The sequence below is a fragment of the Pseudoduganella sp. GCM10020061 genome (assembly GCF_042683405.1).
Classification (GTDB): domain Bacteria; phylum Pseudomonadota; class Gammaproteobacteria; order Burkholderiales; family Burkholderiaceae_D; genus Telluria.
On sequence record NZ_JBHUJS010000006.1, the window covers coordinates 1 to 55,928 of the forward strand.

The 55,928-nt window shown below is 68.2% G+C and carries 47 protein-coding genes and 1 tRNA gene (1 of these 48 running past the window's edge); 24 read left to right on the forward strand and 24 right to left on the reverse strand.

What is annotated here, in order from left to right:
• Positions 1-145 precede the first annotated feature (145 nt).
• Positions 146-1,069: a D-2-hydroxyacid dehydrogenase gene (locus ACFSQR_RS11730; RefSeq protein WP_377729982.1), complete on the reverse strand. Its 924-nt coding sequence runs from the start codon at positions 1,067-1,069 to the stop codon at positions 146-148.
• Between the two features lie 116 nt (positions 1,070-1,185).
• Here ACFSQR_RS11730 and ligD point away from each other — a divergent pair, with 116 nt between their 5' ends.
• Positions 1,186-3,834 carry a DNA ligase D gene (gene ligD, locus ACFSQR_RS11735; protein ID WP_377729983.1) on the forward strand — a complete coding sequence of 883 codons (2,649 nt, stop codon included), beginning with the start codon at positions 1,186-1,188 and terminating at the stop codon, positions 3,832-3,834.
• Between the two features lie 25 nt (positions 3,835-3,859).
• Here ligD and ACFSQR_RS11740 read toward each other — a convergent pair whose 3' ends face one another.
• From ACFSQR_RS11740 to ACFSQR_RS11750, 3 genes are read right to left on the reverse strand one after another with little or no spacing between them, the layout of a single operon-like run.
• A complete protein-coding gene (locus ACFSQR_RS11740) occupies positions 3,860-4,105 on the reverse strand; it encodes a hypothetical protein (protein WP_377729984.1) in 246 nt (81 codons plus the stop codon).
• A 4-nt stretch (positions 4,106-4,109) separates the two neighbouring features.
• The gene (locus tag ACFSQR_RS11745; protein WP_377729985.1) at positions 4,110-5,135 is read right to left on the reverse strand and encodes a Ku protein; all 1,026 of its coding nucleotides are present in this window, start codon (positions 5,133-5,135) and stop codon (positions 4,110-4,112) included.
• Between the two features lie 18 nt (positions 5,136-5,153).
• On the reverse strand, positions 5,154-6,149 hold the full coding sequence (locus ACFSQR_RS11750) for an SDR family oxidoreductase (protein WP_377729986.1): 996 nt from the start codon (positions 6,147-6,149) through the stop codon (positions 5,154-5,156).
• Between the two features lie 143 nt (positions 6,150-6,292).
• Between ACFSQR_RS11750 and ACFSQR_RS11755 the strand changes: the two genes are divergently transcribed.
• Positions 6,293-7,729 (forward strand): diguanylate cyclase, encoded by a 1,437-nt coding sequence (locus tag ACFSQR_RS11755; RefSeq protein WP_377729987.1) that lies wholly within the window; start codon positions 6,293-6,295, stop codon positions 7,727-7,729.
• Positions 7,730-7,807: 78 nt separating this feature from the next.
• A complete protein-coding gene (locus ACFSQR_RS11760) occupies positions 7,808-9,442 on the forward strand; it encodes a SulP family inorganic anion transporter (protein WP_377729988.1) in 1,635 nt (544 codons plus the stop codon).
• Here the strand turns inward: ACFSQR_RS11760 and ACFSQR_RS11765 are convergent, their stop codons facing one another.
• Complete coding sequence (locus ACFSQR_RS11765; protein ID WP_377729989.1) at positions 9,443-10,192, reverse strand: DUF72 domain-containing protein; 750 nt, start codon at positions 10,190-10,192, stop codon at positions 9,443-9,445.
• A 150-nt stretch (positions 10,193-10,342) separates the two neighbouring features.
• Entirely contained in the window at positions 10,343-10,990 is a 648-nt protein-coding gene (locus ACFSQR_RS11770) for a 1-acyl-sn-glycerol-3-phosphate acyltransferase (protein ID WP_377729990.1), read from the reverse strand.
• A 95-nt stretch (positions 10,991-11,085) separates the two neighbouring features.
• Here ACFSQR_RS11770 and arsC point away from each other — a divergent pair, with 95 nt between their 5' ends.
• Genes arsC through ACFSQR_RS11785 form a run of 3 tightly spaced genes read left to right on the forward strand, consistent with a single transcriptional unit; the run spans position 11,086 to position 12,695 of the window.
• Positions 11,086-11,430, forward strand: coding sequence for an arsenate reductase (glutaredoxin) (arsC, locus tag ACFSQR_RS11775; protein ID WP_377729991.1), 345 nt, complete (start codon positions 11,086-11,088; stop codon positions 11,428-11,430).
• Between the two features lie 10 nt (positions 11,431-11,440).
• Entirely contained in the window at positions 11,441-11,761 is a 321-nt protein-coding gene (gene sugE, locus ACFSQR_RS11780) for a quaternary ammonium compound efflux SMR transporter SugE (protein ID WP_377729992.1), read from the forward strand.
• Between the two features lie 4 nt (positions 11,762-11,765).
• Positions 11,766-12,695 (forward strand): 4-hydroxyproline epimerase, encoded by a 930-nt coding sequence (locus tag ACFSQR_RS11785; RefSeq protein WP_377729993.1) that lies wholly within the window; start codon positions 11,766-11,768, stop codon positions 12,693-12,695.
• Positions 12,696-12,746: 51 nt separating this feature from the next.
• Here ACFSQR_RS11785 and ACFSQR_RS11790 read toward each other — a convergent pair whose 3' ends face one another.
• Complete coding sequence (locus ACFSQR_RS11790) at positions 12,747-13,727, reverse strand: succinylglutamate desuccinylase/aspartoacylase family protein (protein WP_377729995.1); 981 nt, start codon at positions 13,725-13,727, stop codon at positions 12,747-12,749.
• A 131-nt stretch (positions 13,728-13,858) separates the two neighbouring features.
• Here ACFSQR_RS11790 and ACFSQR_RS11795 point away from each other — a divergent pair, with 131 nt between their 5' ends.
• Positions 13,859-14,998 carry an acyltransferase family protein gene (locus ACFSQR_RS11795; protein ID WP_377729996.1) on the forward strand — a complete coding sequence of 380 codons (1,140 nt, stop codon included), beginning with the start codon at positions 13,859-13,861 and terminating at the stop codon, positions 14,996-14,998.
• Here ACFSQR_RS11795 and ACFSQR_RS11800 read toward each other — a convergent pair.
• The 3 genes from ACFSQR_RS11800 to ACFSQR_RS11810 form a co-directional block, all read right to left on the reverse strand.
• Positions 14,966-15,436 (reverse strand): hypothetical protein, encoded by a 471-nt coding sequence (locus tag ACFSQR_RS11800; protein ID WP_377729997.1) that lies wholly within the window; start codon positions 15,434-15,436, stop codon positions 14,966-14,968. The two genes, ACFSQR_RS11795 and ACFSQR_RS11800, sit on opposite strands and share 33 nt — an antisense overlap.
• Before the next feature lie 80 nt (positions 15,437-15,516).
• Positions 15,517-16,401 (reverse strand): pirin family protein, encoded by an 885-nt coding sequence (locus ACFSQR_RS11805; protein WP_377729998.1) that lies wholly within the window; start codon positions 16,399-16,401, stop codon positions 15,517-15,519.
• A gap of 28 nt (positions 16,402-16,429) precedes the next feature.
• The gene (locus tag ACFSQR_RS11810; protein WP_377729999.1) at positions 16,430-17,029 is read right to left on the reverse strand and encodes an FMN-dependent NADH-azoreductase; all 600 of its coding nucleotides are present in this window, start codon (positions 17,027-17,029) and stop codon (positions 16,430-16,432) included.
• Positions 17,030-17,138: 109 nt separating this feature from the next.
• On the opposite strand from ACFSQR_RS11810, the gene ACFSQR_RS11815 reads away from it, so the two are divergent.
• Entirely contained in the window at positions 17,139-18,038 is a 900-nt protein-coding gene (locus ACFSQR_RS11815) for a LysR family transcriptional regulator (protein ID WP_377730000.1), read from the forward strand.
• On the opposite strand, the gene asd is transcribed toward ACFSQR_RS11815, so the two are convergent.
• The 4 genes from asd to ACFSQR_RS11835 form a co-directional block, all read right to left on the reverse strand.
• Positions 18,035-18,889: an archaetidylserine decarboxylase gene (gene asd, locus ACFSQR_RS11820; RefSeq protein WP_377730001.1), complete on the reverse strand. Its 855-nt coding sequence runs from the start codon at positions 18,887-18,889 to the stop codon at positions 18,035-18,037. The genes ACFSQR_RS11815 and asd overlap by 4 nt on opposite strands.
• 87 nt (positions 18,890-18,976) lie before the next feature.
• Positions 18,977-20,248: a TCR/Tet family MFS transporter gene (locus ACFSQR_RS11825; RefSeq protein WP_377730002.1), complete on the reverse strand. Its 1,272-nt coding sequence runs from the start codon at positions 20,246-20,248 to the stop codon at positions 18,977-18,979.
• 49 nt (positions 20,249-20,297) lie between these two features.
• Positions 20,298-20,942: a ribonuclease HI family protein gene (locus ACFSQR_RS11830; protein WP_377730003.1), complete on the reverse strand. Its 645-nt coding sequence runs from the start codon at positions 20,940-20,942 to the stop codon at positions 20,298-20,300.
• A gap of 75 nt (positions 20,943-21,017) precedes the next feature.
• Positions 21,018-21,803, reverse strand: coding sequence for a hypothetical protein (locus tag ACFSQR_RS11835; RefSeq protein WP_377730004.1), 786 nt, complete (start codon positions 21,801-21,803; stop codon positions 21,018-21,020).
• A gap of 193 nt (positions 21,804-21,996) precedes the next feature.
• On the opposite strand from ACFSQR_RS11835, the gene ACFSQR_RS11840 reads away from it, so the two are divergent.
• The 7 genes from ACFSQR_RS11840 (at position 21,997) to ACFSQR_RS11870 (ending at position 33,580) form a co-directional block, all read left to right on the forward strand.
• Positions 21,997-25,137, forward strand: a complete 3,141-nt coding sequence (locus ACFSQR_RS11840) for a penicillin-binding transpeptidase domain-containing protein (RefSeq protein WP_377730005.1) — start codon at positions 21,997-21,999, stop codon at positions 25,135-25,137.
• A gap of 90 nt (positions 25,138-25,227) precedes the next feature.
• Complete coding sequence (locus ACFSQR_RS11845; RefSeq protein WP_377730006.1) at positions 25,228-26,472, forward strand: hypothetical protein; 1,245 nt, start codon at positions 25,228-25,230, stop codon at positions 26,470-26,472.
• A complete protein-coding gene (locus ACFSQR_RS11850; RefSeq protein WP_377730007.1) occupies positions 26,453-27,016 on the forward strand; it encodes a hypothetical protein in 564 nt (187 codons plus the stop codon). The genes ACFSQR_RS11845 and ACFSQR_RS11850 overlap by 20 nt, the downstream gene beginning before the upstream one ends.
• Before the next feature lie 2 nt (positions 27,017-27,018).
• Positions 27,019-28,083: a hypothetical protein gene (locus tag ACFSQR_RS11855; RefSeq protein ID WP_377730008.1), complete on the forward strand. Its 1,065-nt coding sequence runs from the start codon at positions 27,019-27,021 to the stop codon at positions 28,081-28,083.
• Positions 28,080-29,090, forward strand: a complete 1,011-nt coding sequence (locus ACFSQR_RS11860; RefSeq protein WP_377730009.1) for a hypothetical protein — start codon at positions 28,080-28,082, stop codon at positions 29,088-29,090. The genes ACFSQR_RS11855 and ACFSQR_RS11860 overlap by 4 nt, the downstream gene beginning before the upstream one ends.
• A gap of 111 nt (positions 29,091-29,201) precedes the next feature.
• On the forward strand, positions 29,202-31,256 hold the full coding sequence (locus ACFSQR_RS11865; RefSeq protein WP_377730010.1) for an SPFH domain-containing protein: 2,055 nt from the start codon (positions 29,202-29,204) through the stop codon (positions 31,254-31,256).
• 8 nt (positions 31,257-31,264) lie between these two features.
• Positions 31,265-33,580, forward strand: coding sequence for a bifunctional serine/threonine-protein kinase/formylglycine-generating enzyme family protein (locus ACFSQR_RS11870; RefSeq protein WP_377730011.1), 2,316 nt, complete (start codon positions 31,265-31,267; stop codon positions 33,578-33,580).
• 715 nt (positions 33,581-34,295) lie between these two features.
• Here ACFSQR_RS11870 and ACFSQR_RS11875 read toward each other — a convergent pair.
• From ACFSQR_RS11875 to ACFSQR_RS11905, 7 genes are all read right to left on the reverse strand, one after another.
• Entirely contained in the window at positions 34,296-35,948 is a 1,653-nt protein-coding gene (locus ACFSQR_RS11875) for an FHA domain-containing protein (RefSeq protein ID WP_377730012.1), read from the reverse strand.
• A 21-nt stretch (positions 35,949-35,969) separates the two neighbouring features.
• Complete coding sequence (locus ACFSQR_RS11880) at positions 35,970-36,929, reverse strand: PP2C family protein-serine/threonine phosphatase (protein WP_377730013.1); 960 nt, start codon at positions 36,927-36,929, stop codon at positions 35,970-35,972.
• A 103-nt stretch (positions 36,930-37,032) separates the two neighbouring features.
• Positions 37,033-37,449, reverse strand: a complete 417-nt coding sequence (locus tag ACFSQR_RS11885) for an SH3 domain-containing protein (protein WP_377730014.1) — start codon at positions 37,447-37,449, stop codon at positions 37,033-37,035.
• Between the two features lie 9 nt (positions 37,450-37,458).
• Complete coding sequence (locus ACFSQR_RS11890) at positions 37,459-38,964, reverse strand: hypothetical protein (RefSeq protein ID WP_377730015.1); 1,506 nt, start codon at positions 38,962-38,964, stop codon at positions 37,459-37,461.
• Positions 38,934-41,306 (reverse strand): FtsW/RodA/SpoVE family cell cycle protein, encoded by a 2,373-nt coding sequence (locus ACFSQR_RS11895; RefSeq protein ID WP_377730016.1) that lies wholly within the window; start codon positions 41,304-41,306, stop codon positions 38,934-38,936. The genes ACFSQR_RS11890 and ACFSQR_RS11895 overlap by 31 nt, the downstream gene beginning before the upstream one ends.
• Positions 41,306-42,289 carry a protein kinase gene (locus ACFSQR_RS11900; RefSeq protein ID WP_377730017.1) on the reverse strand — a complete coding sequence of 328 codons (984 nt, stop codon included), beginning with the start codon at positions 42,287-42,289 and terminating at the stop codon, positions 41,306-41,308. Before ACFSQR_RS11900 ends, ACFSQR_RS11895 begins: the two co-directional genes overlap by 1 nt.
• 253 nt (positions 42,290-42,542) lie before the next feature.
• The gene (locus tag ACFSQR_RS11905; RefSeq protein WP_377730018.1) at positions 42,543-43,046 is read right to left on the reverse strand and encodes a glycine zipper domain-containing protein; all 504 of its coding nucleotides are present in this window, start codon (positions 43,044-43,046) and stop codon (positions 42,543-42,545) included.
• 213 nt (positions 43,047-43,259) lie between these two features.
• Here ACFSQR_RS11905 and ACFSQR_RS11910 point away from each other — a divergent pair, with 213 nt between their 5' ends.
• The 9 genes from ACFSQR_RS11910 (at position 43,260) to ACFSQR_RS11950 (ending at position 53,849) form a co-directional block, all read left to right on the forward strand.
• Entirely contained in the window at positions 43,260-44,393 is a 1,134-nt protein-coding gene (locus ACFSQR_RS11910) for a metallophosphoesterase (RefSeq protein ID WP_377730019.1), read from the forward strand.
• Positions 44,394-44,476: 83 nt separating this feature from the next.
• A tRNA-Leu gene (locus tag ACFSQR_RS11915) sits at positions 44,477-44,561 on the forward strand.
• A gap of 115 nt (positions 44,562-44,676) precedes the next feature.
• Positions 44,677-45,489 carry a hypothetical protein gene (locus ACFSQR_RS11920; protein WP_377730020.1) on the forward strand — a complete coding sequence of 271 codons (813 nt, stop codon included), beginning with the start codon at positions 44,677-44,679 and terminating at the stop codon, positions 45,487-45,489.
• Between the two features lie 6 nt (positions 45,490-45,495).
• Complete coding sequence (locus ACFSQR_RS11925; protein WP_377730021.1) at positions 45,496-47,703, forward strand: penicillin acylase family protein; 2,208 nt, start codon at positions 45,496-45,498, stop codon at positions 47,701-47,703.
• Between the two features lie 70 nt (positions 47,704-47,773).
• Positions 47,774-48,325: a thymidine kinase gene (locus ACFSQR_RS11930; protein ID WP_377730022.1), complete on the forward strand. Its 552-nt coding sequence runs from the start codon at positions 47,774-47,776 to the stop codon at positions 48,323-48,325.
• A 9-nt stretch (positions 48,326-48,334) separates the two neighbouring features.
• A complete protein-coding gene (locus ACFSQR_RS11935; protein ID WP_377730023.1) occupies positions 48,335-48,880 on the forward strand; it encodes a hypothetical protein in 546 nt (181 codons plus the stop codon).
• A gap of 105 nt (positions 48,881-48,985) precedes the next feature.
• Entirely contained in the window at positions 48,986-51,229 is a 2,244-nt protein-coding gene (locus ACFSQR_RS11940; RefSeq protein WP_377730024.1) for a carboxy terminal-processing peptidase, read from the forward strand.
• Positions 51,230-51,508: 279 nt separating this feature from the next.
• The gene (locus ACFSQR_RS11945) at positions 51,509-52,699 is read left to right on the forward strand and encodes an acyl-CoA dehydrogenase family protein (RefSeq protein WP_377730025.1); all 1,191 of its coding nucleotides are present in this window, start codon (positions 51,509-51,511) and stop codon (positions 52,697-52,699) included.
• A gap of 10 nt (positions 52,700-52,709) precedes the next feature.
• The gene (locus ACFSQR_RS11950) at positions 52,710-53,849 is read left to right on the forward strand and encodes an acyl-CoA dehydrogenase family protein (protein ID WP_377730026.1); all 1,140 of its coding nucleotides are present in this window, start codon (positions 52,710-52,712) and stop codon (positions 53,847-53,849) included.
• Positions 53,850-53,880: 31 nt separating this feature from the next.
• Here the strand turns inward: ACFSQR_RS11950 and ACFSQR_RS11955 are convergent, their stop codons facing one another.
• The 3 genes in view from ACFSQR_RS11955 to ACFSQR_RS11965 are tightly spaced (at most 59 nt apart) and all read right to left on the reverse strand, a layout consistent with a single transcriptional unit that may run on beyond the window.
• The gene (locus tag ACFSQR_RS11955; protein WP_377730027.1) at positions 53,881-54,444 is read right to left on the reverse strand and encodes a prepilin-type N-terminal cleavage/methylation domain-containing protein; all 564 of its coding nucleotides are present in this window, start codon (positions 54,442-54,444) and stop codon (positions 53,881-53,883) included.
• A gap of 59 nt (positions 54,445-54,503) precedes the next feature.
• Positions 54,504-55,187, reverse strand: a complete 684-nt coding sequence (locus ACFSQR_RS11960) for a hypothetical protein (RefSeq protein WP_377730028.1) — start codon at positions 55,185-55,187, stop codon at positions 54,504-54,506.
• Positions 55,184-55,928, reverse strand: partial view of an ABC transporter permease gene (locus ACFSQR_RS11965; RefSeq protein ID WP_377730029.1) — the 3' portion only. The gene runs 8 nt beyond the window's last position; the window shows 745 of its 753 coding nt (coding positions 9-753); its start codon lies beyond the right edge, outside the window; its stop codon occupies positions 55,184-55,186. The genes ACFSQR_RS11960 and ACFSQR_RS11965 overlap by 4 nt, the downstream gene beginning before the upstream one ends.

A 55,928-nucleotide genomic window follows, 5' to 3' on the forward strand; every position in this document is an offset into this window, starting at 1 on the left:
CTGACCCACAGGCTCGCAGCCTTAAGCACCATCGGTGTGACTCTGCCCGACCGGAAAAACAGCAGAAGTATCTGCCGAATTGCAGGCGGTATCAATATACGAGGCACCAGGGGGAAAGCAGGCCTGACCCCCGGTTTGAGAAAAATCAAGGGGCGAGGGACTCGATGTTGTCGATGAGGATGTCGGCGAGCCGCTGCATGGCCTGCGCGCTGCCCCAGGCGCAATGGGGTGTCAGGATAAAGTTGGGCTGGCGCAATTGCAGCAGCGGGTTGTCGGGCGAGGGTGGCTCGGCGCTGAGGACGTCGAAGCCTGCGCCGCCGATGCGGCCGTCACGGAGGGCGCCGGCGAGGGCGGCTTCGTCGACCAGGCCGCCGCGGGCGGTGTTGATCAGGAGTGCGTCGGGCTTCATCAGCGAGAGCTGGCCGGCGCCGATCTTGTGGCGCGTGTCCGGTGTCAGTGGGGCGTGCAGGGTGACGATGTCGGACTGGCGCAGCAGCTCGTCGAGCGCAAGCTGTTCGACGCTGTCGTCCGCCACCGGGGAGCGGGAGGTGACGATGACGCGCATGCCGAAGGCGCGGGCCAGGCGCGCGACCGCCTGGCCCAGCGCGCCGAAGCCGACGATGCCCAGCGTGCTGCCGGCAAGGTCGCGGATCGGGTGGTCCAGCAGGCAGAAGCGGTTCGACTGCTCCCACCGGCCGGCTTCGACGTCGGCACGGTAGGCGAGCAGGTTGCGCCGCAAGGCCAGGATCAGCATGAAGCAGTGTTCGGGGACGGTCTCCACGGCGTAGTCGCGCACGTTGGCCACGGCAATGCCGCGTGCGCGCGCGGCGTCGACGTCGACGTTATCCGTGCCGGTTGCGGCCACCGCGATGAGCCTGAGGCCGGGCAGTTGGGCAACGTCCGCGTCCCGCACCGGCACCTTGTTGGTGATGCAAATGGTGGCGCCGCGCAGGCGCTCGACCACTTCGCCCGGTGCGGTGGCGGCGTAGTCGGTCCAGGTATGCGGGAACGAGGGCGAGCGGATATTCGCGTCCAGGCTGGCGCGGTCGAGGAAGACGATTTTGTGCATGCGGAATCATAACCCGGCGGCCCGCCGCGCCCGCGCAGAGGCACGGTGCGTTGGCGCACAGTCCAGTTATCCGCCGCGCCATAGAGTTTCCCCATCTCCCCCGAACCGGTACTGCCATGCCTACGCCAAGCGATCACCTCAAGCTGTACAAAGCCAAGCGCAATTTCGCGATCACCAGCGAGCCCGAGGAGGGCGGAACGGAGTCGCTCGACGAACTGACCTTCGTGATCCAGAAGCACTGGGCCTCGCGCCTCCACTACGATTTCCGCCTGGAGCTGGACGGGACGATGAAGAGCTGGGCGGTGCCGAAGGGGCCCAGCTACGATTCGCACGATAAGCGCATGGCCGTGCATGTGGAGGACCATCCGATTTCGTATTCCAGTTTCGAGGGCACGATCCCCGAGAAGCAGTACGGCGCGGGCAAGGTGATCATCTGGGACAAGGGCACCTGGCATCCGGTCGGTGATCCGCACGAGGGCTACCGCAAGGGCAACCTCAAGTTCGAGATGCGCGGCCACAAGATGCACGGGCGCTGGGTGCTGGTGCGTATGAAGGGCAAGGGCGAGAGACAGGAGCCGTGGCTGCTGATCAAGGAGAAGGACGATTTCACGCGCCCGGCGGCCGAGTATTCGGTGGTCGATGAGATGCCCGACAGCGTCGCCGCGCTGCCGATGCCCGGCGAGATGGGCAAGAAAAAGCGCGCTGCAAAAACTGCGAAAGTTGCGAAGCCGGCCGACGGCGCAGCGACGAGGGTCGCGGCAAAAAGCGCATCCTCTGCCACCGCCAAGCCCGCCGCCAAGGCCACCGCGAAGAAGGCCGCACCTGCGGCCACCGCTGTGAAATCGGCGCGCAAGAAGGCAGCGATGCCGGGTGATGCGGTCAAGGCCGACTTGCCCGCGACGATGAATCCGGAGCTGGCGACGCTTGTCGACAAGCCGCCATCGTCGGCGGAGGACTGGGTCTTCGAGATCAAGTTCGACGGCTACCGCCTGCTGGCGCGCGTCGAGGGAAAAGAGGTCCGCCTGTTCACCCGCAACGGCAACGACTGGACGCGCAAGATGATGCAGCTGCACGATGCGATCGTTGCCGCCAAGCTGCCGGACGGCTTCTACGACGGCGAGATCGTGGTCCACGACGAGAACGGCCGGCCCGACTTCGGCAAGCTGCAGATGGCGTTCGACGGTTCCAACACCGCGCACATCGTCTTCTTCATCTTCGACGCGCCTTACCTGAACGGCTATGACCTGCGCCAGGTGCCGCTGGTCGAGCGCCGCGAGGTGCTGCGCGCCGTGCTGGAAAAAGCGGGGTCGGACCGGCTGCGCTTCTCCGACGAGTTCGGGACCGACCCGGCGCAGATCCTGGAGGCGGCGTGCAAGATGGGCCTGGAAGGCATTATCGGCAAGAAGCGCGATTCGCTTTACGTGGAGCGCCGCTCGCCGGACTGGATCAAGCTCAAATGCCAGCTGCGCCAGGAGTTCGTCATCGCCGGCTACACCGATCCGCAGGGCGCGCGCACGGGCATCGGTTCGCTGCTGCTGGGCGTGTACGACAAGGACGGCCAGCTGCAGTACGCAGGCAATGTGGGCACCGGCTTCAACGAGAAGACCCTGCGCGACATCTACAAGAAGCTGTCGGCGCTGGAGACCGACGAAAGCCCGTTCCCGCCCAAGACGGTGGCAGGCCGCAAGCACCATTGGGTCAAGCCGAAGCTGGTCGCGGAGGTAAGTTTCGCGGAGTGGACCAAGACCGGGTCGGTGCGGCATGCGGTATTCCAGGGCCTGCGCGAGGACAAGCAGGCCAAGGGAGTCGGGCGCGAGCTGCCCAAGCACATGGAGGAGGTTGCGCAGGAGAGCGCCGCCCCGGGGACACCGCCGCCCACCAACCTGCCGCCCAGCATCAAGGTCACCAACCCGGAACGGCTGATCGACGCGACGTCGGGCGCGACCAAGATCGACCTGATCCGCTACTACGCGCTGGTCGGGCCGCTGATGATGGAGCATCTCAAGGGCCGTCCGCTGTCGCTGGTGCGCGCGCCGGCCGGCGTCGGCGGGGAGCTGTTCTTCCAGAAGCACGCGGATGTGACCAAGCTGCCCGGAGTGAAGCAGATGCCGCAGGAGCTGGACCCGGACCACCCGCCGATGCTTCACGTGACCAGCGTGGAGGGCATCCTGGCCGCCGCGCAGTGGAACGTGGTGGAGTTCCACACGCAGAACGCGCTGTGCAGGTCGTACGAGAAGCCGAACCGGATCGTGTTCGACCTCGACCCCGGCGAAGGCGTGGACTGGAAGGCGATCCAGGAAGCGGCCCAGCTGGTGCATGCCTTCCTCGACCAGCTCGGGCTGCCCTCGTTCCTCAAGACCAGCGGCGGCAAGGGACTGCACGTGGTGGTGCCGGTCAAGCCGCAGTACGACTGGGATACGGTAAAGGATTTTTCGCAGGCGGTGGTGCAGCACCTGGCGAAGACGCTGCCGGACCGGTTTGCGTTCAAGAGCGGGCCCAAGAACCGCGTGGGCAAGATCTTCATCGACTACCTGCGCAACGGGCGCGGTGCGACCACGGCGGGCGCATGGTCGGCGCGCGTGCGGCCGGGGCTGGGGATTTCGGTGCCGATCGCGTGGGAAGAGCTGGGCTCGGTGAGATCCGGCGACCAGTGGAACATCCAGAACGCGCACACGCGGCTGGACAAGGGCAACGAGCCGTGGGCGGACTATGCCGGCAGCGCGAAGACCCTGACCGCCGCCATGAAGTCCCTCGGCCTGAAATAGGGACAGTCCCCCGCCGCCCGCCGCGTTAGCGGTGCGCTTCGTGTTCGTTCTTGAGGATGCCGCGCACGTTCAGCGCCATCAGCCCGACCTGCAGCAGGACCAGCGCCCACGCTTCGTCCGACCAGCCCCAGGCGATCCACATCAGGTTCGACAGCACCATCATCCAGAACCCGAACATGCGCCGCTCCGGCCGGCCGGAGGCGAGCCAGTAAGCGCCGAACAGGGTGACGGCCATCGCTGGCCATTGAAGCAGGTCGATGTATTCGCTCATCCAGTCACGCCGTCTTCTTGGCCTTGGACGGCACCTTGGCGCTGGTGCGCGACACGGCCTTCGGCTTGGCGGCGGCCGCGGCGCGCTGCCGGGGCGCGGCAGCCTTCGCCGCAGTGCTGCGCGGCGCGCTGGCGCGCTTTTTCGGCGCCGGTGCGGCTTCCTCTTCCTCTTCTTCCTCTTCCGGCTCGTCGTTGGCCGCCTTGCGCGACGAACCCTTGGCCGGCTTGGCGCCCGGCTTGGCGCCAATACTCTGCTGCAGCAGCGCGACCAGGTCGATGACGTTGCCGGCCGCCGGCTTTTCGCGCTCCTTGCCCGGCATGGTGATGGTCTTCGTTTCGTTGTGCGCGATCTTTTCCTCGACCAGCGCGAGCACGTCTTCGCGGTAGGTGTCGTGGTACTGATCCGGCTTCCATTCCTCGCTCATGCCTTCCACCAGCGCGAGCGCCATCTTCAGTTCCTTGTCCGAGATGGCGGCGTTCTTCTCGCCCTTCTTGGGAATCTTGAGTTCGTCGGCAGGACGGATTTCGTCGGCGTAGCGCAGCGTCTCCATCACGATCACGTCGCCCACGCACACGAGCGCGGCCAGGTGCTGCTTGACGCGGATGACGACGTTGGCAATGCCGATCTTGCCGGCCGAGCGCAAGGTCTCGCGCAGCAGCGCATACACCTTGTCGCCACCCTTGCCGGGCGCGAGATAGTAGGGCTGGTTGTGGTACAGCAGCGGCACCTCGTCGGCGTTGACGAAGGCGAGGATGTCGATGGTCTGGGTCGCCTCGACATTCGCGCGCTTCAGGTCCTCGTCCGACAGCACCACGTATTCGCCGCTGGTGTACTCGTAGCCCTTGACGATGTTCTCCCACGCGACTTCGGCCTGCGTGCTCTTGTTGTAGCGCTTGAAGCCGATCGGCGAGAAGTCGCGTTTGTCGAGCATGGTCAGGTCGAGCGAGCTCTCGCGCGTGGCCGGGTACATTTCGACAGGGATGTGCACCAGTCCGAAACTGATGGCGCCTTTCCATAAACTTCTTGCCATGATGGGCTTCTCCTTGGATTACTCGCCGACCGATCCGGTGATCGGCAAGACGATTCCCGTGATGTAGCTGGAACACACCGGCGAGGCCAGGAACACGTAGGCCGGCGACAGTTCTTCCGGTTGCGCGGGCCGCTTCATGGTGGTGTCGCCGCCGAAGGACTCGATGCCTTCGGTCTTGTCGGCCGGGTTGAGCGGTGTCCAGACGGGACCCGGCGCCACAGCGTTGACGCGGATGCCCTGTTCGATCAGGTTGGCCGCCAGCGACATCGTGAACGCGTGGATCGCGCCCTTGGTGCTCGAATAGTCGAGCAGCCTGGCGTTGCCCTTGAGGCCCGTGACCGAGCCGGTATTGATGATCGATGCGCCCCGTTTCAGGTGCGGCAGCGCGGCCTTCGCCATGTGGAAGTAGCCGTAGATGTTGGTGCGGAAGGTCTCGTCGAGGCGGTCTTCGGTCAGGTCCAGCAGCGAGCTGGCGTGTTCCTGGAAGGCGGCATTGTTGACGAGGATGTCGAGCTTGCCGAATGCTTTGAGCGTCTGCGCGACTGCGTCCTGGCAGAATTCCACGTCCTTGACGTCGCCCGCCAGCGTGATGCAGCGGCGGCCCTCGGCCTCGACCGCGCGCCGCGTCTCGTCGGCGTCTTCGTGTTCATTCAGGTAGACGATCGCTACATCCGCGCCTTCGCGCGCGTACAGCACCGCGACGGCGCGGCCGATGCCGGAGTCGCCGCCGGTGACGATCGCCGACATGCCTTCCAGCTTGCCGCTGCCCTTGTATTGTTCGGCCATGTAGCGCGGCTTGAGCTGCATCTCCGCTTCGATGCCCGGCTTGACGAGATGGGGCTGTTCCAGCGGTGGCTCGGGCTGCTTCACTTCGCTGGTCTGGACTGCCTTGTCGCTTTTCTCCTGCTTGCCTTCGCTGAAATCCTTCTGGTCCTGGCGGCTCTGGATCGCGCGCTGCTTATTGGCGGCGTCTTCCACCTGATTGTTTCCGGCACGCTGTTCGTTTCGTGTCATCGCATTCTCCTTCGTCTGTCCGGTGAGTTTCCGCGCGCGTCGTATGTATGACAGTGCGCTCGCACACATATGCGCCGCCCTTTCCCCGTTCTATGGCAAACTAGAAATTAAGTTGCTGAAAAAATATTTCCTTGGAGAAAGTCATGGCGGATCAGCTCGCTCCTGGAATGCGTCCGGTGGGCGCGTTCCTCAGTCCCTCGCGGGAGCGGCGGCAGCAGTTCCAGCAGGCCTGCGGCGAACACTTCTCGCGCCTGTTCATGGCGCCGGACCTGGAGGCGGCGGAAACCGCGATCGTGAAGCATGCCGTCGACCAGCTCATCATGGACCTTGAATTTTTCGACCGGCCGTCCGAGCTGGAAGCGCTGGGCCGCATCGTCACGCTCCGGCGCGGTGCGCCCGTGGTGGCGGTGGTGCCTTACCGGCAGGCGGGCTGGATCGAGGCGCTGCGCGCGTTCGGCCCGGTCGATTACGTAATCGCGCCGGTCGCGAACGATGCGCTGGCCGCTGCGGTGGCGAAGCCGCCCGCCGTGGCATTGTCCGGCGCCGCGCTGCGCCAGCTGCTCGCGGTGCGCGCGCGCATGGAGCAGGCGGTGAGCACCGGCGGAGACGGCAGGCAGGTGTCGCAGAACGTGTGCGAAGCGCTGCTGGCGTTTCCCGGCGTGGCACACGTCAGCATGTTCGAACTGCGGACGGACGGCGAACTGCGCGTCGCCGCACAGGCGGGCGAGGCGGGGATGTCGCTGCAGCCCATCCTCGGCCGGACCACGATGCTGCAGCAGCAGCCTGAGGGCCGCGCCTTCCCTGGCGTGCTGTCGGCTCTGACCGGCGAGGTCACGCTGCTGGACGTGCCCGAAAAATCGGGCGATGCGGAGCTGGCCGGGAGCCTGCACGCGCAGGCGGTGCGCATGGTGGCGGCGTTCCCGCTGCCTGGCGCGGATGGCAGCGTGCGCGGGTCCTTGTGCGTGATGTTCAATCGCGAGCGCGTGCTCTCGCATGACGATTTCGCGACTTTCGCCAGCCTGTCTGCGCTGGCCGGCGTGGCCCTGCGCATCGCGGAGCTCGAGCGCGAATGCGCGCAGCTCGGATCGCGCATGGCGCACCTGGAAGCGACCGACTACCTGACAGGCGTGCCGAACCGGCGCAGCGGCGAACAGCTGCTCGACCACGAGATCCGGCGCGCGATGCGCTACCAGGCGCCGCTGGCCGTGGCTGCGCTCGATATCGACCAGTTCGCGGCGCTGAATGAACGTTTCGGTACGGCCTGCGGCGACCTCGCGCTGCGCACGCTTGCGGACATCGTGGGCGGGCTGCTGCGCGGCTCGGACATGCTGGTCCGGAGCGGCGGCGACCTGTTCCATGTGATCGCGCCCCACACCAACGCGAAAGAGTGCCTGGCGCTGGCGGAGAAGATCCGCGCCGCGGTCGCGGCGTTCGACTTCCCCGGCTGCGACCATGTCACCCTGAGCATCGGCATCGCCGCCCTGCAGCCGGAGGAATCGGCCGACCAGCTGATGCTGCGTGCGAATGGCGCACTGGCGCGTGCCAAGCGCGCCGGCCGCAACCTGGTCGAACTGGCGTAGAAGACAGTCCCGCAAACTGCGCTCGCCCCGTTGGCGATGCCGCGTGGTAACCTTGCGTTTTTGACTTCGGACGGGCAGATGCTGCACTGGCTGCGACACTACCGCCGCGACTGGCTGGCGGGCGACATCGGCGCCGGCGTCGTGGTGGCGATGATGATGATCCCCCAGGGCCTGGCGTATGCGCTGGTCGCAGGCTTGCCGCCGGTGACCGGCCTGTACGCCAGCATCGTCCCTGCCATCTGCTATGCGCTGATCGGCACCAGCATGACCCAGTCGGTCGGCCCGATGGCGATCGTCTCGCTGATGACCGCCTCCGCGCTCGCGCCGCTGGCCGCGCAGGGCTCCGGCCTGTACGGCGTGTTGGCAGGGCAGCTGGCCTTCATGGTCGGCACCGTGCTGCTGCTGTGCGGGCTGCTGCGCGTGGGCTTCCTCGCCAACTTCTTCTCGCGCCCGGTCATGAGCGGCTTCACGACCGGCGCGACCATCCTGATCGCGTGGGGCCAGCTGCCGGCGCTGTTCGGCGCCGCGCTTCCCGGTTTGCACTGGCCCTCGGCCATGCTCGGCGTCGGTGCGCTGGTGCTGCTGGTCGTCCTGCGTTCGGGGATGGCGCCGGCGCTGGTGCGGATGGGGGTGCTGCCGTCGCGCGCGGCCGTCGCGGCCAAGCTCGCGCCCATGTTCGTCCTGCTGGGCGGAATGCTGCTGGTGGAGCTGGCCGGCCTGCGCGAACTCGGCGTCGCAACCGCGGGCGACGTCCCGGGCGGCCTGCCGGGCCTGAACCTGGCGACATCGCACAGCCACTGGGGCGCGCTGTTGCAGCCCGCGCTGCTGATCGCATTCATCGTTTTCCTGGTCAGCATGTCGGGCGCGCAGGTGCTGGCGCAAAAGCGCCAGGAAAAACTCGACAGCAACCGCGAGCTGCTTGCGCTGGGCGCGGCCAATGTGGGCAGCGCGCTGTCGGGCGGTTTCCCGGTGACCGGCAGCCTGTCGCGCTCCGCCGTCAATTTCGCGGCCGGCGCGGCGACGCCGCTGGCCAGCACGCTGAGCGCGGTCCTGATCGCTGCCGCGCTGGTGGCGCCCACGGGCTGGCTGTCGCTGCTGCCGCTGCCGGTGCTCGCGGCCACCATCATTGTCGCGGTGGTCCAGCTGATGGAGTTCGATACGCTGCGCACGGCCTGGCGCTACGACCGCAGCGACGCGCTGGCGCTCCTGGCGACGCTGGCCGGCGTGCTGGCGGCAGGCATCCAGGAGGGCGTGGTGATCGGGGTTGTGCTGTCGATGGGAACGCTGATCTGGCGCGCAAGCCGCCCGCACATCGCGGTGCTGGGCCGCATTGCCGGCACCGAGCATTTCCGCAATATCGAGCGCTACCCGGCCGAGACGGTGCCCGGCCTGCTGATCATGCGCATCGACGCCAACCTGTTCTTTGGGAACGTGGAAGCGGTCAGCGCGCGGATGGAGGAGGAAATCGCCAGCCGCCCCGGCACCCGTGACCTGGTGCTGGTGATGTCGGCGGTGAACAGCATCGACACCACCGCGCTGCTGGGACTGGCCGAGTGGAACGAGACGCTGGACCGGCGCGGCATCCGCCTGCATCTGGCCGAAGTGAAGGGACCGGTGATGGACCGCCTCAAGACCAGCGACGTCGGCTCGCGCCTGACCGGGAACATCTACCTCAGCACCGCCATGGCGTCGGACGAACTGGCGCGGGGCTGATCAGCGCGCCGCGGTACCCAGCCTGCGCATCATCTCCAGGCCGTTGCCTACGGCGACCTGTCCTGCCGTATTGTCGAAGATGCACCACGCCCGGCCCACGGTGCGCGCGTGCGCCTGCATCGCCTCCGCCAGCTGCGCCAGGTACGCGTCCGGATAGGACGAGTAGTAGATGCGCGGCGAACCATGCAGCCGCACATAGTAGGCATCCGTGGTCGGCACATGCACGCTCACGCCCTTGGCGGGAGGGTCGGCGGTGACGCGGGTGACGCCGCGCTGCGCCAGCAGGGCGGTGGCTTCGTCGCCGAACCAGCTGACGTGGCGCGCCTCCAGCGCGATTGCGCACGGCAGGTGCGCCTGTGCGGATTCGATGAACTGCGCGGCGAGCGTGGCATCGAATTCCAGCTTCGGCGGCAGTTGCACCAATACCCATTCCAGCTTGTCCTGCAGCGCGCCTGCCTGTTCGGCGAAGCGGGCCAGCTCCTCGTCCGCGCCGGCCAGGCGCTTGTCGTGCGTGACCGTGCGCGGCATCTTCACCGAAAAGCGGAAGCCGTCCGGCGTCGACGCGGCCCAGCGCGCGTAGGTCTGCGCCTTGTGCTCGCGGTAGAACGAGGAATTGATCTCGGCCGCCGTGAACACGGCGGCGTAGCGTTCGAGGTGGCTGCCTTCGGCAGGGAAGGCGGGGGCATCGTGGCGCGACAGGCTCCATCCTGCGCAGCCGACGCGGCATCGTTCGGTCCAAGGGGCGCTCATGCAAACGAGCTTATTGCATGCACCGGTGCGCGGTCGCACGGATGGGCCAAAGGGAATGTCCAGCCGCGGGTTTCCGAGTCCGTCAGGCAGGCCCTTTTTGGCGGAATCGCACCTTTTATGGCGGATTCCGCCACCCGGCGTCGACCGGGATCAGGCGTGGCGGCGCTCTTCGAGCGGCGCGCGCGGCGGCGCCAGCTGGATCGGCGCTTCGTTCTCGGGATGCAGGCCGTGGTGGCCTTCGTAGACCTTGCGGATCGCGGCCATGTCGCGCTGCTGGTCGCCGGTCAGGTCCACGTAGTCGACCACGCCCACTTCCTTGTTCGGGAAATCCAGGTACACCACCAGCAGCGGCACTTTTGCGGCAACCGCGAGATGATAGAAGCCGCTGCGCCAGTTCGGCGCGTAGCTGCGCGTGCCTTCCGGCGCCAGCGCGACCCAGAACCACTCATGGGACTTCATCGTCTCGACCAGGCGCTGCGTGGCGCCGGTCGACGAGCGGCGCTCGACCGCGACCGCACCCCAGCTGCGCAGGATCGGGCCGATGGTCTTGCCGGCGATGCCGGAAAACAGTGCTTCCTTTGCGAGCCAGCGGAACGGCAGGCCGACGGCCCAGCGCGCGAGCAGGCCCACGACCACGTCCCAATTGGAGGTGTGCGGGTAGACCACCGCCACGCCGTAGGGGCCGGGCAGGGGCTTGAACCGTACATTCCAGCCGATCATGTTCAGGATACGCAGCGACACCCGCTGGCCCAGGCGCGGCAGCTCGGCGGGACGCAGGATATGGGTCTTCTCGTTCATATACTTGCGATGAGGAAATAGTCGGGCATTATAGCCCCGCTGCCGGCGCAGCCCCAAGCCTTGCCGGAATGGCCACCGTGCGGTATGTTGCGCGGATGACGACGACCATCTACCACAACCCACGCTGCAGCAATTCGCGCGGCGCGCTGGAGCTGATCCGCGAGGCCGGCATCGAGCCTGCGATCATCGATTACCTTGCCCATCCGCCGACCAAGGAGGAACTGCGCGGCCTGATCGGGCGTGCCGGGCTGGCGGTGCGCGATGCGGTCCGCACCAAGGAGCCTGTCTACGCCGAACTTGGCCTCGACAGCGCCACCGACGAGGTCCTGCTCGACGCCATGGTGGCGCATCCGGCCCTGATCAACCGCCCCTTCGTGGTGACGCAGCATGGCGTGCGGCTGTGCCGTCCGCCCGGCCTCGTGCGCGAAATTCTTCCATAAGGGGCAGTTCATGCCGTGGCTGATCCTGCTGGTCGCCGGCCTGCTCGAAGTCGTCTGGGCGGTCGGACTCAAATACACCGAAGGCTTTACCAAGCTAGTTCCATCGGCCATCACCCTGGTTGCGATGGCCGCGAGCGTGCTCCTGCTCGGAATCGCCATGCGCAATCTGCCGCTGGGTACCGCCTATGCGGTATGGACGGGCATTGGCACTGTCGGCACCGCGATCGTGGGCATGCTGCTGCTGGGGGAACCGGCGGGCGCGCTGCGGCTTGGCTGCATCGCCCTGATCGTGCTGGGCATCGTGGGACTCAAACTCGTCACGCCGGGCTGACGCCATGCACGCCATCTCGATCATCGACTCGCATACTGGAGGCGAGCCAACCCGCCTCGTGATCGCGGGAGGCCCCGACCTGGGCGGCGGGCCGCTGGCCGGGCGGGTGGCGCGGTTCCGCAGCGAGCATGACCGCTTCCGCAGCGCCGTCGTGTGCGAGCCGCGCGGCTCGGACGTGCTGGTCGGCGCGCTGCTGTGCGAGCCGTTCGCGCCGGATTGCGTGGCCGGGATCATCTTCTTCAATAACGTGGGCTACCTGGGCATGTGCGGGCACGGCATGATCGGCGTGGTGGCCTCGCTTGCCTTCCTCGGCCGCATCGGGCCGGGGCGGCACCGGATCGATACGCCCGCAGGGGTAGTGGAAGCGCTGCTGCATGCGGACGGCAGCGTCACCATCGACAACGTGCCCGCGCGACGCACGCAGCACGGCGTCCAGGTGAGCGTCGACGGATACGGCACGGTGACCGGCGACGTCGCCTGGGGCGGCAACTGGTTCTTCCTTGCGCATGCGCCGGAGGGGATGCGGCTGGACGTGTCGAATGCGGAGGCGCTGACGGCTTACACCAGCGCCATCGGCCGCGCCTTGCAGCGCGCAGGCATCACGGGCGAGGGCGGGGCGCTGATCGACCATGTCGAGATCTTCGCGAACACGCCGACGGCGGACAGCCGCAACTTTGTGCTCTGTCCGGGCAAGGCTTACGACCGTTCGCCTTGCGGGACGGGCACCAGTGCGAAAGTGGCTTGCCTGGCGGCGGACGGACTGCTGGCCGAAGGCGCCGTGTGGAGGCAGGAAAGCATCATCGGCAGCGTGTTCGAGGCCTGGTACCGGCGCGATGGCGATGCGGTCCTGCCGAGTATCCGGGGACGCGCGTGGGTCAATGCGCGCGCGGAGCTGATCGTGCAGGACGGCGATCCCTTCGCGTACGGCATCTGAGAGGTCATCGCTGCGAATGCGTCATCCCAGGCTTAGCCGGGACCGTGCGGCTCAGGTGTCCATGTACTTGTCGAAGTGGCGGTTCACCTGTGCGAGGTAATACCACTCGTGGTTGGCCTTGGCGTTCGTGTCCGGGAACAGGATCAGCGCGTCGAATTCCGCCACCACCGGCGTGCCGTCCGCGCGCACGCCGATCTGCTCGCCCTTGGCCACCTTGTCGAAACTGGACCAGGTGCGCGAGAAGGTGTCGCCATCGGCCAGCTTGTCATGCACCTCCACCATCGACAGCGCTTCCATGTCCTCCAGCGGGATCGGGTCCGGCGACGGCGCGTCGATCACGCCCAGGAACGCCAGCGTGTTCATGATGGCGCGGTATGCAACCTCCGGCGCCTGCGGGTCCTGGTGCTGCCCGCACTCGAGCGTCAGCGCATAGCCTCCGGTGGAACGCATGTATTCGGTGGTGCCGACGCCATAGCGCAGTTGCAGGCTCAGTTCCTCGCTGCCGCCCTTGTTGCGGCGCTTGACCCCCTGGCCGTAGGTGCGCAGCCAGCCGTCCACGAAGCGCTTGACGCCCAGGCGGCGCGCCAGTGCGCGTTCCTTCTCGGCGTGGCGGAATGGCTCCAGCAGGCCGCCGTTGTTGCGCGGCCCGACCATGACGAACGGCTGGCTCTGCGCGTTGAACGAGTGGAGGTCGAGCAGCACCTCGTGCCGTTCCAGCAGGGGGCACAGCCAGTTCGCGACATGGTCCTCGAAATCCTGCGGCGCCTCGTTCGGGAACAGGTTGCGGTTCAGGTTGCGGTCGCCGCCGCGCTGGCCGAGTTCATAGGCCTTGGTATTGACGACCGGGACGAAGGTGACGCTGCCGGCGGCGATGTGCAGCTTGCCAGTGTCGATCTCCTCCATGACCCGGCGGATCGCGGTGGTGCCGCAGGTCTCGTTGCCGTGCACGGCGCCGGTGACGATCAGGCGCACGCCCGGCTTCATCGCGGTGTAGTTGATGGACTTGAACTGGGTCTGGTAGCTGCTGGTCATGCCTGGATTCCTTGTGATGTGGCGCGAGGCCGGTCGCGGCCGCGACCCGATATTCTATCGGATCGGAAGGCCTTGCTGGAACCTGCCGCGTTTGCGTGGCATGATGCGCCATTTCGTCCCTACCGATTCGCATGCATTCCGAACGCATCCACGGCCTCGACACGCTGCGCGCACTCGCCATCGTGCTGGTCATGCTCCAGCATTACGTCCTCTTCGTGAGCAACGAGGACACGTTCGGCTTCATCGGCACGGTGGGCTGGATCGGGGTGGACCTGTTCTTCGCGCTGTCCGGCTACCTGATCGGCAACCAGATCTTCGCCGCCCTCAGGAGCGAGGCCGGCTTCTCGCTGGGACGCTTCTACGCGCGCCGCTTCCTGCGCACGCTGCCCAATTTCTACGTGGTGCTGGCGCTGTACGCGCTGTGGCCTGCGTTCCGCGGCGGCCTGGAGATGCCCGAGCTGTGGCGCTTCCTGACCTTCACCCAGAACATCAACCTGGCGCCGGGCACCGCGTTCTCGCACGCGTGGTCGCTGAATATCGAGGAGCAGTTCTACATGGTGCTGCCGGCGGTGGCGCTGGCGTTCGCCGCAGTGCGTCCGCCCATGTCGCGGGCATGGCTGGCGCTGGCCATGGTGGTCGGCGTTGGCATCGCGGCGCGCTGGATCCTCTGGGAGCAGGTGGTCGACGGGCAGCGCTACGGCATGTACAACTACTATAAATACATCTACTACTCGTCGCTGTGCCGCCTGGACGAGCTGGTGGCGGGCGTCGCGCTGGCGATGCTGCGCAACTACCACCCGGACGCGTGGGCGCGCATCAGCGCGCGCGGCAATGCATCGGGCGCCGCGGGGCTGGGCGTGTGCGCGCTGGCGGTGTGGCTGTTCCTCGCCTCGCCGCGCGGGCTGGGCGTGACCGTGTTCGGATATCCGCTGCTGGCGGTGGGTTTCGGACTGCTGGTGCTGGCCGCGGTGTCGCAGCGTTCCGTGCTGCGGACCTTGCGCGTGCCGGGCGCGGCAAGCCTGGCGCTGTGGTCCTACGCGATCTACCTGATCCACAAGCAGGTGATGATCCTGCTTGGCTCGGTGCTCGCACGCGCGGGCTTTGCGCCGGGCGAATGGCAGGCGGTGGCGGCTTCCTTCGCCGCGAGCGTGATGGCGGGCCTGGCCCTGCACCTGCTGGTGGAGACGCCCTTCATGAAGCTGCGCGAGCGTTACGTGCCGGCGGTCGCGCGGGCCGGCTCAGGCCTCGATGGTCAGCCCGAACGCGCCTGAGGTGCTGTTCAGGTGTTGCAACAGCACTTGGGTGCGCGTGGACAGTTCCTGGCCGGCGGTGGATTCGATCGCACCGCGCAAGCCGGGCCTCGCTTCCGGCGTGTATGGGCTGGCATAGGCATTGATCAGCATGGCCGCAAGGTTCACCGGCTGGCCGCAGGCGCGGCGCATGGTGGACTCGATGATCGCGATCAGCGTCTGCTGCATGCGCGGGGTCGGGTGGGCGATGTGCGCGAACACCGACGGCGTATTGGCGATGGCGTCGCAGATGCGGCGCTCCATCGCGTCGGCCTTCAGGTCGGAAGGGATGTCGAAATAGGCGCGGTTCCAGCGCGTGCGCGGATAGTACTGGCCCGGCGGGAACCGGTCCGCGCTCTCGAAGCCGCATGCGCGGCTGACGCGCGCGAGGAGGTCCTGGATCTTGTAAAGCAGCGGCATGGAAGGGCGGGGACGGCAAAAGGCGCAGCATAGCGCCAATTGCCGGGTTTTCAAAGGCTGAACCGCAAAGTCAGGGCGAATCAGCCGGCGAAGCGGCCAGCGCGGAAGTCTTCCACGGCCCGGATCAGCTCCTCCTGCGTGTTCATCACGAACGGTCCGTGCTGCGCGATCGGTTCGCCCAGCGGGCGCCCCGCGATCAGCAACAGACGGGTCGGGGTGGATGCCGAGATGCGCACGCCGTCTGCGTCCGGCTGGTTGGCCAGGATCGCCATGCGCGTCGCCGCGATGCCTTTGCCTTCCACCACCGCTTCGCCGCGGAACACATAGATGAATGCGTTATGCCCCGCACGCAGCGGCTGCTCGAAACGTGCTCCCGCCGGCAAACCGATATCCAGGTAGACCGGCTCGGTGCCGTCGCGCTGCACTGCGCCGGCCACGCCGTGGCTCGCGCCCGCGATCACCTGCACCGTCACGCCATTTTCCAGCGTGAAGCGCGGGATGTCGCCGGACGGGATGTCGGCGTACCACGGGGCGCGCATCTTGTCCCTGGCGGGCAGGTTGAGCCACAGCTGGAAGCCTTCCATCAGCCCTTCCGTCTGCGCCGGCATCTCCGAGTGGATCACGCCGCGGCCAGCCGTCATCCACTGCACGCCGCCATCCGTGACCACGCCTTCGTTGCCGAAGCTGTCCTTGTGGCGCATGCTCCCGTGCAGCATGTAGGTCACGGTCTCGAAGCCCCGGTGCGGATGCGACGGGAAGCCGGCGATGTAGTCGCCGGCCTTGTCGCTGCCGAACGCATCGAGCATCAGGAAGGGATCGAGGCGGCGTTGCAGCGGACCGGTGAGGACCCGGTTGATCCTGACGCCAGCGCCATCCATAACGAACTGGCCGGCGACCAGGCGCTCGACGGTCCGGCTGCGGACGACGGGGGTGGCGGCGATTTCGGTTTCGGCTTGCGTGTCCATTCCTGTTCTCCCTTGTGTTCCCGGTTACTTACGCTACGGCGAGCGCGATTTCGGCGTTGGCGGCTTCGCGTGCCTTGGCCACCGCTTCTTCACCCATGCCGTGTCCTTCGGAGTAGATGAAGGTGACGTCGGTCATGCCCAGGAAGCCCAGCAGGGTCTTCAGGTGAGGGACCTGGGTGTCGGTCACGGCGCCGCGGTGCATGCCGCCGCGCGACAGCGCAACGTACACCTTCTTGTTCTTCAGCAGGCCTTCCGGGCCCGATGCGGTGTAGCGGAAAGTCACGCCGGCTCGCGCGATTGCGTCGAACCAGCCTTTCAGCTGCACGGTCATGCCGAAATTGTACATAGGCGCGCCCAGCACGATCACGTCGGCAGCCTGCACCTGGGCGATCAGCGCGTCGTCCAGCGCCACGCGCGCAGCCTGCTCCGGCGTGCGGGCGTCGGCCGGCGTGAACAGGGCGCTCAGCGCGTCCTGGTCCAGGACCGGGTGCGGATCGGTGGCCAGGTCGCGGCGCACGACGGTCGCTTCCGGATGGGCGGCGGCCAGTTTGGCGACAATCGCGTCGGCCATGCGGGTGGATTCGGAACCGGTGGCGCGGGCACTGGAATTGATCTGCAAGATGTTCATGGCTTTCCTTGTTGTCTGGTTGCGAGTAACGATGAACACACTGTAACAGTCTCACTTTCAATGCAGAAGCCGTTAAAATGGATAACATTGTTTAACCAGTGGGACAATCATGGACGTGGAACCGAATGACCTGGTGCTGTTCGCGCGCATCGTGGAGGCGGGCAGCCTGAGCAAGGCGGCCGAGCGCATGGACCAGCCGAAATCAACCGTGTCGCGCCGCCTGGCGCAGCTCGAGACGCAGCTGGGCGAACGCCTGCTCCAGCGCACCACGCGCAAGCTGGTGCTGACCGACTTCGGCGCGATCGTGCTGGAGCATGCCCGGGCCGTGGCGCACGAGACCGAGGCGGCGGGCGCGCTGGCCCAGCACCGGCAGGGCGAACCGAGCGGCCGCCTGCGCGTCTCGATGCCGCAGGACTTCGCCAACCTGGGCATGAACGACGTGCTGGGCGAGTACATGGCGCGCTATCCGAAGGTCGCGCTGGAACTGGACCTGTCGCCGCGCCGCGTGGACCTGGTGGCGGAGGGCTTCGACGTCGCGATCCGCATGGGCGACCTGCCGGACGATTCGTCGCTGGCCGCGCGCCGGGTGCTGACCGAGCGCCAGGGCCTGTTCGCATCGCCCGCCTATATCGCGCAGCGCGGACTCCCCGAGCATCCGGACGAGCTGCTGCAGCATGACCTGCTGTGCGTGCTGCGCCGGACCGGCGGCCCGGTGCCGTGGACGCTGCAGCGCGGCAAGACGGTGTGGCAGCGCGAGCTGACCGCGCGCCTGGTGGCCAATTCGCCCGACCTGCTGGCGCGGGTGGCCTGTTCCGGCGTCGGCATCGCGGCGTCCACGTACATGTTCGCGCGCCACCTGGTCGAGAGCGGGGAACTGGTGCGGGTGCTGCCGGAGTGGGAACTGCCGGTGTCGGTCGGCTGGGCGGTGTTCCCGGGCCGCCGGCTGATGCCGGCCAAGACCCGGGCCTTCCTCGACCTGATGGCCGAGCGCTGCTGCGAGGTGGTTTAAGCGGCGGGCTTGACGCCCATTGCCTCGCCGAGGCGGATGGAGCGCTGCGGTCCCCATTCGGGGTTGAAGGAAATGACGCCAGGTTGGAACAGCATGACCACGGTGGAGCCGAGCAGGAAGCGGCCCATTTCCTCGCCCTTGCGCAGCGCCACCTCGCCCGCGGGATAGGTCCATTCGCGCACGTCGCGCGCGCGCGGCGGGTTCACCACGCCGTGCCACACGGTTTCCATGCTGCCGACAATGGTCGCGCCGACCAGCACCATGACAAAGGGACCGTGCTCCTTCGAGTCGAACACGCAGACCACGCGCTCGTTGCGGGCGAACAGGCCAGGAATGCCGCGCGCCGTGGTCGGGTTGACCGAGAACAGGGCGCCCGGCACGTAGATCATGCGGGTGAGCGTGCCGTCGCACGGCATGTGGATGCGGTGGTAGTCCTTGGGGCTCAGGTACAGGTTGGCGAAGCTGCCGTGCTGGAAATGCGCGGCCAGCGTGTCGTCGCCGCCGACCAGCGCGGCGGTGGTGAAGTTGTGGCCCTTGGCCTGGAAGATCTGGTGGTCCTTCACCTCGCCGAACTGGCTGATCGCGCCGTCGACGGGGCAGATGAAGTCCGCGTCCGCGAGCGGGCGTACGCCGTCGCGCAGGGGGCGCGTGAAGAACTCGTTGAAGCTGGCGTAGCTGTGCACATCCGGGTCGAGCGCCTCGTCCATGTTCACGCCGTACTTCTTGACGAACCACTGGATCAGGCGCGTGGTGGAAGCGCCGCCCTTGGCGCCGGCGACGCGGCCGGCGAACTCCGTCAGCGCGCGCTTGGGCAGCAGGTATTGGGGCAGGACTTTGATGCGGTCAGACACGGTAGGAAACCCTCGCTTGCAATCGAGGTCCGATTATAGCGGCAGAGTGCCCTCCTGAGACAGTGTTCGCCGGCCTGGGCCGCCGGATCAGTTGTGCGTGGCTGCGCCGTGCGGATGGCTGCGGAACCAGCGCACCGCAACCCACACCGCGATCGCCTGCAGCGCGGCGCACGCGAAGAAGGTGCCGCCGATGCGCCAGTCGCCCGCGGGCAGGTGGCTGGCCGCGCCGAGCAGGCTGGTGCCCAGCAGCGGCATGACCACGATGCCCGCGCTGGTGATCGACTGCAGGGATCCCATCAATTCGCCCTGTTGGCCGGGCGGCGTGGCCTTCGATATGATGCCCTGCAGCGCCGGGCCGGCCGCGTAGGCCAGCAGGTTGCACAGGATGAAGGCGTACATCATCCAGCCTTGCGTGGCCAGGCCGTACAGCAGGTAGGTGACCGCGCCGGAGACCAGGCCGTAGACTGCCAGCCGCTTCTCGCCGAAACGGCGCAGCAGCATCGCCAGAAGGCCCGCCTGCACCACCGCGGCGGCCAGGCCGACGCAGAACAGCGCAATGCCGTTGTCGCGCGGGGACCAGCCGAAACGGTAGGTGGTGTACAGCACCCAGGTCGTGTGCAGCATGGTCTGGGCAAAGGTCACCAGCGTGTAGACGACCACCAGTTGGCGCACTTCCTGGCGCCGCACCAGCCGCGACAGCGCTGCGAACGGGTTGATGCGGGACACCTCGATGGCGCCCGAGCGCCGCTCCGGGGCGAGCGATTCGGGCACCGCGAAGTAGCCGTAGGCCAGGTTCAGGCCGGACAGGGCGGCAGCCACGTAGAAGGGCAGGCGCATGTCGACTTCGCCCAGCACGCCGCCCAGCATGGGACCGAAAATAAAGCCGAGGCCGAACGCCGCGCCGACCTTGCCGAAACTCTTGGAGCGGTGTTCGTGGCTGGAGATGTCGGACGCGTAGGCCGAGGCCACCGAGATGCTGGCCGAGGACATGCCCCCGACCACGCGACCGATGAAGAGGGCGGCCAGGTTGGGCGCCCAGGCGGTGGCAAGGAAATTGATGCACATGCCCGCCATCGAATACAGCAGGACGGGGCGGCGCCCGATGCGGTCGCTGATGGCGCCAAGCATGGGCATGAACAGGAACTGCATCAGGCCGAAGGCCATGGTCAGCACGCCGAACCACATGGCCTGCTGGTCGCGGCCCTGCACGAACTCGCCGACCAGCACCGGCAGCACCGGGATGATCAGGCCGATGCCGAGCATGTCGATGAACACGCAGACCAGGATGAAGTTCAGGTTGCCCGGACGTGCGAGGGCGGCCGGCGCCGCGGAGGCGCCCGGGTAGCTCGATTTCGGCATGCGGTGACTATTCTTATCGGTGCGGATGCCTATCTTACCGCGACTGGGATCAGGCCTGCAGTTCGGCCCCTTGCGAGAGCGCGTCGGCATCGGCGTTGCGGTGGCGCGGCACCCAGCGCAGGCGCACGTCGGGCAGCCTGGCCATGAGCTCGTGCACGCGGCTGCGATAGCCCGCCAGCGCGGGAGCGGCGTCGTGCGCGACACCGGTGGCGTCGTCGATCACGACCTTGCTGTCACCGTACACGGTGAGCGCGCCGGCGCCCATGCCGATCGCGTGTTCCAGCACCGCGATCAGGGCCTGGTATTCGGCGTCGCTGCTGTCGCCTTCACCGGCGTTCCGCGCGATCTCGGCGCGCTCGCCGTGCGGCCCGGCGACCACACCGCCGATTGTGCAGCGGCCCGGGTTGGGCCGCGCGGAGCCGTCGAACCATGCGCGCCACGGCGTGGCGGCGGCATCACGCAAGGCGCGCCGTGCCATGATCCCGGCGCTGCGCTCGCGCCTGGCCTGGGCACGGGCCGCGTCGGCATCGCGCAGCGCGCGGCGCTGGTCGAGCAGGGCCTCGAGGCCGCCGGTGCCGGCGGACAGGGTCAGGGTCTGGAGCAGGGCGTCGTGCTGGGAAATGCCGAGGCGTTGCGCCAGCTTGCGGCTGGCGGCGCGCTCGGATTTGTAGGCGAGGAGTTCGATGTCGTTCATGCCGGCAGGATACCGTTTTTCCGCCGGTTATGTCGTACGCGTCACCCCGGACGGCGCCGGGGCGACGCGCTGGCATCAACGGCGCGGATTGTCGGGCCTGCGGTCGTACCGGTTCGGTGTGCCATCGCCGTCGCGGTCGCGGTCGCGGGAGTTCACGATGCCGTCGTTGTCGCGGTCGCGGTCGAAGCGGTCCGCCACGCCGTCGCGGTCACGGTCGGGGCCGCGTTCCATGCGATCCGGAATGCCGTCGCGGTCACGGTCGGGCCCACGTTCCATGCGGTCGGGGACTCCGTCGCGGTCACGGTCGCGGCCACGGAACTCGCCCCAGCGGCCTTCTTCGAAGTACCAGCGGCCGTTGCGCTGCACCCATTGGGGCTCATGCCAGGCGTAGCCGCGGCGTTCGCGCAGCCAGTTGCCCGAATGCCACTGGTAGCGGTTGCCGCGCCACTCCCAATAGCCCGGCGCCCACACATAACCGGCACGCGGATACGGCACCGGCTCGTAGCGCGGCGGTGGCGGGGCGATGCGGATCGCGTCGTACGAGCCGGCCGGGACGGCATGCCAGCCGCCGCGGGACAGGCGCCAGCCGTCGCGGTCGCGCACCCACTCGGGCTGCACATATTGATAGCCGCGGCGCACGCGTTCCCAGTGGCCGCTGACCCAGGTGTGGCGGTAGCCGTCCCAGTTCCAGTAGCCGGGCGCCCAGACGTAGCCGTTGCGCGGCGCAGGCACGCTCTCGAAACGCGGCGGCGGAGGGGCCGAGCCGACCACGATGCTGACGTCCACCTGGGCAGCAGCCGGCAGGGGAGCATAGGCGGCGGTGGCGGCTAACAGGGCTGCAATGACGAGGGTGCTTTTCATTTTGGTTCTCCTGAGAAAAGGAATTTGTTGAGATCAATATAGCCCTGCACGGTTGCCAAACAGAGCGTTGATGCAAGTTTTTACAAATGAAACAACCCCGTTCGCGATTGGTTTACCTCCGCTTCACTTTCGTAACATTGGCCGCCGATTTTTTCACCGTCCCCCCGCTTTTCGCATGCGACAAGGAGGACGCATGGATAAGGGGATCACGCGCGCGCTGGCGCGTCTTCGTGCATGGCAGGTGGCGCGCCGCCGCGAACGCAATCTGCGCACCGGCACGCGCCGTGCCGCGCGGGGTGGCGGCCCGCGCCTGCCGGCCGCCGGCGTGCTGTGGCTGCTGCTCGCCGTGTGCGGCGGCGCCGTGATCGCCTCGCACGCCAGTCACCTGGCAGCCAGCGCGGGCGCGCCGCCCGGCGCACCGTTGCAGGGCGCGCGCTACCAGGCGGCCGCCTTCCAGCACCTGCTGCCCGGACTGGAGTTCGATGTGCGCCCAACTGCAGGCATCGACCTGCACGAGCACCGGGATGGCGCCCTGCTGGTTGCCTCGAACATGGATGGCGCCGCGCCGCAGCGCATGGACCTGTGCCAGTACCTGTCCGGCCAGCGCATCGCGCCGGTGCGGATCGGCTACCGTTTCGGGCAGCTGCGTGCGGGCGGCGAGGCGGTGGCCGCGCGCGCGGTCGCGCTGGCCGGCGCAGCGTCGGCGGACGTGCCTGCGGTACGGGTGAGCGGCAACGCAGGGCCGGCCCCGCTGATCGTGCACTGGGAAGGCGCAGCGCGCTGGATCGGCGACGCGGGGGGCGGCAGGCCGCTTGCCGCAGGCCCAGGCGCCCTCGGCCGCGAGGGATGGCTGGTGTGGGAGACGGGCGCCCTGCGCATCAGCCGGCGCGCATCGGCACGCTGCGCCGCGGCCGGCGAACTGGTGGTGCAGCTGCTGCGGCCGGCGCAGGGCGCGCGCCGCGCCTTGGCTGCCGCGTTCGCGGCCGACGGCCGCTCCGCCTCCGCCTGGCTCGCTCCGGGCCGCTATGCCGTGCCGCGCGAACCGCTGCCGGGCCTGGAGGACGAAACGCTGTTCCGCCAGCTGCAGTCGCACGGCCTGGTGCGCATCGGCGCCAACGGCCTGGTGGAGCTGGCGCCGCGCGACCTGGCCGCGTGGCGCGCGGCCGGCGGCGAGGCGCGCGCCGCCGACCTGGCGCCATGGCGGGACGTGGTGCTGGACGCCGAGTCGGCACGCCTGATGCGGCGCCTGTACCACCTGGCCGACGGCGAATTCGTGCGCCGCCAGGTGGCGGTATTCAACGACGAGCGGCGCCTGCTGGCGTGGCGCGTGCGTCCGGCGTCGCTGGACGGCGACTGGCAGGCCAGCGTCGCCGGCATGGCCGCCGCCACCAGCGGCGCGATGCCCGCTGCCGCCAGCGCCCTGTTCGCGGAGCTGCCGCAGGCATGGTCGCCCTGGACACGGCTGGCCGGATGGCCGGCGTCGGGCGAACGGACGGCGCGCCTGGTCCTGCGCCTGGCGCAGCCGGCACGCGGCGGGGAAACCGTGCGGATGATGGTCGTGGGCCGTGTGCTGCACGCGGAGGGCGCGACGCTGCGGCGGCGTGCAGCTGCGTGTACCGGGCGGGCATGCCCGGCGCGCGACGCGGTGCAGGCCGTGGAGCTGGAGATGGATCCCGGCGCACGCGCGCTGACCGTGACCGCCGAGCCGCTGGCGCTCGCTGCGCTGGCCGACTCCGCCAACGCAGCATACCGCCACATCGCGCTGGAGGATGGGCGCCTGGCGTGGCGGCGCCTGGCCCAGCCCCTGCCGCGCGCGGCCAGCCGCGCGGCCGCGGATGCCACGATCGTGGACCGCCACGGCGCGCTGCTATGGAACGCGGGCCGGCCCACGCCGGCAGCGCTGGAGGCGGGCATGGGCGCGCTGCTGGGATACCGCGTGGGGCAGCCGAACAGCGTCTCGGGCATGCTGGCGCGCATCGAGGGCGGTGGACGGCACACGGCGCGGCTCTCGGTCGACCTGGCGCTGCAGTCGGCCGCGCAGTCGGCGCTCGACTGCATCGGCATGCGTGGAGGGCAATGGCTGGGCGGCGCCTGCAGCGGCGCCGGGCCGGCGCCCGCCGGCCGCCGGGCCGGGATCGTGGTGCTCGATACCGAGACGGGCGACGTGCTGGCCGCGGCCGGCGCAGGCGGCGCCAGGGTCACGGATGCCAACTGGGCGGAGGCGCGCGATTTCGACCGCAGCAACCCGGCGCGCAGCCCGTTCCGGCTGCCTGCGCTGCAGCACGACGGCGGCGTGCACCAGAGCCCGGGATCGACCTTCAAGGTGATCAGCGCGCTGGGGCTGGAAGCGGCGGCGCGTAGCGACGCGCAGCTCGACGCCCTGCTGGGCGGGATGGCGCTGGAGCGCATCGACCAATTGGCGCAGCGGCGCGGCTTTGCGTTCCGCACGGCGCAGGCCAGCTACCCCTACGATGCGCAGCGCGCCCGCATCACCAACTACCGCGAGGACCGGCTCGGCCGGCGCGCGTCGGAGGGACGGTTCGGGCTTGCCGAGGCGCTGACCTACAGCGTCAATACCTGGTTTGCCTGGGCCGGCGAATTATCGGACCGCAGCCTGTTCGGACGCGCGGAAGGGGGCACGCCCGCGCTGCAGCCGCTGGAAGACGCGGCGCTGGACGAGGTGCGCCCGATCGTGGCGATGGCGCGGCGGGTCGGCTTTGGCCAGGAGATCCGGCTGGACGGCGGCCTGCTGCCGGCCGCCTACGACTGGGAGCGCTGGGACGTGCTGCAGCCCACGCCGGGGCGGATCGACCCGATCGACACCCGCCATGAGCTGCGTCAAATGACGATCGGTCTGCGCATGCAGGCCACGCCGCTGCAGATGGCGCTCGCGTCGGCGGCGGTGGGGCAGGGCCGCTTCGTCGCGCCGCGCATGCTGCTGTCGCTTGACGGCGAGGAGGCGCGCGAGCGCGCCGGCGACCCCGTGCCGGTGCGCCTGGATCGCATCCGCGCGGGGATGAAAGGGGTGGTCGACAGCGGTACGGCGTCCGGCGCCTTCCGCGGCGCGGCGCTGGAGCAGGTGCGGCGCGGCCTGCACGGCAAGACCGGGACCGCGCCGACCGTCGCGGTCGGGACGAACGGGACCAGGACCCCGGTGTCGACCGTCTGGTTCACCGGCTACCTGGAGCCGGGCAGCTTGCCCGGCCAGCAGCGCCGGCTCGCCTTTGCCGCCTTCGTCAGCCACTCGGACGCCACCGGCGGCGCGCATGCCGCCCCGATCGTCGCCGCGCTGCTGCGCGCCTGGCCGCATAGGCCCGAAGAGAAAGGAAAATAGCCTGCTCAAACGGAACTTGCGTAAATGGAATGTGTGGCACACTTTTTCCGTGTGCCGGCCACTGCCGGCCTCTCGCGAGGACGGACGATCATGCGTTTGCCGGGAACTCGGTACCAGGAGCACGGATGGGAACAGGTGCGCAAGCTGCTGGGGCAATGCTCCCTGGCGGCGCTCGCCCCGGCCCAGCTGCGCCGCCTGTGCGAGGCGGGCGGCGCGGACGAGGTCCTGCCCGAATACGTGGACGCGCTGGCGGCGCAGCTGCGGCGTGCGGGCACGCGCTACTCCACGCCGGGGAACAGCTACGGCGACAGCGTAGCGGAACTGGCGCTCGCCCTCGCGTGCGAGCTGCTGGCCCGGCCCGGCGACTGGCAAGCCCTCGCGGCGGCGCTGGCGGCGGAGCGGGCGCGGCTCGGCGACTTCTGGGAACGGGCCGATGGCGCACCGGTCCTGCGCAAGAAATTCAACGACATGTACGCGGTCCTGCGCGACAAGGTCGACAGCGACAACTACCAGGCCGCTTGCGGGCGGCCGTGCAGCCCGAACCGCATCTATGCCTACCGGATGCTCGACAGTGCCTACGGCGAGATCGCGCGCCTGTTCGGGCACTGGGAACAGCATCGCGATCAGGTCGGCGCCATCCTTGGCCGCGTGCTGGACGGGGTGCCGATCGAGACGCGCCAGCTCGATTCGATCGGCGCCTGCCGGCCCGAATGGATCCTGCGCTGGAGCGAGACGCTGGCGCGCTTCGGCGGGCGCGAAGGGCCCCTGCACACCCGCTCCAAGCGCTTCGATGCGCTGAAAGGGAAGCCGGACAAGATCGGCGCCATGCTGGCCGAGATCGGCGAGTACGAAACCCTGTCCGCGAATCGCGACTGCGACTGGGCGCAGGACTTCGCCGACTGCGGCGCGTGGCTGGAAGACCTCGATCGCGTGCTTGGCGTGGCGCCCGAGGAGCCTGCCGCGGACGATCCAGCGACGCCGCCGCCGGCCACGGAAGAAGAGATGCGCCTGGCGGCGTCGGTTTCACTGCCCCCCCGCTTCCTGGAGATGGCGAGGCTTGCAGAAGAGCGCTCCAGCCGAACGGCGCAGCTGCTGTCGGCGTGGTCGCTGCCGGTGCGGCTGGCGGTGTATCTCAAGCTGCTGGGCGCGCATGACGACTGCTACCCGCCGGGCTGGCTCGATCCGGCCACCGGCGAGCTGCCGACGATGCAGCAGCTGGCGGCGCTCGACCAGGTATCGCTGCCGACGCTGCGCAAGCGGCGCGACCAGGCCATCGGCCGGCTGCACGCGGCGGCCGTTACGCAAGGAGGAACGATTGAAGCAGAACCTGTCTGACCTGAAGCTGCGCGAACGGCTGCTGCTGTCGCGCCGCGTCGAAGGCGATACGCTGGTGCTGCCGGACGAGGTGCTGGCCGCCAGCATCGCGGGCACGCGCACGCTCACCGAAGCCGAGCGCGCACTGCTGGCCGGCTCGCCGCTGACGCTGCGGCGCTTCCGCCAGCTCTCGATCGATGCGCGCGCACGCTGCACCGCCGCCAACGACGCCCAGTGGCGAGGCAGCGAAGGCCTGCTGCGCGCCGCTGCCAGCACGGATGAACTGGCGCGCCTGTCCACCGATGACGGCTACTGGACGCTGCATTTCGCCCAGCAAGGCGGGCGCCGCCAGGCCATCCTGCAGGTGGCCGCGGACGCGCCGTTCGCCGCGAGGCTGCTCGCCTCGCGCGCGCCCGTGCGGGTGCTGGACGGGAATGGGACGCTTGTGCTGGAGGGGATCCTGGACGCCGATGGCGAGTGCGAGGCGCCCTGGCCGTTCGCGGATGCGCCGGCTGCGCACTTCCAGGACGCCGGCGCGCGCTTCTCCGTGAGCCCGGCGGGATAGCCATGCGTAGCCTCTTCCGACGCGCGGGCGCACATCGGGGACCGGACTTGTCCGGCCTTGGCGGCGCGCTGCTTGCCGTTCCCGCGCCTGCCGGCACTTGCGTTCCTGCGGGCTGCGTCGGCCTGGTGTTCGACCAGCGCGGCAACCTGCGGCGGGTGGCCGGCGGGCAGCGCCTGCAATTCGGCGCCGCCGAGAGCGGGCGGATTTTCCATCCGGGGCCGTACGCGTTCGACGTGGCGCCGTACGAGAGCGCACCGGAGACCGGCCTGCGCTTCGAGCTGGCCATCGACAGCCCCGATCCGCGCGTGATCCAGCAGCGCTTCGACCTGTTCCTGGTGTCCGAGGCGCCGGAACGGCTGGAGCTGGGGATGCTGAGGGCGGCCGTCGAGGCGGCGCTGCAGCGCGAACTGTCGCAGGACCGGCTGTTCCTGCCGCCGTGCACCACGCTGGACGAGTGGAATGCGTTTCGCCTCGGCGTGAACCAGCTGATCTACACGCGCTTCGGCATGATCGTCGACGACTGCGTCCCGGTGGACCTGGGCGCGCAGGTGGATTTCGCCGCCCGCCTGTCCGCGCGCGCGGAGCCGGCAGCGCAGGCGCCCGCCAGCGCCACGCAGTGGGCGCGGCGCGCGGTCGCGGCCCTGCACCTGCACGACGGCGAGGAGTCCGGCGATATGGCGGACGCACGCGCGCTGCGGCGGCTGTTCCTGGAACTTCCCTGTGTGATGTCGGGCCTGCGCCTGGCGCTGCCCGATGCCCAGGTCCCCTTTACGGAACAGCAGGCGTTGCTCGCACGGCTCGACAGGGCGGCGCTGGCGGTGGACACCATGCCGGCGTTCGCGCTTGCTGCGCCGGCCGAGCCGCTCGCCGCGTCCGGCCGGGCGCGGCGCGCGGCGGCCAGCCTGGCGGCGCTCGAAGCGCTGGACGAAGCATGGGCGCTGCTGGCGCGCCTGCGTTCCGGCAGCGCTAGCGGCGCCGCGGACGAAGCGGACCGGATCGTCTCGAACCTCGAGTGCGCGCTGGCCGGGCGCAGGCTGTCCCGTGTGGCAGAGGCGGAGGAAGCATGAACGGGCCAGCTACGGCGCCGGTCAGCATCCGCACGGTCCTGGCGCAGGGCAGGGTGGCCACGCTGACGGCCACCGTCAGGCCGCGCGACGGGCGGGCAGACGTCAAATGCAGCGTGCCGGGAGACCCCGCGCTTTCGGCGCGCATGCAGCAGGTGCTGCGGCTCGCGCGGCTGACCGAACCCGCCTCCGATGCGCGCCAGCAGGTGGTGGTCAGTATCGACACGGCGCCCGGCCCGCACGAACGGGACTGGGAGCTGGCGGCGGTGCTGGCGGACCGCACCGCGCGGGGCATCTGCACCGTGCCGGTGGCGTGCGCCAATGGATGGTCGAATGCCTGGCAGCTGGGGCGCATTGACGGGTGCGACCTGCCTGCTGCCCCGGCAGGGCTGGAGGTGCTGCGCGGCGGTGCGGCCGGCCTTCCGCATCTGGGCGCACTGTACGGACGGCCCGACCCTTCCGCCTCGGTGTCGACCGCCCGCACCTGGTTCCCTGTGGTGAGTGGCGGCGCCGCGGACCGCCTGTGCTGGGTGGAAGTGGGCGTCCATCCGCGCGCGGCCAACGGAACCGACGAGGAAGACACGATTTCGGTGCCGGGGGCCGACGCCGCGTTGCAGCTGGCGGTGCGCCAGGCGCTGTGCGGCGCGCGCCACTTCGACGGGCGCGGCCTCGGACGGTGGCGTACCGTGGTGCGCTTCGAGGAAGCGCGGCTGGCCGGGCGTTCCTACGAGCTGGCGCTGGTGATGGCGGACCGGCTGGCGCGCGGGCGCGAGTTCGCGGCGCGGGGGCGCCTCATCGCCAGCGGCGCCTCGACCGGCTGGCATGCCGGCCGCGTCGAGAACGTGGAGGGCGTCGCACCGAAAAGCGCGCTGATCCTGCGCGAGGCGCTACGCGGCGACCGCGTGCTGCTGCCGGGCGCGTGGACGGACGCACTGGAACAGGGATTCGCGGGCGCGCTGCGGGAGCGGGGCGCCACCCTGGCCTGCATTGACAGGATCGGGATTATTTAGGTGCGCACGCTTCGTTTTGCGCACTCGGGAAAATTGCATGGCCTGCTAGAATCGGCCAGCGACTGTTGAGTGGCGGACCGTGCGCCGCCATCGAATGAAACAGGAGTCGATATGTTCACGATGTTCGGATTTGGCGGCGCCAAGTGTGCGCGCTGCTCCCACAAGAGCGGTGCCGGGGCGTCCTATTGCGAACGCTGCGGCATGACGCTGGGCGCGCCCCGCAACGAGCCGGTCCTGCGCGACAACCGCTGGATCGCCGCGCCGCACGAGCTGGCGGTGTTTTTCGGCATGCGCGAGCTGTCCGGGCTGTTCGTCAAGACGTTGCGGGTGCCGGCGGCAACGCGTGCCTACATCCTGCAGGGCCAGCACGCCACCGAGGTGCCGCAGGGAGAGTACGAGCTGGAAGGCTTCTTCACCCGCCTGAACAACCTGCTGCGCGACCAGCACGCCGAAATCCTCATCACGCGCACCATGCCGCTGCCGGTGCGCTTCGAGTTCGACGACCTGGAGACGTCCGAATACCTGAAGCTGCGCGCCGTGCTCTCGATCGGGATCAAGGTCGAGCAGGTGCCGGCCTTCGCGCGGCATTTCATGACGCTGCCGGGCACGATCACCGACGCGCACCTGCGCGAACTGCTGCAGCAGCCGGTGCGCCAGCTGGCCTCCGAATTCCTCGCCGGCCGCTCGATGCGCGAGTTGTCCGCCAACCGCGACCTGCGCGCGCAGCTCGACGAACGCGTCCAGAGCGCGCTGGCCCAGCTGCTGGCGCAATACGGGCTCGCCGCCGTCGGCGTCGACACGCTCGAACTGCGCCACGACAAATTCGACCAGGACCGCCAGCGCATCGGCAGCCTTTGGCTTGCAGCCGATGAGCGGCACGTGCAGCTGGAGCACAGCAAGCACCTGGACCAGCTCTACGACGAGGAAGAATGGCAGCGCATCGCCCGCGAGGAGCAGCAGGCGCGCGTGCGCTACCGTCGCGCGGAGCTGGAGCAGGACCAGGCGGTGGGCGAGCGCGAACTCGCGTTCAAGGCGGCCGAGCGCATGCACGCCGTGCGCGCGCGCGAAATCGAGCTGTACGGGCGCATCGTCGAGGCGAACAGCCGCAAGGAGGCGCTCGACCGCGGCGCCGGCGCCGTGCTGGCCGATCTTGAGCACGACGCGGCCCGGGCGGCAGCGGAGCGCGGCACGGAAGCGCTGCAATGGGAGCACGTGCGGGCGATGGCGCGCATCCGCATGCGCACCGAAATGGAGGCGGCGCAGCGCGACGCGCAGCAGGCCCGTATCCTGGAGCGCCAGCGGTTCTCGCATCAGTTGTTGCAGCAGCAGGTGCGCAACAAGGTGGAGCAGGCCCGCCTGATCGAAGACGAATCGCGCAAGCATGCCGAGCTGGCCAGCCTGCGCGAGGCGGAGCAGCGGCTGCGCAGTCACGAGCGCGACCTGGAGCTGGAGCGCCAGCGCGCGGCGCTCGAATCGCTGCAACTGGCGAACCTGGCGCGCAAGCGCGAGGCCGAGCGCGTGGCCGAATGGGACGAGCAACAGGCCATCAATCGTAAGCGCGAGCTGATGCGCGGCGAAGAGCGCAAGGAAGCGCTGGCGGAGGAAGACGTCGCCGGGATCCGGCGCGCGGGTGCGCGTGCGGCAGACGTCGCCCAGCACGAAAAGCTGCTGCGCACGATTCAGGCCGATAGCGCCCATCTGCGCGCGCAGCAGATGGTCGCGCTTGAAGCGGAAGAGCGGCGCCATCGCCTGCGCATGCAGGAGCAGGAGGCAGCGTGGCAGCATGCGCTCAAGCTGCAGGCGCACGAAATCACCCGCATGGACGCCATGAGCCGCGCCAGCGACACCGCCAAGATCGCGCTGGCCGCACCGGCGAATGCCGGCGCGCTGGCCGACTACCTGAAAACCCAGGTGCACGCCTCCATGTCGGCGGCGCAGCTGGAAGCCCTGGCCGGCGTGGCCGGCGCCGCCGCCAGCTTTACCGCAGGCGAGGCGCTGGCGATGGCCGAGGAGCGGCTGCAGGCCGAGCGCGGGCACGCCGCCGCGCAGGCCGACAAGGACCGGGCGCACCAGCTTGGCCTGCTGGGACTGCAGAACGACGTGAACAAGGCCGCGCTGGGCACCCAGGCGGCGATCGCCGCTTCGGCCCTGCGCCCGGCCGACTGAAGGGAACCATGCTGACGGCAAGGGAAAAGATCCGCGAGCTGCGCGCCCTGCACGAAGACGGCTTGCTAAGCCTGCAGGAGTTCGACAGCCGCAAGAACGCCATCCTGGATGCGGAGTACGCGCCGCCGGGAGGCCCGTTCACGCCGATCCATCTTTCTTCGGCCAGCCCCGCGGGATCGACCGAGATCGGCCTGATGTCCGGCATGGAGATCGGCCCGCAAAACCGGCGTTACCGGCTCGAACGCCTGATCGCCACCGGCGGCATGGGGCAGGTGTGGGAAGCGCTGGACCTCGCCACGCATGCCGAGCTGGGACACAGCGCCACCGTCGCCATCAAAATACTGCCGCCGCAGCTCACGCGCAGCGCAAGCCACGCCCGCCTGCTGATCGAAGAGGCGACCCAGGCGCGCCAGCTCGCGCACGAGCACATCGTGCGCGTGTACGAATGGGCGCGCGATCCTGCCACTGCCAGCTACTTCATCATCATGGAGCACCTGGACGGCGAAGACCTCGACAGCCTGCTGGCGCGGCAGGGCAAGCTGGGCGCCGGGCAGGCGCTGGCGCTTCTCGAACCGGTAGCGCAGGCGCTCGACTATGCGTGGGACAAGGCCCGGCTGGTCCACCGCGACATCAAGCCGGGCAACCTGTTCGTGACCAAGGACGGACAGGTCAAGCTGCTCGACTTCGGCATCGCATCGCGCGCGCGCATCGGCGCACGGACCGAGGCGCCGCAGGATTCCGGCACCGAGGGCTATCGTGCACCCGAGGCGGGCCAGTCGAGGCGCGCGCCGGCGCGCACGCTGGACGTGTATGCCGTCTCCGTCATGCTGTACCAGATGCTGGAGGGCTCCGTTCCCGCATCCCTGCAGGACGCCCCGCGCCCTGAGGCGCTCAACGAGCGCCAATGGCAGCTGCTGCAGCGCGGATTCGCCCAGCAGCCGGACGTGCGGCTGCAGACCGTGCGCGCGCTGGTCGACGCCTTGCGCGGAGCTGACGGCCCGTCGGAACAGGAGCTGGAAGAGCAGCGGCGGCAGGCCCGTGCACGCGAAGAGGCGCGCCAGCGCGAACTGGCCGCCCGGCGCCGCGCCGAGGCCGAAGCCGCGCTGGCCCAGCGCATCGAACAGGACCGGCTGCGCAAGGAGCAGCAGAAGCGCGAGCGTGCCGAAGCCGAAGCCGCGCGCCGCATCCGCAAGGAAGAGCTGCGCCGCCAGCTGCTGGAGCGCCGCGCCCAGGATGCCGCGGCCGCGCAGGCTGCGCGCGAGGAATCGCTGCGCAAGGCGGCGCAGGCCCGCGCCGCTGCCGCCTATCGTACCCAGCAGGCGCGCGCCAACGCCGCCGCCGTTGCGGGGGCTGGGAAGCTCCCGGCGGGAACCCAGGTTGACGCATCCGGCACGGCGGCAGCCGTTCCACGTCAAGCGTCCCATCCGGACGTGGATGCCGTACGCGGAACAGGACCGCAGATGGCCCGAGCTGCGCACCCCGAGCCTGCGCCAGCGCCGGCCAGCCCGGCCCCGCACGGCACCTTGCGCGACCCCTTCCTCGACGGCGCCTGCCATGCGCCGGAACTCGTCGTGATCCCTTCCGGCCGCTTCCGCATGGGCTCACCGGAGCACGAGCGCCGCAAGGCCCAGCAGGCGGGAGCCTTGCCCACCTGGCTCGAACGCGAAACGCCGCCGCGCTGGGTCGACATCGAGCGCGCGTTTGCGCTGGGCCGCCATCCCGTGACCGTTAGCGACTGGCGCCAGTTCGTGCAGGACACCGGCTGGAAGCGGCGCGGCGAAGTGGACTGGAGCGCTCCCGGCTTCGCGCAGAACGAACGCCACCCGGTCGTCGGCGTCAGCTGGCACGACGCCCAGCTCTACGCCGCATGGCTGTCGCGGCGCACCGGGCAGGCCTACCGCCTGCCGACCGAGGCCGAGTGGGAATACGCCTGCCGCGCCGGCACCAAGACCGCGTTCAGCTGCGGCGACACCATCAGCACCGACCTCGCCAACTACGACGGCAACTACGTCTACAACGACAGTCCGCGTGGCGAATTCAGGCGCGGCACCACGCCGGCCGGCATGTTCCCGCCGAACCCGTGGGGCCTGTGCGACATGCACGGCAACGTCTGGGAGTGGGTACAGGACCCGGTCCACGACAACTACGTTGGCGCACCGGCGAACGGCGCCGCGTGGGAAACCGGCGGCGACCCGAACCGCCGCATCCTGCGTGGCGGCTCCTGGCAGTACAGCCCGCGCTACCTGCGCTCGGCCATGCGCAACGGCTTTGCCGCAGCGCTGTGCAACGACATTGTCGGCTTCCGCGTGGCCCGCGACCTCTAGCGCGCGTCCGCTTGAACGCACGATTTTTCGATCGGCGTACACTGAAGATTCCTGACATCTCACTGAAAGGAAGCTGACATGCGCATCCCAGAAAACATCAAGATTCCGGTGGCCGTGCTTGGATTCGAAGCGGGCTTCGTCGCGGTCCTGGCCCTGATCTTCCTCGTCTTCATCTGACGCCGCCGGCATACTCCCCCTCGTTTTCGCCGGCCCCGCCATCCTCGCGGATACTCCCCCAGAGTATCCTGCCCCAGCACGCTCCAACGCACATACCCTCCTTTTTCCGCATCCCCTAGGATTCTTTACCCCCCTCGGGGTCAGGCACCTTTTTAAGATCCTTCCGACCCACTCGTTCGGAAAACACCTCTTCCCAATGACGCGGTGCGATTTTCTCGGAATCCACCGATACGCATTTTCAGGAATCTCCGTGTTGCACGCGGTGCCAGGCACCGGATTCGGACTTTCCTGATCGCGTTTTTCGGAATGCAGGACGTGTTGTGAAGCAATGAGGGCGCTGCGTGCCCAGGGGAAACAGGTGTGCGGAGTATTCTTCATTTTTCTGTCAGGAGTCTCCTAAGAAGGTGCCTGACCCCACGGGTGTGTCGCAGAGCGGGAACGGCGACCGGCCCAAGGATCTTCTGAAGAAAGCGTTCGGAAGATGCTGATAAAAGTGCCTGACCCCATGTAGGAACGGGGCTGCATCAGGCTGTAGGAATCAGACGGAGGCGAGCAGGGCGCGCGAACGCTGGGTCTGCAGGTCGTGCGGACGGGCTGCGGGGCGCTCGAGGTCGAGTTCGGGGTAGGGGGTGGCGGCGAAGCGGGTGTGGGCGGGCAGGGAGGCAAGGACGTCGCAGCGCGCGCCGTCGCACAGCGGCGTTTCGCGGCCAGTGCCCGGGTCAAGGTGCCAGAATCCGCCGCGCGCATGGTAGATGGCGGGGATGGCGGAGCCGCGCGGGAGCGCAGGGCCCGGGTGCCGGTCGGGGGCGAGGAAGATGAAGCATTCGGCGGCCTGCCCAGCGTCGGCGCGGTGCAGGACGACGCCATGCGCAAAAACGGCGGTGACTTCGAGCGTGACGATGTGGCGCACGCTGGCGGTCAGTTCGATGCGCATGCCCGGACGCAGCGCTACCGGCACGTGTTTGCCGGGCCAGACGCCATCGACCAGCAGGCCGTAGCGCGAGACATCCTCGATGTCGAAGCCGTGCAGGCTGCGCCGCAGTACCGCGTGCTGCGCCGAGAGGCGCCGCGTCAGCCCGCCCGCGTCGGGGCCGCGCTCGCCGTAGTGTGCGAGCAGGACGTCGGCGATCGGTGTGAGCGTGTCCAGGCGCCCGAGGACGCATTCGTCGAAGGCAAACAGGCGGGTATGGCGGACGGCGCCCGCTTCCGGCGCAGCGTTGACCAGGCAGGCTGCCTGCGCAGGCTGCGGATGGGCGACGTTCGCCACGCCGGTTTCGATCAGTTCTTCGTCCCACGCGATGGTCGGCAGCGCGAGGTCGGTCTTGCCGGTGGCGTCGAGGTTCAGCTGGGCGATAGATGCGTTGCGGGCAGTGACGTCGATGTCGAGCCGGCCGCCGCCCGCATGTGCGCCGACTCGCGCGATCGAGGCGTCGTCGGCGGTGATGCGGACGTTCTTGTGCGTAGCCAGGTAGGTCTGGTGGATCTCGGTGAGCGTGGCGTCCGGCCGCGGCACCAGCACCACCAAAGTGCAGGTCCATCGGCGCGGCGGTGCGCCGTCGCGCTGCGCGAGCAGTTCGACCTCGATCGGGTATTGCCCGTGCTCGCGGCCGCGCGACGTGAATTCGATGACCGCCGACGGCCACTCGCCATGGCGCGTGCGTGCGAAGTCGTGACGGGTGCTCGCCGGCGGGAGCAGCGCTGACTTCAGGCGCATGGCCATTTTCGGCGGGACGTCAAGCGGCATGCCGCGCAGTTCGAGGCGCAACGCCTGGCGCCCGCCGGCGGCGCGCGGATCGAAGCCACTGACGTGCAGGGTGGGCCGCGCGTGCTCGCCCGCCTGCGCGCGCCGGTCGGGCTGGCCGCGCAGGTTGCGGCGCCGGTCCCCTGTGGCCGGTGCGCCGTCCGCAGCCTGGACCGGGGCGCGGCGAGCGGAAATGAGGTCGAAACTCGATGCCGCGGAGCCGGTGAGCGGAAGCGCCGGCGCGCCGTCCAGCGCCAGGTCCGCGCCCCGCGGCACGCCCGCCGCAGGCGCAACCAATGGCAAAAGCGCCGGCGTGGCCGGATGCGGCTCCGGCGCCTCGGCGACGCCGGGGCCCTCGGCCGGTTGCGCGTGACCGCCCGCGCACGCGGCAGCACCCTGTATCACCCAATGGGTGCAGTGAGGATGCTCGGGATGGCGGCACTTGTGCATGGCGACGTTCTCGGCAAAACGCTACAGGTAAGGCACGGCAGTCGTATCCGCAGCCGCGGAAGACACCGGGCGAATCACGATGGCGGTCAGGTTGTCGTGGTGTAGCTGCGCGGGCGGATGGTCGTTCATCTCGCCGAACAGCGCGTCCACCTTGTCCCTGGCGCTATCGGATTGAGCAAGTATGCGCGGCCAGCGGGCAACCCATCTGTTCGCTTCCGCACATGCCCAGAAACCATCCGTGGCCAACAGGTAGGTTTTTCCGGGCTCCAGCTCGACCGGCCGGCGGTCCGCGAGATGCGCGAGGAAGGGCGGCAGGACCTCGGCATCCAGTTCGTACAGGGGATCGGACAGCACGGCCGGATCGGAGAGCGCATTCCCCAGGATGAAGGCCTGCGAGATTTGCGCGCGGTGCTCTCCATGCACCTGCGCCCACCATTCCTGCTCGCCCAGCAGTCCCTGCAGGACGAAGGAAGTGGCCGGCACATGGTCGACGGTCAGCGGGGAGACGCGGTCGCCGTCCAGTTCATACAGCCGCGAGTCGCCGACATGGAACAGCAGCGCCGGGCCGTGTTCGGGAATTTCAAGCAGCGTGAGGGTGGTCCCCGGACGCAGTCCGTTGGCGCCCGTCCCGAACTGCTGCTGCAGCCGTCCGTGCAGGCGCGCCAGCCGGTGGGCCAGCTCGGCACCGTCGTGGCAGGGCGCCATCTCCAGCAGGCCCGCGACCGCCGCTTCTGCAGCCTCGCGCCCATGTCCGTGTCCGCCCATCCCGTCGAGCACCGCGATGCGCGCATGCCCCGGCAGCCAGCCCGCCACTCGCTGCTGCGTCTCCGCCTCGTCGCGCAGGAAGCGGGCGCGGCCAGCCGCATCGATCAGCAGGTAGTTATCCTGGTTCTCCGCCGTGCTGCCTTCGATACCGGCGGCCGAGCGCGCAGCCACGTCCAGGCGCGGGGTGAACGGCGTTTCGGCAGCGGCTGTCGGCATGGGGCGCAATATGGACAGGATATCGATTCCACTACTGTAGCCGAACTGCCGGAATGGCAAAGCCACGATGAGATGGCGTTTTGCCTCTCTTTCGCTTCGGCAATCAATACCCCACTTCCTGGGGCCGGCGCAGCCACAGGCTGCTGGCCCAGCCGGTGCGCTGTTTTTCTGTGCGCACCTGCCACCAGTCGCCCTCGCGCAGTCCGGTCGCGGTGACGGATTCGCCCGCCGTTACGGTCGCCAAACGGAGGGCGCCGGTCCCGGTTCCGCTGCGCAGGTTCAGGTCGCGGTAGACGACGTAGCGTTCGCCCGCGCGTGGTCCCGGCTCTGGCGGGAAGGCGCGGGCGGCCAGCGGAACCAGCAGCGTGCCGATCGCCCAGGTGCCGATGACGAGGACCGCGCCCGCGCGCGCATTGGCGTTGCGCCACCAGCGCTGCGGCGTGAGGAATCGCGCCAGCAGGACCGTGAGGACGAACGCCGCGATCCAGGCCAGGACGGTGGAGTAGTGCAGTGTCAGCATGGGCGCACCTCAGGCGTCGAAGCGCAGCACGTAATGGCCCGCGACAAGGTGGTGGCCGGCCGGCAGGAGGTAAGGCTCGCCTTCCGGCCCGTTGTCGATCGCCCCCACATAGGCGAAGGACGGGTCGAGGTGGTACAGCGCCTGCGTCTGGCTTTGCCGCACGATGCGGTAGCCATCCTTCACCGCCTCGAACGAGAACGCGTTGCGCGACAGCCCGATCCTGTCCGCGCTGCCGGCATCCCTGCCGTCGGCGCTGGCGACAAAGCGCGAGGAATCGAGCACGCGCAGCTGGCCCAGTGTCGCGTTGCCGCGCCCGAAGGTCAGGCGCGCGCCGCCGCTCACCGGTGCTTCGAGCGGGACCGGCAGCCGCAGCACGGCGCTATAGCGCTCCGCCATCGCACTGGCCGGGGCCAGCACCTGCACCGTGCGTCCCTCGACCGGCGTCAAGGTGGCCGGGCCATCGATCCGGCCGGAGCCGTCGCCGCTCTCGGCGAACACCTCGTCGGCGGCGTTGACCGTGAACCCGATCGTGGCCGCCTCGCCGGGCCGGGCAAGCCTGAGCTGGGCGTCCAGCGCGACCCGCATCTGCTGCACGCCGGTTTCCCGGTAGCGCGACAGGCGCGGCAGCGCCAGCGCCACCAGGCTCACGCGCTGTTGCGCGACCGGAGCGAAGGTCGCATCCTGTTCCACCTGCCTCGGCGCGGGTGGCACCACGGTCGGCTCCGCGCCGCGCAGCTTCCACACCGTCGCGCTCCTGGGATCGGCGGCATCGGAGCGGTCCGGCGCCGCGATGCGGGTGATCTTCAGGAAGACGCGCTGCGCCTTGCCGTCCGGGCCCCGCTCGCGCGCGCTCACCGTGTAGCAACCGGCGATGGCGTCGTAGGAGCAGTCGAGTGCATTGCGCGGCCGGACCTGCACTTCGACCGGTGAATCGGGGCCGTCGTTAATGACCAGGACGGACGCCGCGTCGCCGAAAGGCCAGGCGTGCACCGCGTGGCTGACCGATTCCCCTTCATTCCCCACCACGAGCAGGCGCTGGCCGGTGTACACGGGGCATACCGGCTTCCAGATGGCGCCGTCGCGCGAGGCGCTCACCTGGTACAGGATTTTCTCGCCCGGCGCGGGCAAATAGACCGCGTGGCCGAACTTGACTTCGATCGCGCCGCTCGGCAGCGCGTCGGTGCCGATCACGTCGTAGCGCACCTCCTCGCCGCCCAGCAGGTCGCCGAAATCCTTCTGGTGCAGCGCCTTGAGCGACTCCACCAGGTCGCGCATGCGTGCGCCACGCGTGAGGTGGCGGTCGTCGTCCACATCCTCCTGCGGGAGCATCAGCGCGACATGGGAAAAGCAGCGCGTTGGGGTGCGCCCCCGATGTTCGCGCGGGCTGCGTTCCAGCAGGTCGCGCAGCAGCGGGCGGCGCGAGAACAACGCCAGGCCCGGCGCCTGCCAAATCGCCTCGGCGTTGAAGACGTCGCTGATATTGCCTAGGACTTCGTGTTGGACATAGACCGGCATGATTCAATCTCCTCAAATGACTGTGCACTGATCGCTCCAAACGCTAGCAGGGGGCAGATGAAAAACAGCAGGTGGCTGCCGCCGGCCGACAGGAAGCTCATTGGCTGTCCCATGATCGGGAACACCGCCAGGTTGGTTCCCCACGAGAGCAGGAAGTGGCCGAGTACGAACGCCGCGCCGCCGCACAACGCAAAGCAGCGGAACCGTGCCAGCCACGCCTGGCGGAAGTCGCGCGCCGCGCGGCTGGCGGCGAACGCGCGCGCCGCCGTGGCGAACAGCCCTGCCAAAAAGGCGGCCTGCAGGCACCACAGCAGCAGCGCGCCCGCCAGGCCATGGCGGTTGAGGAAGAAGGAAGGCGCGAAATCGTCCTGCACCGCCGGAATCGCCAGCCCGCTGCCGGCGCCGTCGCCGAGCGAGGCGAGGCCGAGCAGGTTGTCGGCCCCGAACCACGAACCTTGCGCGATCGCCTGCGCTCCCATCAGCAATTGCTGTCCCGTGTGGGGATGCCGCAGCGGTTCCAGCCACACCAGGAAGCGGTCGCCGTAGAACGACCAGCCGGACGGATCGAGCGTGCCGCCCCAGCGCAGCAGCACGATGGCCCCGCACACGGCCAGCGCGGCCGACACCAGCGCGGCGCTGGCCCAGCGCGTGCGCGAGGCCAACGAGAACACGAAGCCCATCGACGCGCCCCACACCAGCAGCAGGATCAGGGGCGAGAAATCGTCCACCTGCACCAGCGCCACCGCCAGCAGCGCCAGGAACAGCAGCACCGGCGCGGCCATGCGCAGCCAGCGCCGCCAGCGCTGTGACGTGTCGCCGCCGCTGTGGTGCCAGCCCAGGCCGACGGCAAGGCAATGCGCGGTCAGCGCCGTCAGCGCCAGCTTCGCGAACTCCACGGGCTGCAGGTCGAACACGCCGGTCTCGTCGCCGAACAGCACCTGCATTGCCAGCGCAGCCAGCGCGCCGCACGCCAGCAGCACGAGCGCCAGTTCCACCACGGCCTGCCGCGCGAGCACGCTGCCGGCACGCATCCGCAAGGCCACGAACTCACCTGTACCCAGGCCGATCGACAACAGCGCGGACGTCTTCTGGTAATGGCGCAGCCAGGACGAATCGAATGCACCCAGGCCAAGCTCCAGCTGGGCGAGCAGGCCGGTTGCGAGCAGGAGCAGTCCGGAAGCCCACGCCAGCGACAGCCGCCCGGGCAGCAGCAGGCAGCTCCACAGCGCCGCGCTGGCGAGCAGGAACGAGGCGCCGGCACCCGGTGGCGCGCCGGCACGCTGCAGCAGGAGCGCGGTCACGCCGCAGATGGCAACCAGCAGGGACACGCCTGCCGCAATCCGCTCCCGGCGGGCGGTGTGGCGCACGAACGGCCAGTGCCCGCGCTGGAATGCCCATATGGCAGCCGATGCCGCCAGAGCCAGTAGCGCGAGGGCCGGCATCCATGCGCCGGATGCGGGAATGGTCCATAGGCCGCGCTGGCGCCACGTCCACGCTACCTGGCCAGGCAAGGTGACCTGCGGATCGGAATACAGCGTGACATAGCGCGACGGCTTCAGTACCAGCGCGTCGCCAGACTGTTCGATGGCAAAGCGGGTACGGCCCACAATCAGGGCGTCGACGCCGTCCAGGTGATGCGTGAGACGGGCAAGGGGCTGCGGGAACGCGCTGCCCATCATCAGCGGCGCGGTCGATTCGCTCGACTGGGCGATCACGAGCCCGCCGTCGCGCCTGGTCACCGACGCGCTGGCCGGCGCGACATAGGGGACTCCGAGGCGGTTACCGCAATGGAGATTGCCTCCGATCGTCATCGGGCGCGCCACGGTGAGCAGGCGCGGCACGGCGCGATTCCACATGGCGACGGCGCGCGCCGCCAGCGGCGTGTCCGGGCAGGGCGCAAGCGCTGTGTCGTTGCGGTACAGCGTCGCCCCATCGAAGCGCCACGACGCGCCATTTGCGCTGAACTGCGCTACGCCATCGTGCTCGGAGGCGATAACGACCCGGCTCGTGCCGATGGTGAACTGCTGGCCGCCCGCCAGCGCGATGCTGCCGGAGCGGCTGGAGGAGTCGCCAGTCATCAGCGTGACCGGTGGCGCCGATTCGCCTGCGCCGACAAACCAGCGGCCGCCGGCATCGCGGCCCAGCGTCATGTGGCCCGCTGCCGCGTGCGGCGCTGCAAGCTCGTCGCGCCCCAGCGTGACCGCCTCGCCGCGCTGAAGCGAAACGGTAATCGCCGAGGGCATCCATGACTCGGGTGCGCGCAGGAGCGCGGCCAGTTGCAGGAGGCACAGCAGCGCAAGTGCAGCCGCGGTGGCGTGGAAGAGGTCCCAGCGGCGTCCCATCACATCCTCCAGCGCGGCGCAGCATGTGCGTCAGCGCGGTCCGCCGCCCTGGCGGCAGCGATCATGCGGCTGATATCGAGCGCGTGGCGGGGACGCTGTGCGCGGTCGGCATGGGTAAGGGCGCGCAGCAGCGCGAGCGCGTGGTCCCCCGCGCCGGCGTTGCCGCGGGCGGCCTCGCCGGCAAAGCGCGCCGCCTCGTCCTCGTGCAAGGTGGGCGGAAGCGCGCCGCCATGCCGCGCCAGCACCGCCGCTGGACCGTCGCCGCGGTGCGCGCGGTAAGCGTCCCCGCACTCCGTGCAAAAGCGCAGGGCCGCGCCACCCGTCACCAGATAGAAGAACAGGGCGCCCATGGCGAAGTAGTCGGTGCGCGCATCGGTGTGAAAGCCGTCGCCGGCGGCCGGGAAATACTGCTCGGGCGCCTGCCAGTTCGCCGTTCCCGCATACGGGTGCGGGTCGCGCTCCGAAAGCAGGCGGTTGGTGCCGAAATCGGCTAGCCGGATCGACGAGCGCGACGCATCCAGCAGCAGGTTGCCCGGCTTCAGGTCGAGATGCCGCCATCCATACTGATGCACCCGCGCCAGCGCCTGGTTCACCTGTCCCAGCCAATCCAGCGCCTGCGCAAACGACGGCTTTTCGCCGCGTCCGCGCAGGTCGTCCATGTGCCGGGCCAGGTCGCAATCCAGCCGTTCGAGCGCCGCCACAGGCAGGCCCTCATGCTCGCCGCTGTCGAGCAGGCGCACGATATGCCTGCCGTCCCAGGGCGACAGCGAGCGCAGGAATGCGATCTCCGTGCGTGCGGTGCCGACCCAGTGCGCGCGCTGCTCGGGCCGCGCCTGCTGCATCTGCTCCCGGTTCACCAGTTTCAGCACCGCCTCGTGCCCTGGTCCGCGCGCTCGCCACGCCACCCCGTAGCTCGAGCCCGCCAGTCTTTCGCGCAGCTCATATTGTCCGCGCTGCAACCTGATCGTATCGCCTGCCTGCATATCGCCCCCTTGCTGTTGGCAGCGCCTAGCAGGGGGCCGCGGAAAAGCCACCGGTAGCAGATTCCGCTACCTCGACCATTCCTCGCGCAAAGTTTTCAGTATCACCCGGCGATACCGAAGCTACAGAAATTTGCCTTCATCGCCACGGGGTCAGGCACCGGTAGCAGCATGTGATACTGATACAGGTGCCTGACCCCCGATGTTGCTGGGCGAAAAAAAAGCACCGCGAACGGTGCTTTTTGGGAGAGGGAGATCAGCGACCGTAGCCGTAGCCGTTGTCGTAGCCGCGGCCGTGGCGGCGGTGGTGGTGATCGCGGCCGTAGCCGCGCGGTGCGACGTACACGACGGTCGGCGCGCGGTAGCTGCGCTCGTAGTACACCGGGGCCGGCGCATAGTATTGGCGCTGCTGTACGTACACGGGCGCCGGCTCGTAGTAGGTACGCGACGGGGCGTAGTAACCCGAGTTGCTGTAGCCGTTCGAGTAGTAACCGTTGTTCGAGTAGTAGCCGTTGTTCTGGTAATACCCGTTGTCGTAGCGGCGATCATCGTAACGGCGGTCGTTGCTTGCTGCGTTGCCGATGGCAGCGCCGATCACTGCGCCTGCCACTGCGCCTTCGCGGCCACCTGCTTCATTGCCGATCGCTGCACCGATCACGGCGCCTGCGACAGTGTTAAAGCCGCGATCGCTGGCCATTGCCGAGCCGGAGAAGGCCGCACCCGCGATCAGTACCGCACCTACGAATTTTTTGTTCAACATGGTGTCATCCTTTCCCTCAGTCCAGACCGGAATGGTCACGTAGTTTCCTGGGGCATGAGTGAACTATAGACGCGGTTTCGCCATTTGCCATTTGCAAATACAGAATCTTACAAATGAGAACGCGGCGAAACAGGGCATTTACACATGCCGGAAGCCCTTGCACGCGGTAGTCCCGTCCCCATTTGTCTTTTAAACATCGTTCGAGGGACACACATGCGCAGATACCGCAGCTTGATCGTAGTGATCGCACTGCTCGCGCTGCTGCATCTTTACATCGGGCTGCGGCTGACGGAGCCGCTCGCCCTGGATGGCGCCAGGGCCGCCGGCTGGACGCTGCTGGCAGGTTCATTCGTGCTGACCCCGGTGGGCCTGCTGGCGCCGCGCCTGCGCCGCTGGGACCTGTCCGACGGACTGGCCTGGATGGGGCTGCTGACGATGGGACTGTTCTCGTCGCTGCTGGTGCTGACGTTCGTGCGCGACCTCGCGCTGCTGGGGATGACGGTCATCGGCAGCCCGTCCACCCGCTTCGAGTACCTGAGCGCGCTCGCGGTGCCGCTGCTGGCGCTCGCGGTCACGCTGATCGGCTTCGTCAACGCGCGCCGCACCGCCCGCGTGGTGAATGTGGACGTGCCAATCCGGAACCTGCCGCCTTCGCTCGACGGCTACACCATCGTGCAGATATCGGACGTGCATGTCGGCCCTACCATCAAGCGCAAGTACATCGATGCGATCGTTGATAAGGTCAACGAGCTTCATCCCGATGCCATCGCGGTCACCGGCGACATCGTCGATGGCCCGGTCGAGCGCCTGCGCGAGCATACGGCGCCGCTGGGCAGGCTGCGCGCGCAGGACGGCGTGTTTTTCGTCACCGGCAACCACGAATACTATTCCGGCGCGGGCGAGTGGATCGAGGAGATGCGCCGCCTGGGCATGACGGTCCTGCTCAACGAACATGCCGTGATGCGGCGCGGCGAGGATGCGCTGATGATCGCCGGCGTCACCGACTTCAACGCGCACCATTTCGATCCCAGCCACCGCAGCGATCCGTTCCGCGCCAAAGAGCGCGCGCCCGGCGACGTGCGCGCAAGGGTGCTGCTGGCACACCAGCCGCGCACAGCGCTCGCGGCGCAGGATGCCGGCTACGACCTGCAGATCTCCGGCCACACGCATGGCGGCCAGTTCTTCCCGTGGAACCTGTTCGTGCCGCTCCAGCAGCCCTACGTGGCGGGCCTGAACCGCCTCGGGAATATGTGGATCTATACCAGCCGCGGGACCGGCTACTGGGGGCCGCCCAAGCGCTTCGGCGCGCCATCGGAAATCACGCGCATCCGGCTGGTGCGCGGCTAGGAGCAAGGACGGGGCGCTCGCGGACGCGGCTTACCGGTTGCCCCTACCGCTCCTGCAAGCCGGCGTAGTACAATCGCGGCCGGGCGGCCATGGCGAAACTGGTATACGCAGCAGACTTAAAATCTGCCGACGAAAGTCTTCCCGGTTCGACCCCGGGTGGCCGCACCAATTTTCCTCCCGACCCGTTGCGGGTCTCCCTTGTCAAGCTTTCGTTCGGCCCCTTGCTTGGTGTACGATGCGTGCGGCGCTCTACAGCCGCGCCGTACCACCCAAGGAACAAGCTTTGAACATCATCATTAACGAGGAACTGCGTTCCTTCGTCGACCCGCTTACCGCGACCGAATATTCCGCCCTGGAGCGCAGCCTGCTCGCCGAAGGCTGCCGCGACGCCCTCGTGCTGTGGGGCGATACGCTGATCGATGGCCACAACCGCTACGAGATCTGCACCAGGCACGGGATCGAATTCAAGACCGTCCAGAACACCCGCTTCTCGTCGCTCGAGGACGTGATGCTGTGGATGATCGATAACCACCTCGCGCGCCGCAGCGTCTCCGACTACCAGCGCGGCGTGCTTGCATTGCGCAAGAAGGACATCGTCTCGGCCCGGACCGCGCCGGCCGCCGCGCCGGCACCGGCCGACAGCCCGGAAGGCGAGGACGCCAAGCCCGCCGAGGCGCCCAAGCCGGTGATCAAGCGCGAGGACCTGGCGCGCGAGGCGCGCGTCTCCGCCAATACCATCAGCCAGATCGAACGCATCCAGAAGGCGGCGACGCCGGAACTGGTGGAAGCCGTCCGCCAGGGCACCATCTCGATCAACGCCGCGGCGAACGTCGCGTCGCTGCCCGAAGCGGTGCAGATCGCCGCCGTTGCCGGCGGCCGCAAGGAGTTGCAGCAGATGGCCCGCCAGGTGCGCGAGCAGAAGATGGCGACCCGCACTCCGCGCGAACCGAAGGAAGCGGCGCCCGACGCAGCCGAAGCGGCGGCGCCGCAGGACGAACTGCATGCGCTGCGCGCGCAAGTGGCCGCGCTCAAGCAGCGCGTCACCGAACTCACCGCGGAGAACGCGGCCCTGAAGGACCAACTACAAGAACGCTAACAGGAGATGCCCTTGAAATTGTCCCGCCTTGCCGCGCTGTTCGCAGCCGGCGCATTGCTGCCGCTCGTTCCATCCACGCCAGCCATCGCCGCGCCAAGGGATGCGCAGGCGCAGACCGAGGCGGCGCGCCTGGCCCAGCTGGCCCAGCGCGTGACCATCATGCGCGACAAGTGGGGCATTCCGCACGTCTTCGGCAAGACCGATGCCGATGCGGTGTTCGGGATGATCTATGCGCAGGCCGAGGACGACTTCAACCGCGTCGAGCTCAATTACATCAACGCGATGGGCCGGCTGGCGGAAGTCGAGGGCGAGGCCGAGATCTGGCGCGACCTGCGCATGAAGCTGTTCATCCGGCCGGAAGAGCTGAAGGCGCAGTACGCCAGCAGCCCGGCGTGGCTGCGCAAGCTGGCCGACGCGTTTGCCGATGGCCTCAACCACTACCTGCTGACGCATCCGGAAGTGAAGCCAAAGCTGATCACGCGCTTCGAACCGTGGATGGCGTTTTCGTTCAGCGAAGGCAGCATCGGCGGCGACATCGAGTCGGTCAACCTGAAGCAGTTGGAAGAGTTCTACGGCAAGCTGCCCGTGCCGCTGGTCGCCGCGGTCGAGCCGGAAGCCGAGCCGCGCGGCTCGAATGGCTTTGCGATCGCGCCCAGGCTCACCGCCAGCGGCCGCGCCATGCTGCTGATTAATCCGCACACCTCGTTCTACTTCCGTCCCGAGATCCACATGGTCAGCGAAGAGGGCCTGAACGCGTACGGCGCCGTGACCTGGGGCCAGTTCTTCATCTACCAGGGCTTCAACGAGCGCACCGGCTGGATGCACACCTCCGGCGGCGGCGACGTGATCGACGAATACCTCGAGACGGTGACGGAGCGCGGCGGCCGCCACTTCTATCAGTACGGCGACGGCGAGCGCGAGGTGAAGGCGGTGACAATCGAGCTGCCGTACAAGAGCGCGGACGGCATGGCGGTGCGCAAGGTCACCGCCTACTTCACGCATCACGGCCCGGTCGTGCGCCAGGCCGACGGCAAGTGGGTGTCGGTGAGCCTGATGAATATGCCGCAGAAGGCGCTGATGCAGTCCTACCTGCGCACCAAGGCGCGCGACTACAAGTCCTTCAACGAGGTCATGCAGCTGCGGACCAACTCGTCGAACAATACGGTGTACGCGGACGCGGACGGCAATATCGCGTACTACCACGGTAACTTCGTCCCGCGCCGCAACGCCAGCTTCGACTGGCGCCATCCGGTCGACGGCAGCAATCCGGCCACCGACTGGCAGGGACTGCATGAGGTGCGCGAGACCATCACCCTGTTCAATCCGGCCAACGGCTGGATCCAGAATACCAACAACTGGCCGTTCTCCGCTGCCGGTCCGAACAGCCCGAAGCAGGCCGACTACGCCGCCTATATGTGGTCGCTGCCGGAGAACGCGCGCGGCCGCAACGCGGTGCGCGTGCTGGGACAGGCAAAGAACCTGACGCTCGACAGCCTGATCGCCACCGCCTACGACACCTACCTGGCCGCGTTCGAGCCGCTGGTGCCCGCGCTGGCCCGCGACTACGATGCGCTGCCCGAGAACGATCCGCTCAAGGCGCAGCTGCGCGAGCAGGTCGGCGTGCTGCGCGGCTGGGACCTGCGCTATTCGCTGGAATCGGTGCCGACCACGCTGGCGATCTTCTGGGCGCAGGATATGGTGGACCGGGCGAACGCCGCGGCGCGCACGGCCGAAGTGCCGGTGGTGGACTTCATCTCCACCCGCATCGGTCCGGCGGAGCGCCTGCAATCGCTGGTGCGCGCCAGCGCGAAGCTGTCTGCGGACTTCGGCAGCTGGAAGACGCCGTGGGGCGAAGTGAACCGTTTCCAGCGCCTGACCGGCGACATCCAGCACAAGTTCGACGATGCCAAGCCGAGCATCCCGGTGCCGTTCCCGTCGGCGAACTGGGGCTCGCTGGCCTCGTTCGGCATGACGTCGAAGCAGAACACGCGCCGCATCTACGGCGAGCGCGGCAACAGCTTCGTCGCCGTGGTCGAGTTCGGGCCGAGGGTACGCGCCAAGAGCATCCTGGCCGGCGGCCAGAGCGGCAATCCGGCGTCCAGGCACTTCACGGACCAGGCCGGGATGTATGCGCGGGCGCAGTTCAAGGACGTCCTCTTCTATAAAGAGGACATCGAGAAGAACCTCGAGCGCAAGTACCACCCCGGCCAGTGATGGAAGGGACTTGTCCCGCAGGGGACAGTCCCCCGTATAATCCTGCGACAACAAAACCAGCGGATTCCCTGTGGCAAAACTTTATTTCCGTTACTCGGCGATGAACGCCGGCAAATCCACCGCACTGCTGCAGGTGGCGCACAACTATGAAGAGCAGGGCCAGAAGGTCCAGCTCTACACCGCAGCCATCGACGACCGCTACGGCGTCGGCCGCATTACCTCGCGCCTTGGTCCGCAGCGCGAAGTGGACATCTTCACTGCCCAAACCAATTTCCTGGAAGAAGCTCCCGTGGTGTCCTGCATCCTGGTTGATGAAGCTCAATTCCTGTCCAAGGAGCAAGTAAGCCAGCTGCATCAGCTGGCCCAGGTGCGCGGCGTGCCTGTGATCTGCTATGGCCTGCGCAGTGATTTTCGCGGCGACCCGTTCCCCGGTTCGGCCTACCTGCTGGCGCTTGCGGACGACATCGAAGAGATCAAGAACATCTGTACCTGCGGCAAGAAAGCGACCATGAACATCCGGGTCGATGCCGAAGGCCGCCGCATTCGCGACGGCGAACAGGTCAGCATCGGCGGCAACGAGAGCTACCGCCAGGCCTGCGGCCGCTGCTTCTACCAGGCCTGATACCCGGCCATGGCGATGTTCGCATCGGCCTGCGGCGCGCTGCTCCCGGCTGCCGCCTGCCAGTACACCGATGTTGCGATCTACCTCATCCCGTCCTTTGCGCTCGCCTTCCTGATCCGGATGCTCTCGGCGAGCCATCCTTTCTTCTTTATTTTTACGCTGGCCGGCACCATATGCCATGAACTGTCGCATTTCATCGCCGGCCTGGCGACGGGTGCGCGGCCAACGACGTTCACGGTGATTCCGAAACGTACGGGCCGCCAATGGCAACTCGGCTCGGTGACGCTGTCGCGCGTGACGTGGTACAACGCGGCGCCGTCGGCACTGGCTCCTTTGTTGCTCTTGCTCATCCCCGTCGCCGCGGCCTGGTACCGCACCCGCGGCAACTGGACGTTCGAGCCGTTCGATCTTGCGCTGACGCTATTGCTTGCACCGCAATTCCTGTCATTCTGGCCTTCATCATCGGACTGGAAAATTGCTGTGCGGTCATGGCCTTACGGGATTGTCATCGCGTTGGCAGGGTTCGCCTGGTTTCAATTTGTAAGAATGGCTTAAGGCTCAGCGCGCGCATTGCACTATCCTGTAGAATGATTTCTCAACGGAGCCGGAACGCGTGACGCCGCCCCGTTCAGAATTGTCGAGTTCACGCCGGAGAAACTTATGAAGAAGAATTTGCTTGCGCTTTCTGTCGTCGCCGTTGCGATGTCCGCCGCCTTCGCCGTCACCCTTCCGGAGAAATCCGCTGGCGCCGGGACCATGGCCACGCCGGACCAGACCCAGGCAGCCGTGTGGGCTTCGCGGGTGCTCGGCCGTTACCACTACAAGGCGACGCCGCTCGATGACGCCATGAGCGCGAAGATCTTCGACCGCTATTTCGAAGCGCTGGACGGCGAGAAGCTGTTCTTCCTGCAGTCGGACGTCGACCAGTTCGCCGCGTCGCGCACCCAGCTCGACGATGCGATCAACAACGAAAACCTTACGCTTCCGTTCCAGATCTATGACGTGTACCAGAAGCGCTTCAACGCGCGCATGGCATATGCACGCGAGCTGCTGAAGACCACGCCGGACTTCACGCTGGACGAGAGCTACAAGTTCGACCGCGAAAAAGAGCCGTGGGCCAAGTCGGAAGAAGAAATCCGCGACCTGTGGCGCAAGCGCGTGAAGAACGACTGGCTGCGCCTGAAGCTGGCCGGCAAGGACGACAAGAGCATCCGCGAGATGCTCGACAAGCGCTACGAATCGACCGCCTCGCGCATCCGCAAGCTGAACAACGAAGACGTGTTCCAGATGTTCATGAACGCGTATGCGATGTCGATCGAGCCGCATACCAACTACATGGGCCCGAAGACGGCCGAGAACTTCGATATCTCGATGCGCCTGTCGCTCGAGGGCATCGGCGCGGTCCTGCAGTCGCGTGAGGACTACACCGTGATCCGCGAGGTGGTGCCGGGCAGCCCGGCCGCGCTGGCCAAGATCCAGGTCGGCGACCGCGTGATGGGCGTGGCCCAGGGCGATGGCCCGATCGTGGACGTGATGGGCATGCGCATCGACGACGTGGTCGCCAAGGTGCGCGGTCCGAAGGGCACCACCGTGCGCCTGGACATCCTGCCGGCCGACGCCGGCCCGGACGGCAAGCACAAGATCGTGCCGATCGTGCGCAAGAAGATCAGCATGGAAGAGCAGGCCGCCAAGAAGAGCGTGATCGAGGTCAAGGACGGCGCGGCGACCCGCCGTGTCGGCGTGATCTCGCTGCCAACCTTCTACCAGGACTTCGATGCGCGCCGCCGCGGCGACAAGGACTTCAAGAGCGCGACGCGCGACGTGGCCCGCATCCTCGCGGAACTGAAGAAGGAAAAAGTGGACAACGTCCTGATCGACCTGCGCAACAACGGCGGCGGTTCGCTGACCGAAGCGGTCGAGCTGACCGGCCTGTTCATCGACCGCGGTCCGGTGGTGCAGCAGCGCACCGGCGACGGCAAGGTGGACGTGGAAGCGGATAACAGCGCCGGCCTCGCATGGGACGGCCCGGTGGGCGTGCTGATCAACCGTGGTTCCGCATCGGCATCCGAGATCTTCGCCGCCGCGATCCAGGATTACGGCCGCGGCATCATCATCGGCGAGCCGAGCTTCGGCAAGGGCACCGTGCAGACCCTGGTGCCGCTGGACCGCTTCGCGCAGAACGAGAACGCGCGCTATGGCGAGCTGAAGATGACGATCGCGCAGTTCTTCCGCATCAACGGCGGCACCACGCAGCTGCGCGGCGTGACGCCCGATATCGCGCTGCCGTCGATGTCCGATCCGGACAGCTTCGGCGAAGCGAGCTTCGACAACGCGCTGCCGTACACCTCGATCAAGCCGGCGTTCTACGTCCCGTCCGGTAACATCAAGGAAATCATCGCACCGCTGCAGGCGCGACACCAGGAGCGCGTGGCCAAGGACAAGGACTTCCAGTTCCTGAAGCAGGACATCGCGGAGCTGATCAAGCAGCGCAAGGAGAACTCGATCTCGCTGAACGAAGCCGTGCGCCGCAAGGAACGCGACCGCCAGGAAGAACGCGCCAAGCAGCGCGAGGCACGCCTGTTCACCCAGCCGGTCGTTGCGCCGAAGGATGAGCCGCAAGTTGGCACCGACAGCAAGACCAAGGCGCCGCCGACGGCCAAGGACGTGGCGAAAGCCGTGCCGCTGCGTGGCCTGCCGCGCACCGACGACGGCCTGCAGGGCGACGAGCGCTCGCTGCAAGCCGAGCTGGCTGCGGAAGCGGCCGCCAAGAACGCCAAGGACGTGCTGCTGAACGAAGCGGCCAATATCCTGGCGGACGAAGTGGCGCTGCTCAAGACCGACGCCCGCATGGCATCGCGCGTGATGCCATACTCGCAGGCGTGGCGCGGCGCCGCCAACCCGTAAGCACGGTCCGCCGGTAAAGAAACCGCATCCCAGGATGCGGTTTTTTTTTCGCCCGCACCGGTACATCAATTGGCGGAATCGGCCATGAATTAGTCAAAACCGCCAAAACGGGAAGGGACCGTCCACCGATCTTCACCCCGCCCCGCAAGGAAAGGGGACAGTGTCGCAGGGGCAGTGCGCATCCTTCCCCTGATTTTTGCGGTATTGTGAAGGGCTGGAACTATTGTAGAATCAGTCGCGAACGATCGTGCTTTTCGCCGACCGCCACCTGGAGACAGCATGGACCTGAACTACAGCGCCGACGAGCTCGCGTTCCGCGACGAGGTGCGCGCCTTCCTCGAGCAGCATCTTCCCGCCGACCTGCAGCACAAGGTGCGCGCGCACCTGCGCCTTGCCAGGGAAGACTATGTTCGCTGGCACAAGATCCTGGCCGAAAAAGGCTGGGTTGCGCCCGGATGGCCGGTCGAACACGGCGGTCCCGGATGGACGCCGGTGCAGCGCCACATCTTCGAGGAGGAGTGCGCCCGCGCCGCCACGCCGCCCGTGCTCCCGTTCGGTGTGAACATGGTCGCGCCGGTCATCATGGCGTTCGGCAGCGAGTCGCAGAAAGCGCACTTCCTGCCGCGCATCCTGTCGTGCGAAGACTGGTGGTGCCAGGGTTATTCCGAACCCGGCTCGGGCTCGGACCTGGCCTCCCTCAAGACCACCGCCCAGCGTCAGGGCGACCATTACATCGTCAACGGCCAGAAGACCTGGACCACGCTTGCGCAGCATGCGGACATGATTTTCTGCCTGGTGCGCACCGATGCCGGCGCGCGCAAGCAGGAGGGCATCTCGTTCCTGCTGATCGACATGCATTCGCCCGGCGTCACGGTACGCCCGATCATCATGCTCGACGAAGAGCACGAGGTGAACGAAGTCTTCTTCGATAACGTCGAGGTCCCGGTCGGGAACCTGGTGGGCGAGGAAAACCGCGGCTGGACCTACGCCAAGTACCTGCTGGGACACGAGCGCACCGGCATCGCCGCGGTGGGCCGCTCCAAGCGCGAGCTGGCCTCGCTCAAGGCCTTCGCGCGGCGCCAGGTCAAGAACAACAGCCCGCTGCTGGACGATCCTCTGTTTGCGGCCAAGGTCGCGGCGCTGGAGATCGAACTGATGGCGCTCGAGATGACGGTGCTGCGCGTGCTGTCGCAGCAGCAGAAGGCGCCGGGGCCGGAGGCGTCGGTGCTGAAGGTGCGCGGCACGGAGATCCAGCAGGCGCTCACCGAGCTGGCGATGGAGGCAGCCGGCCCGCAGGCCCTGCCATTCGACGTGGCCTACCTGGAGGGCCAGGCCGAACACAGCGTGGCGGACTTCGACGATGCCGCGCCGCTGGCTGCCCATTACTTCAACTTCCGCAAGACCTCAATCTACGGCGGTTCGAACGAAATTCAACGCAATATCATCACCCAGATGATCCTGGGCTTGTAAGGGGTAAGGCATGGATTTCAACTTCAGCGATGAACAGCGGCAGTTCGGCGATGCGCTGCGGCGCTGGGCGCAGAACGAATACGGGTTCGAGGTGCGCCAGCATATCGTCGCGTCGCCGTCGGGCGTGTCCGACGCGGCCTGGGCCAGCCTGGTCGAACTGGGCATGACGGCGCTGCCAGTGCCGGAGCAGCAGGGCGGTTTCAGCGGCAGCGCGGTCGACATGTTCGTGGTGATGCAGGAGATGGGCCGGGCCCTGGTGGTGGAGCCGTATTTTTCCACCGTGCTTGGCGCCCGCTTCCTGGTGCTGGGCGGGGGCCACGAGGATGCGCTGGCGCGCGTCGCCGGCGGCGAACTCAAACTGGCATGCGCGCTCGGCGAGCGCCAGTCGCGCTACGATATGCGCGACATCCTGACCATGGCCCAGGCGGACGATGGCGGCTACGTCCTGAACGGCAGCAAGAGCGTCGTGATCCACGGCGCCGAGGCGGGAGCGCTCATCGTTTCGGCGCGCACCTCAAGTTCGCAGCGGCGCGCCGAAGGCATCAGCCTGTTCCTGGTGCCGGCCGACGCGCCGGGGCTGGGAATCGTGGGCTACCGCACCATCGATGGGCAGCGTGCGGCCAACGTCACGCTCAACGACGTGCGCGTGCCGGCCGCCAGCCTGGTCGGCGCGCAGCACAAGGCGTGGGAGCTGATCGATGCCGCGCTCGATTACGGCGCGGCGCTGCTGTGCGCCGAAGGCTTGGGCGCGATGCAGGCGATCTTCGACGCCACGCTGGAGTACCTGAAGACGCGCACGCAGTTCGGTGTCCCGATCGGCAAATTCCAGGCGCTCCAGCACCGCATGGCGGACATGTACATCCATCTGGAGCAGGCGCGTTCGATGGCGCTGCTGGCGGCGGTGAGGGCCGAATCGGCGAACGCCCAGGAACGCCGGCACGCCGTGTCGGCCGCAAAATACCGCGTCGGGCAAGCGATGAAGTTCGTCGGCCAGCAGGCCGTGCAGTTGCATGGGGGGATGGGCGTGACCAACGAGCTGCCTGCGGCGCACCACTTCAAGCGCCTGTCGATGATCGAGCTGACGCTGGGCGACTCGGACCATCACCTGCAGCGCTTCATCGCGCAAGGCGTCCAGGCCGAAGCCGTCTAGCGCAACCGCGAGGGGCCGCGACGCGGCAGCGTCAGAAGAAGACGGCGGTGCGCGGGATGATGGTGCCGGCGTTGGTGTAGGGCTGGGTGGCGCGCACAGCGCCGGTGGTGGCAACGCCGTCGTCGAGCTTGCTGTCGAGCTCCTGCGCGAAAGTATCCGGCAGGTTGTCGAAGCGCACGCCATTGCCGCCGCGCCCGCCCACCGAGTCGTTATAGATATACACGGCGCCGCCCTGCGCGCTCGTCATGAAATCGGTCGAGCCGTTGTAGGTGCCGGTAATCAGGCCGGCGAGCGCGAGGTGCTGCGGCGCGCCGAGGTATTCCGTGATCTGCCCGTCGCCGTTGCCATTGTTGAGCGCACCCGGCACGTGCGTTGTCGCCAGCATGTCGTCGCCGGGCAGGGCGCGATACCTGTCCTGGTAGGCATTCACCGCCGCCGACAGCGAGGTCGATTGCTGGATGATGTTCTTGACCTTGGCGCTGTCGATCAGCGCCTGCCCTTTGAGCACACCGCCAAGCAGCAGGCCGATGATGACCAGCACGATGGCGATCTCGACGAGCGTAAAACCTTGTTGGTGAGTAATTTGTTTCCTCATGCATATCCTCTAGCGTAATGTTGGCTAGTCTAAAGGAAATCGCGTTTTGCCGACGCGCTCTACGGCGCCTTCCTTTCCAGTTCCTGCAGGCGCTGTTCCAGCAGCCTCAGTTCGCGCGGGTCGCTGATGCGGCCGCTCGAGATCAGTCCGCCGATCAGCGCACGCGCGCTGTCGAGTTCATTCATGTCCTGCGCGAACCATGCCTCCAGCTGGGTTGCCCACAGCGGCAACACGCCGGGCGAGGTGCTGCTGCGCAGCTCGCGCGCGTAGCGCAGGGCCAGCGGCAGGTCGCCCAGGCGGTGGCGCGCCGTGATTGCTGCCTGCGCGAGCCAGGGCCAATGGCGGTCCGGATCCCGCACGAAGCGCGCGTGCACGAAGTCGAGCATCACGCGTACCCGCGCCGGATCGTCGACCGCGCCGTACACCTGGGTTGCCGCCAGCATTGGGTAGCGCGAGCGCGGATCCAGGTCGGCGATGCCGGTGAGCCAGCCGCGCAAGGCGTGATAGTCGAGCGCCCGGAAGGGCATGCCGCCACCCGGGCCCCCGTCGAAGGCCTGCAGCCACAGCATCAGCAGGCGCGCCAGCGCCACTTCGTCGCCGCCGGCGGCCACCCGCAACACGCCGGGCGCCGGCGTGCCCGGAAGTTCGCGGAGCGCGGGCCGCAGCGCGGGCCGCCAGGTGCTCCACGCCAGCTGCGCGCATAGCGCGAGCAGCAGGATGGCGAGGGTACGGCGCAGGCTCATTCGATGTCCTCGCGCTGCAGGTCGAGCGCACAGGCGGCGCCCAGCAGCACCACGTAGATGGCCGCCTGCAGCAGCGCGTGCCCGGCGTCGGCCGCGCCGGCGCCGCCGTAGGCCAGCCATTCGGTGCGCGCGAAGGCGTCGAGGTGCGGCAGCACGGCGGACACCGCGTCGGCGGCGATCGTTTCCAGCTGGCTGCGTGCGCGCTCCTGGCCCAGCAGCTGCAGCGCCGCAGCCATCCGCGCCAGCAGGTAGAAGCCCAGCGTTGCGGCGAGCGCCGCCACCACATTCGCCAGTCCCGTCGCGGCAAACAGCGCGAATGCCGCCACGATCATGAGTTCGCACGCCAGGGACAGCGTCCACAGCGCGACCTGGCCAATCGGTCCGAACGCCAGGGCGACCAGGCCGCACAACAGTCCGACCACGAGCGCGACGGCGCAAAAACCGGCCAGGCGCGCCCACGCGAACCGGGCCCGCGTGATCGGCAGCGACAGCAGCACGTCGCGCACCCGGTCGTCCTTCTCGCGCGCGATGCTGGTCGCGACGAAGCCGGCCACCATGAACACGGCGGCCAGGCGCAGCACCGGCCCGCCGATGGCCGCGCGCATGGCGCGCACTTCGGTCAATGCCAGCGTGCCGGCGAACAGCGCCGCACCCAGCGCCGCCAGGGCGGCCGCGGCGAACACCCAGGCCAGCCCATTGCGGCGCGCCTCGACGATGGTGAACCCGGCGATGGCCAGTGCG

What these genes read in the sequence shown, in the direction of transcription:
- ACFSQR_RS11910 (WP_377730019.1), top strand. Translation starts at nt 43,260, where the DNA reads ATGCGCAGATACCGCAGCTTGATCGTAGTGATCGCACTGCTCGCGCTG.
- ACFSQR_RS11845 (WP_377730006.1), top strand. Translation starts at nt 25,228, where the DNA reads ATGCGTTTGCCGGGAACTCGGTACCAGGAGCACGGATGGGAACAGGTG.
- ACFSQR_RS11925 (WP_377730021.1), top strand. Translation starts at nt 45,496, where the DNA reads ATGCCCTTGAAATTGTCCCGCCTTGCCGCGCTGTTCGCAGCCGGCGCA.
- ACFSQR_RS11840 (WP_377730005.1), top strand. Translation starts at nt 21,997, where the DNA reads ATGGATAAGGGGATCACGCGCGCGCTGGCGCGTCTTCGTGCATGGCAG.
- arsC (WP_377729991.1), top strand. Translation starts at nt 11,086, where the DNA reads ATGACGACGACCATCTACCACAACCCACGCTGCAGCAATTCGCGCGGC.
- ACFSQR_RS11865 (WP_377730010.1), top strand. Translation starts at nt 29,202, where the DNA reads ATGTTCACGATGTTCGGATTTGGCGGCGCCAAGTGTGCGCGCTGCTCC.
- sugE (WP_377729992.1), top strand. Translation starts at nt 11,441, where the DNA reads ATGCCGTGGCTGATCCTGCTGGTCGCCGGCCTGCTCGAAGTCGTCTGG.
- ligD (WP_377729983.1), top strand. Translation starts at nt 1,186, where the DNA reads ATGCCTACGCCAAGCGATCACCTCAAGCTGTACAAAGCCAAGCGCAAT.
- ACFSQR_RS11860 (WP_377730009.1), top strand. Translation starts at nt 28,080, where the DNA reads ATGAACGGGCCAGCTACGGCGCCGGTCAGCATCCGCACGGTCCTGGCG.
- ACFSQR_RS11810 (WP_377729999.1), bottom strand. Translation starts at nt 17,029, where the DNA reads ATGAACATCTTGCAGATCAATTCCAGTGCCCGCGCCACCGGTTCCGAA.
- ACFSQR_RS11895 (WP_377730016.1), bottom strand. Translation starts at nt 41,306, where the DNA reads ATGGGACGCCGCTGGGACCTCTTCCACGCCACCGCGGCTGCACTTGCG.
- ACFSQR_RS11770 (WP_377729990.1), bottom strand. Translation starts at nt 10,990, where the DNA reads ATGAACGAGAAGACCCATATCCTGCGTCCCGCCGAGCTGCCGCGCCTG.
- ACFSQR_RS11805 (WP_377729998.1), bottom strand. Translation starts at nt 16,401, where the DNA reads ATGGACACGCAAGCCGAAACCGAAATCGCCGCCACCCCCGTCGTCCGC.
- ACFSQR_RS11885 (WP_377730014.1), bottom strand. Translation starts at nt 37,449, where the DNA reads ATGCTGACACTGCACTACTCCACCGTCCTGGCCTGGATCGCGGCGTTC.
- ACFSQR_RS11880 (WP_377730013.1), bottom strand. Translation starts at nt 36,929, where the DNA reads ATGCCGACAGCCGCTGCCGAAACGCCGTTCACCCCGCGCCTGGACGTG.
- ACFSQR_RS11960 (WP_377730028.1), bottom strand. Translation starts at nt 55,187, where the DNA reads ATGAGCCTGCGCCGTACCCTCGCCATCCTGCTGCTCGCGCTATGCGCG.
- ACFSQR_RS11745 (WP_377729985.1), bottom strand. Translation starts at nt 5,135, where the DNA reads ATGGCAAGAAGTTTATGGAAAGGCGCCATCAGTTTCGGACTGGTGCAC.
- ACFSQR_RS11755 (WP_377729987.1), top strand. Translation starts at nt 6,293, where the DNA reads ATGGCGGATCAGCTCGCTCCTGGAATGCGTCCGGTGGGCGCGTTCCTC.
- ACFSQR_RS11785 (WP_377729993.1), top strand. Translation starts at nt 11,766, where the DNA reads ATGCACGCCATCTCGATCATCGACTCGCATACTGGAGGCGAGCCAACC.
- ACFSQR_RS11905 (WP_377730018.1), bottom strand. Translation starts at nt 43,046, where the DNA reads ATGTTGAACAAAAAATTCGTAGGTGCGGTACTGATCGCGGGTGCGGCC.
- ACFSQR_RS11815 (WP_377730000.1), top strand. Translation starts at nt 17,139, where the DNA reads ATGGACGTGGAACCGAATGACCTGGTGCTGTTCGCGCGCATCGTGGAG.
- ACFSQR_RS11750 (WP_377729986.1), bottom strand. Translation starts at nt 6,149, where the DNA reads ATGACACGAAACGAACAGCGTGCCGGAAACAATCAGGTGGAAGACGCC.
- ACFSQR_RS11875 (WP_377730012.1), bottom strand. Translation starts at nt 35,948, where the DNA reads ATGCACAAGTGCCGCCATCCCGAGCATCCTCACTGCACCCATTGGGTG.
- ACFSQR_RS11855 (WP_377730008.1), top strand. Translation starts at nt 27,019, where the DNA reads ATGCGTAGCCTCTTCCGACGCGCGGGCGCACATCGGGGACCGGACTTG.
- ACFSQR_RS11890 (WP_377730015.1), bottom strand. Translation starts at nt 38,964, where the DNA reads ATGCCGGTCTATGTCCAACACGAAGTCCTAGGCAATATCAGCGACGTC.
- ACFSQR_RS11900 (WP_377730017.1), bottom strand. Translation starts at nt 42,289, where the DNA reads ATGCAGGCAGGCGATACGATCAGGTTGCAGCGCGGACAATATGAGCTG.
- ACFSQR_RS11800 (WP_377729997.1), bottom strand. Translation starts at nt 15,436, where the DNA reads ATGCCGCTGCTTTACAAGATCCAGGACCTCCTCGCGCGCGTCAGCCGC.
- ACFSQR_RS11835 (WP_377730004.1), bottom strand. Translation starts at nt 21,803, where the DNA reads ATGAAAAGCACCCTCGTCATTGCAGCCCTGTTAGCCGCCACCGCCGCC.
- ACFSQR_RS11935 (WP_377730023.1), top strand. Translation starts at nt 48,335, where the DNA reads ATGGCGATGTTCGCATCGGCCTGCGGCGCGCTGCTCCCGGCTGCCGCC.
- ACFSQR_RS11730 (WP_377729982.1), bottom strand. Translation starts at nt 1,069, where the DNA reads ATGCACAAAATCGTCTTCCTCGACCGCGCCAGCCTGGACGCGAATATC.
- ACFSQR_RS11825 (WP_377730002.1), bottom strand. Translation starts at nt 20,248, where the DNA reads ATGCCGAAATCGAGCTACCCGGGCGCCTCCGCGGCGCCGGCCGCCCTC.
- ACFSQR_RS11830 (WP_377730003.1), bottom strand. Translation starts at nt 20,942, where the DNA reads ATGAACGACATCGAACTCCTCGCCTACAAATCCGAGCGCGCCGCCAGC.
- ACFSQR_RS11955 (WP_377730027.1), bottom strand. Translation starts at nt 54,444, where the DNA reads ATGAGGAAACAAATTACTCACCAACAAGGTTTTACGCTCGTCGAGATC.
- ACFSQR_RS11795 (WP_377729996.1), top strand. Translation starts at nt 13,859, where the DNA reads ATGCATTCCGAACGCATCCACGGCCTCGACACGCTGCGCGCACTCGCC.
- ACFSQR_RS11740 (WP_377729984.1), bottom strand. Translation starts at nt 4,105, where the DNA reads ATGAGCGAATACATCGACCTGCTTCAATGGCCAGCGATGGCCGTCACC.
- ACFSQR_RS11760 (WP_377729988.1), top strand. Translation starts at nt 7,808, where the DNA reads ATGCTGCACTGGCTGCGACACTACCGCCGCGACTGGCTGGCGGGCGAC.
- ACFSQR_RS11870 (WP_377730011.1), top strand. Translation starts at nt 31,265, where the DNA reads ATGCTGACGGCAAGGGAAAAGATCCGCGAGCTGCGCGCCCTGCACGAA.
- ACFSQR_RS11950 (WP_377730026.1), top strand. Translation starts at nt 52,710, where the DNA reads ATGGATTTCAACTTCAGCGATGAACAGCGGCAGTTCGGCGATGCGCTG.
- ACFSQR_RS11945 (WP_377730025.1), top strand. Translation starts at nt 51,509, where the DNA reads ATGGACCTGAACTACAGCGCCGACGAGCTCGCGTTCCGCGACGAGGTG.
- ACFSQR_RS11940 (WP_377730024.1), top strand. Translation starts at nt 48,986, where the DNA reads ATGAAGAAGAATTTGCTTGCGCTTTCTGTCGTCGCCGTTGCGATGTCC.
- ACFSQR_RS11765 (WP_377729989.1), bottom strand. Translation starts at nt 10,192, where the DNA reads ATGAGCGCCCCTTGGACCGAACGATGCCGCGTCGGCTGCGCAGGATGG.
- ACFSQR_RS11790 (WP_377729995.1), bottom strand. Translation starts at nt 13,727, where the DNA reads ATGACCAGCAGCTACCAGACCCAGTTCAAGTCCATCAACTACACCGCG.